The sequence below is a fragment of the Novosphingobium sp. AAP83 genome, assembly GCF_001295795.1.
Lineage (GTDB): Bacteria > Pseudomonadota > Alphaproteobacteria > Sphingomonadales > Sphingomonadaceae > Novosphingobium.
Genome location: NZ_LJHY01000020.1, coordinates 57,672 through 113,282, shown reverse-complemented (window position 1 = coordinate 113,282; position 55,611 = coordinate 57,672). Strand labels below are relative to the sequence as shown.

Here is a 55,611-nt window from a genome sequence, read left to right as displayed (position 1 = left end):
TCCATTTCCGAAAGAACGTCAAAGGCGGGTCTGCAAAAGCGCCCGAATGTGCAGGAGCACACTTTGGCAGGATAGGCAGAGGCTGGTGCGGCTGTTAAACAGCTTTGCACCCCACGGTGTGCGCTGGTCCTTTTTGACAGCGTTGTTTTCCATTCTCCATTGCAATTTTCCTGACGCTGGGAGCAAATCCGGGCGCAGCCGGTTAAGGGTTGATGCTTGTGACACCCCAGGTTTTGAAGATCGTGGCCGCGCTGGACTATTCGCTGCCAGAGCCTGCGTCTGTACTGATGCAAGTGGCGGTGGCGCGTCTGGATGATCAGCGCGTGATGTCTGAGAGCTACGATCTGGGCGGCTTGCCCGGCGCTTTCCATGTGGCTGCGCACGGCAATCTTGGCGAGCGGTCATGGCTGACACCCAAGGACGCGCTGGTGGTGCGATATGAGGCGCAGGTTGAGATTACGCGCCGGACCGTTCCGCTGGTAAACCTGTTTGCCGATGCCCTGACGGTGCTGCCTGCCGATACCATCGAGTACTTGCTGCCTTCGCGGTACTGCCCGGTGGATACGCTGCACGCGGCATCGACCGAGATGTTTGGCAACCTTGCAGGTGGCGCAGCGGTGGAGGCCGCGTGCCGCTGGATGGGAAGCCATTTATCCTATGTGCCGGGCGCAAGCCACGGCGGGACAACCGCGATTGACACCTTCCACAGCCGCGAGGGCGTGTGCCGCGATTATGCGCATTTGCTGGTGACGCTGGTGCGCGGGATCGGCATTCCGGCGCGCGTCGTCAGCGCTTATGCACCGGGCGTAACTCCGCCGGATTTCCATGCGGTGGTGCAAGTGTGGCTGCAAGGCGGCTGGCATCTGGTTGACCCGACCGGCATGGCCGATCCGGCGCAAATCGCGATAATCGGCGTGGGCCGCGATGCTGCCGACATATCGTTCCTGACGATCTTTGGCAGCGCGCTGCTGAATTCCCAGTCTGTGAGCGTCGAGCTCGTCTAAATCCGCTCAGCCTGTGCGACAGCGTCGCTGGCGCGCAGCGCGCTGACGATGCGGGTGAGGTGTGCAAGATCGCGCACTTCGAGATCGACTTCATAGGTGTGGAACGGTTTTTCGCGCTGGGTCATCTCAAGATTAACGACGTTGGCGTGATTTTGCGCAAAAATCCCGGCCATTTCGGCAAGCGTGCCCGGGCGGTTGTAGAGTTCTGCCCGCAAGCGGCCAATCGCGCCATCGGTTCGCGAGTCCCATGACAGATCGATCCAATCGGCATCAATCCCGTCGGCCAGTTTCAAGCAATCAATCGCGTGGACTTCAACACCTTTTTCCGGGCGGCGCAGGCCGACGATGCGGTCTCCGGGAACCGGGTGGCAGCAATCGGCGAGTTTGAACGCCATGCCCGGCGTCAACCCGCGCACGGCGATAGCCCGCTGCTGGCTGGGCCAGTTTTCTTGCGGCAAGTTGGCTGCACTGCCGGGGACGAGCGCCTCCATTACTTGCCGGTCATCAATCTTGGCGGAGCCGATGGCAAACATGAAGTCCTCTTCAGTGGCCATTTTCAGACGCTTGACCGCATCGGCCAGTGCCTTCTTGCCGATTTTGCTGGGCAGTCGTTCGGCGATTTCATCATAAAGCTTGCGACCAATCGCTGCGACATCGCCGCGCTCCTTCTGGCGGACGAAGCGGCGGATGGCGGCGCGCGCCTTGCCGGTGACGACAAAGCCGAGCCAAGAAAGCTGCGGTTCGGAATTGCGGCTTTTGATGATTTCCACCACATCGCCATTGCCGAGCGTGGTGCGCAAAGGGACGTGACGGCCATTGATTTTCGCCCCGACAGCAGCAGCCCCAAGATTGGTGTGGACAGCAAAAGCAAAGTCAATCGGCGTTGAACCTTTGGGCAACTGGAACAGCGCGCCCTTGGGGGTGAAGGCAAATATGCGATCCTGATAAATCGCCATCTTGGTGTTTTCGAGCAGTTCTTCGGCGTCGTGGCTGGCTTCGAGAATTTCAACCAGATCACGCACCCAGCCGATCTGGGCATCGGGTTGCGTGCCGCCCTGCTTATAGGACCAATGCGCGGCGAGACCATATTCGTTCAGCCGGTGCATTTCGTGCGTTTTGATCTGAACTTCGACGCGCATCGCATTGGAATAGATCAAAGAAGTGTGCAGCGAACGATAGCCGTTCATCTTTGGCGTAGAGATATAATCCTTGAAGCGTCCGGGGATCATTTGCCAGGCGCGGTGCAGCAGCCCCTGCGCGCGATAGCAATCATCCTCGTTCTCGGTAATCACGCGGAAGGCCATGATATCGCTGATCTGTTCGAACGAGACGTGGCGTTCGGCCATTTTGCGCCAGATCGAATAGGGATGCTTTTCGCGACCCGAAATCTCGACCCGCATACCGGCGCCTGCCAGTACTTTCTTGATTTCAAGCGCAATGGCATCAACTTGCGCGCCCTCTTCGCTACGGATCGCGGCCAGACGCCCGGTGATCGTGGAATAAGCTTCGGGTTCGATCTGTTCGAACGCAAGCAACTGCATCTCGCGCATATATTCGTACATGCCCACACGCTCTGCCAGCGGAGCGTAAATCTCCATGGTTTCGCGCGAGATGCGGCGGCGCTTTTCTTCGCTGCGGATGTAGTGCAACGTGCGCATGTTGTGCAGACGATCGGCCAATTTGACGAGCAGAACGCGCAAATCCTCGCTCATCGCCAGCAGGAATTTGCGCAGGTTTTCCGCCGCGCGCTCGTTCTCGCTCATCGTTTCGATTTTCGAGAGCTTGGTCACGCCATCGACCAGCCGCGCCACATCGGGGCCGAACAGGCGTTCGATGTCGGCGACGGTGGTCAACGTATCTTCGACAGTGTCGTGGAGCAGCGCGGTGATGATCGTGTCCTGATCGAGCTTGAGCTCGGTCATCAGGCCCGCCACTTCTACAGGGTGCGAGAAATAGGGATCGCCGCTGGCGCGTTTTTGGGCGCCGTGTTTCTGGACGGTAAACACATAGGCGCGGTTCAGCATCGCCTCATCCGCATCGGGATCATAAGCGAGTACGCGTTCGACAAGTTCGTATTGGCGGAGCATCTCGCTCGCAAGATGGGCGAAACTGCCCGCAGTCCGCAAGGGTAAACACGCCGATTGTGCCAATCTTGACGTTTTACCCCCATCTTCACGCTTTGTTTGCCATGTTCTGCGCATTGTAGCGCACGAGCCGCACGACAGACGACGAAAGTTGCCCCGCCCATGACCCCCGATCAAGCGTTAGGACAAAGCGCAGCGCCGGTCTTTCGTTTGCATGATCTGGTTGCCGCCTTGCGCAGTTTGACAGTTCTGGACCGGCAGCGGGTAGCCGCTTATGCGCTTATCGTTCTGGTGGCCTATGTGCCGATGCTGGCCAAAGTCTATCTGGAAGCCACCGGCAATGTCGGCAGCGATTTTCTGGCGTTCTGGGGCGCGGGCAAGATTTTGGCGGCAGGCACGCCTGCGCTGGTCTATGACCTGCCGACCGAACATGCCGCGCAAATGGCGAGCGGCACCGGACAATTCGCGGTGTTCGTCAATCCGCCGCCCTATCTGTTTCTAGCCGCGCCACTGGGTTTGCTGCCCTATGCCTGGGCGCTGGTGGCATGGGCGGTGATCGGCTGGGCGGTGTGGTTTGCCGTGGCGCGCAAGATCCTGCCCGATGCGTCGCTTGCGATACTGGCATTTCCCGCCGCCTATCTTGCCGGAAGCCATGCGCAGAATGGCTTTGTGACCAGCGCCCTGATGATCGGCGCGGTGCTGGCCATGCGGCGTTCGCAAGCGCTGTCGGGCGTCTTGTTCGGAGCATTGATCATCAAACCGCATTTGGCGCTGCTGGTGCCGTTCTGGCTGGCGGCGGGGCGCAAATGGACGGCGTTTGTCTATGCCGGAGCCTCCGCGCTGGGCCTGTGCGTGCTATCATTGCTGGTGTTCGGGGCGGATACGTGGCGGGCCTATCCCGCAACCGTCCGCGTTTATGAAGTGCTGATAGCGCAAGAGCCGGGCGAGCTGTTCTTGCGCATGTGCACCCTGTTTGCGGCGCTCCGTTATCACTTTGATCCAGCTACCGCACTGGTTGGCCAAAGCATGCTCGCCATGGCCACGCTGTTTGTGGTTTGCCGGTTCTGGAAACGGACGCAGGACGAAATGGCCGCAGGGGCCATGCTGCTGGCCGGGACGGCGCTGGCATCGCCCTACCTGTTTGCCTACGACTTGCCGTTTCTGGCACTGCCGGTGTTCTGGCTGGTCCGAGATGCGCGGGCCACCGGCTGGCGGCCTTGGGAAAAGCTGATGGTGGTGGGGTTGTGGCTGGCCCCCCTCGCCACGCGCGCAGCGGCCCTGCCCCTTGATATCAACCTGATGCCGATTGCCTCCGTCATACTGATGTGGGCGATCTGGCGCAGGGGTGAAGCTGAACCGGTCAGCCGGTAATCAGCGCAATTTTGGGCGCGGCATCTTCGGAATAGAGGCCGCACAGGCGCGGATCGCGATAGACTTCGACAAAGCGGGCGAAGGGCTTGAACCCGCGCGCCATATAGAACGGCACCGCGCGCGGATCATCGGTGGTGCACGAATGCAGCCAGACGCGCTTGACACCTTTGGCCCCGTTCATTTTGCCCCACGCCATCTGCAAGGCTTTGCGCATCAACCACTTGCCAAGGCCTTTGCCGGTGGCACCGGGGATAAGGCCGAAGAACACGATCTCGCATTCGCCTTCGACCCGGAAATCAAGCTCGACAATGCCGACTTCGACGCGGGCGCGATCCACCACGGCAAAAAGATGAACGCGCGAATCCGAAAGAATTTCAGCAAGTTCTGCGTCATTCTTGACAAGCCGTGCCCACCACAACCACGGCCCGCCCACGCGCTTGTAAAGCAGGCGGTACTTTTCGGGTGTGCAGTCTTTCCAGCGGACAAGCTGGATCGGCACGTCATCCTCGGGCGTTAACCGGCGCAAATCAGCAGGCGGTTCCAGCATTTCAAGCGCGGTGACGATGCAGGCAAGATCACCTGCGCGGACATTGAAAAAGCCCTCGCCCAGCGGCTCGCCTGCAACTTTCATCGCATCAGGTCCAGACGGCTTCTGGCGGCAGGCTCATCAGGATGGCATCGATATTGCCGCCGGTTTTCAGGCCGAACAGCGTGCCGCGATCCCATACCAAGTTAAATTCGGCATAGCGCCCGCGATATTCGAGTTGCTGGAGCTTTTCAGCCGCGTTGAATTCCATGCCCATGCGGCGGCGGACCAGCGCGGGGAAGATGTTGAGGAAAGCATCGCCGACATCGCGGGTGAACGCGAAGTTCGCCTCGAACGCAGCCTGATCGGCGCATTCAAGGTGATCGTAGAAAATGCCGCCAACACCGCGATGGACCTTGCGGTGGGGGATGTAGAAATAATCGTCGGCCCACTTTTTGAAGCGCGGATAGTATTCGGGATCATGCGCGTCACACGCCGCCTTGTAGCTGGCGTGGAAATCTGCCGTATCTTCTTCATAGGGGATCGGCGGGTTGAGATCGCCGCCACCGCCGAACCATGCCTTGCTGGTGGTGAGGAAGCGCGTGTTCATGTGGACGGCGGGCACATGCGGGTTCGCCATGTGCGCGACAAGGCTGATGCCGGTGGCGGTAAAGCCCGGCGTTTCAGCGCTGGCACCGTTGATCGTGCCGGCAAATTCCTGCGAAAATTCGCCTTGAACGGTCGAGACGTTGACGCCGACCTTTTCGAAGATCTTGCCCTTCATAAGGCCCTGCACACCGCCGCCGCCATTGGCGACAGCTTCGCCATCGGCTTCACGGTTCCACGGCGTATAGGCAAAGCTGGCGTCAGACCCTGCCTCCCGCTCAATCGTTTCGAATTCGGCACAGATGCGGTCCCGCAGCGATTCAAACCATGTGCGGGCTTGGGCGGTGTTATTGGTCCAGTCGTTCATGGATACGGTACTTGCCAAGGGAAACGCCATCCGGCAAGGGGGCGTAATGGTTCCCTTTTCGTTCGCACAACAGGAATTCCGGCTAGGCGCGTCCAGAGCGTTGTTCTGGGTGGAAGAAAACGCGCTGCTGGTGGCCGATTTGCATTTGGAGAAGGCCAGCTTCTTTGCCCGCCATGGCCAGATGCTGCCTCCTTATGACAGCCGGGCAACTTTGGAACGGCTGGCCGGGGCGGTAAAAGAAACCGGCGCGCGCCGTGTCTTTTGTCTGGGCGATTCGTTTCACGACTCGGCGGGGGTTGAGCGGCTGGAACCCCATGCCGCGGGCATGCTGGATGCCCTCACCCGCGCCACAGACTGGGTCTGGATCACCGGAAATCACGATGAAGACGCCCGCGCGCCCGGCGGAACCGTGGTGGATGAACTTTCTTCGCGCGGCCTTGCCATGCGCCATATCGCCCGTACGGGCACGCAAGGGTGTGAGGTTTCGGGCCACTTTCATCCCAAACTCCGGGTGAAAGTGCGGGGCCGCTCGATTGCCCGCCCCTGCGGCGTGGTAAGCGAAAACCGCCTGATTCTGCCCGCTTTTGGCGCTTTGACCGGCGGAATGGATGCGGGCGACCCGGCCATTCTGGCGGCCTTGCAACCTGCCCGCACGATTGATGCCATCGTTCCGGCGGGCGACCGTCTGGCACGGTTTGCGCTATGGCGGGGCGCGGCATGACGCAATTTGCGTGAACAACGGATGCAATGCGCCCTTTATCTAAGCGTGCTTTGTGATATGAGCGCGCCAACCGACTTTTTGTTTCCACTACAGGAGAAAGCACAATAGCTCCCCCACCCCGGCGCAGTATGGCGCCCCCCGTCAAGAGCGGGCCTCGCTTTAACCAGATGATCAACGTGCCCAAAGTGCGCGTGATTGACGAAAACGGCGAGAACCTGGGTGTCATGTACACCCGCGAAGCAATCGATCAGGCTGCCTCTGTCGGCCTCGACCTTGTCGAAGTATCGCCTACGGCTGATCCGCCGGTCTGTAAGTTCCTTGATGTCGGCAAGTTCCGATATGAGGCGCAGAAAAAGGCGAATCTTGCACGCAAGAGCCAGAAGACGCAGGAGATCAAAGAGATCAAGATGCGTCCGGCAATCGACGACCATGACTACGACACGAAAATGCGTAACGTGGTGCGGTTCATCGAGGATGGCGACAAGGTCAAGATCACGCTGCGGTTCCGTGGGCGTGAGCTTTCGCACCAGCAAATCGGCATGAATCTTCTCCGCAAGGTGCAGGATGATGTCGCTGAAATCGCGAAGATCGAAGCCTTTCCGCGTATGGAAGGCCGCCAGATGCTGATGGTGCTTGCGCCAAAGTAAGCACGCGAGCCTAATCGCTGAAGGATATGGGGCGTACCGCAAGGTGCGCCCTTTTCCTTTGGGCGCAGGCTCTGCTAGGCCATGTTTAGGGACATAAGGGGGAGCCTGATCTTCGTGATCGACGCGCGCATAATCGGATTGATTGCCGGCCCCTTGGGCATGGCGGTGACGCTGTTGATCGCACCGCCTGCGAGCATGCCTGATACGGCGTGGAGCGCGGCCGGGCTGGTGTGGTGGATGGCGGCGTGGTGGATGACCGAGGCGCTGCCGCTATCGGCCACGGCATTTCTGCCCTTCCTCGTCTTGCCGCTGACGGGTGTGGCCGATGCCAACAAGACCGCGTCGGCCTATTATTCACCGATCATGTTCCTGTTTGTCGGCGGTGCGTTTCTGGCGCTGGCGATTGAACGCACGGGGCTGCACAGGCGCCTGGCACTGTTCATCATGGGATTTGCAGGGGCCAAGCCGGGGCAATTGCTGCTGGGCGTGATGGCGGCAACGGCGGTGCTATCAAGCTTCATCTCCAACACATCGACCACGCTGATCATGATGCCGATGGCGCTGGCGATGCTGGGCGCAGGCGGCGTGCGCAAAGGCGAAACCGCAGGCATGGCGGGCGCATTGCCGATGGGCATCGCCTTTTCCGCATCGCTTGGCGGGCTTGCCACGATGATCGGCACGCCCACCAATGCTATTGCCGCAGGGCTGATCGAAAAGACGCTTGGCACGCAGATCACCTTCCTTGGCTGGGCGATGTATGGCGTGCCGATAGCGCTGCTGGCGGTGCCGCTGGCGGCGTGGATCATCGCGCGGGTGCAAGGTCTGGACAAGGACAGCTTCGATCCGGTGGCCGCGCGCGAAGCTATCGAACATTCGGTGCGCTGGACCCTGCCCGAACGGCGATTGCTGCCGGTCGTGGTCTTTGCGTTTATCGCGTGGGTCTTGCAGCCGTGGCTTGAAGGGTTTTTCCCAAAAAACGGGCTGACCGATGGTTCGATTGCCGCGATTGCCGGCCTTGTCCTGTTTATCCTCCCCGATGGCACGGGCCGCGCGATGCTGACATGGCCCGAGGCGAACCGCGCGCCGTGGGACGTTGTGCTGATGTTCGGCGGCGGGCTTGCCATGGCGATGGGCATGACCGAATCCGGGCTGACGCTGTGGATGGGCAAGATGCTGCTGCCGTTGCAACACGTACCGCTGCCTGTGGTGGCGCTGGTGCTGGTGGCCTTCGTTATTCTCGTTACTGAATTTGCCAGCAATATCGCTGCGGCCAGCGGGATCATGCCCGTGGTCGCAGCGTTGGTGGCAGCATTGGGTGCTGACCCGATCCTGCTTGCCCTGCCCGCCGCCTTTGCCGCGACGTGGGGCTTCATGCTGCCCGCCGGAACCGGGCCGAACGCACTAGCGTGGGCGACCGGGCATTGCACGATGCGGTCAATGATCAAGGCCGGACTGGCGCTCGATATCGCGGGCGTATTCCTGTTGACCGGGGTAGTTTGGGCCATCGCTGCAATAACTTAATGTATCTAACACACTTACCCCGGCCCCACCCGTAAACGGGAAGGAGGAATATCCCTACCCGTGCGCGCCGAAGTAGTTCGCAATTGCCACGGCAATGCGGATGTTCAGCGTTTGCGCGCGTTCGATGGGGTCAATGAAGCGGGCGCGGATGGCACCGTAGTCTTCGCCGCGATGGTCAGGGTAATCGGTGGCTTCGTCCACCGCGAAATCGGTGATTTCGGGTTCGATCACCGGATAGGCGCGGCGCAATTGCGCCAGCGCGTCGTCAACGCGGAGCGACAGCACCATTTCGAGCACGTCGTCACGGCTGACATCGTTCGAGCGCGCAAAAGGCGGGACCTGGACGGCGCGGATGAACATGTGCATCAGCAGCGCTAGGCGCACCGATTGCAGCAGGCCGATGCTGCGGCGATCTGCATCCTGCACCGGATCGCGGCCCTGCCGGTGGCCCGGCACCAGCGAGAGCAAGCGGTGCAACTTCATCCAATCGACGCGCAACCGCGAAGTCAGGCGGCGGAACACGCCAGCGCGGTCATCCTTGGTCAGATATTCTGCCAGCGCAAGACAGGCCGTTTCCAACGCGGTTTCGGTGCCACGATAGGGGCGGCTGGCCCAATAGGCCGAATTGAACAGTTCGCCATGCGCCGCCACCGTTTTGATCGAGGCAAGGCCATTGGCCGCGCGCAACAGGCGCACCAACTGGTTGCCACGGTCAGACCGGCCGAGCAGTTCGGCGATGGATTCCATCTCTTCGCCCGCAGCCGTGCCCGCGCCTGCGATGACGTTTACCGGATAGCCGATTTGCTGAAGGATGGCGTTGTGCGGGATGGCGCGGATCTGGCGCAAGCTCATTGTGCGATCAGCCCCCACATCGGACTGGCGGCGCGAAACGCGGCTTCCGGTGGACTTTAACAGCCCCAAGCCGAACGCCGTCAAAGCGCGGGAATAGGTCGCGCTTTCAAGGTGTTCGCGCTGCACCCGGCGGATCGAACGGTAAAAATCAAGGCTGAGGTCGGTGCGGTCATAGAACGGGTCTTTGGCCGTCAGATCGAGGTCTTTGCCCTCTGCTTCGGCGATGCGGGTGAGCGTTGCCAGCGCCAGTTCATCGTTGCGGAAAAACAGGTAACCGTCGCCACCCTGGAAGCTGGCTTCGGGTTCGAGCGTGATGCCGGCACGCGCAAAGCGGCGACGCGCCCAATTCGACAGCGGCCATGTGAGCCGGTCCGCAAAGCCCGAAGGATGCGCACCGCGTCCCATAGATTCACCGTGCGTATCGAAAATCAGCGCGGAAACATCGGTGAGACCGTTGTTTTTCATCGCCTCGGCCAAGCGGCCTTGCAGGCGTTCGATGGCCAGCGCTGCGGGAAGCTGGCCCATGAAGCGTCCGGCATCGGAAAAGCCGGTCTGGATCGATACGCGACCGCGCGCGCGGGCATAGTCGCGATAGGAATCTTCGGCCAGCAAGGCTTCGAGGAAGCGACCACCGTGTTCGAGCGCGGTTTCGGTTTCAAACAGCGGCGAGACGTCAACTTTGCCATCGATGCCGAACAACTTGGCGAAATAAAGTGCGGCCAGAACGGTTTGCGGCTGTTCGCATTCGGCAATCAGCATGCGGATCGGCGCATCGGCATCGATGTGCTGGAGCATCTTGGCCATGACGAGGAACTGGCGCATCGCCGTGCTCGTCTCAATCGCCAGCGCCGCGAAGTTTACGCGCAGCGGCTGCACTTCGGCCAGCAGTTCGCGCAAGCGTGACAGCGCGCTCTTGCTACCGAGATCAAGCGTGCCTTCGGGATCGATCCTGCGGCGCAGCGCGTTGTGAAGCTGCGAGGCGTTGACGCGGAAATGGATCCAGCCAATGCCAAGCCCATCGGCGCGCATCGCAGCGGCGAGCGTGGCCAGCGGGATCGCCTTATCTTCTGCCGCCGTTTTGGCTTCTGCTTCAAGCGCTTCGATCAACGGCGTAAGGCTGAGCAATTTGGCCGGATCATCGGCGCTCAGGCGATTGGCAGCGGCGGCCAGATCTTCTGGCGCTTCCAGATTGGACGAGAACAGGTCGGCCATTTCCGCCGAATAGGCTTGCGCTGTATCGAGCGTGGCAAGCAAACCGTGAGCATCATCTATTGCGCGCAGGGCTGTGGCGTAACTGGCGAGACGCTGCGCCTTTTCGCGCAAGCGGAACGCAATGGAGGTGGTCCAGCCGATATCGGTACGGCCATCCATGTCATAACCGACCCAAGTGGCAAATCGGAACGGCAACGGGCGGAAATCGAGCCACCGGCCCGGCCAGCGCTGGCGCGCGTGGGCCAACAGCGAGGCGTTGATCTTGTCGCGCGCCGCAGCGGCACGTCCAATCGCGGCGCAAACCTCGACGTGTTCAAATTCCAGCGAGATCTTGAGGCCTGCCGAGGGCACGGCGCATACAGTCGAGGCTTGCGGATCGTCATGCAGTGCAGCGGTGGCAACCGCATCGGCTTGCGCAGGGTTCAGCAGAAATGTGGGATGCGCAGTAAACACCGCGTGGAGCAGCGGCTTTTCCCAACGTGTTCGAAATTCTAAAAAGCCAGCCTCTTCGGGGTTTATAGCAGCGATGCGCATCAAGTTCTCGTCCACCGCCGTCGGCGCGATCAACCGGCGCAGGCGCACGGCGCGGCTTTGCAGCGCCTCGCACTCCATTTCGGCCACAAGCGTGTCGAGATCATCAAGGTTCAGCCCGCCGTCTTCGAGCAGCCGCGACAACTCATGGCTCAACTGGAAGACGGGATTGAACAGCGGCGTTTCGGCCGTCCGCTCATGGAGTTTTTGCAACCGTGCCCTGAGCTTTGCGACCGTTTTCATATCCGCTGGATTCCCTGAAATTTGTTATCGTCCCAACGCGAAAGCTTCGCGCGCGGCAGCTTCAATCGCGACCTCATCGGGTGTTCCCTTACCAACCACCCAACTGCCACCAACGCACAAGACCGGATCGAAGCCCAGCCATTCCGGCGCGGTGGCGGCGCTAATGCCGCCGGTGGGGCAGAAGCGGCATTGGTGGAAAGGACCAGCCAAGGCTTTCAACGCGGGAAGCCCGCCTGATGTTGCGGCCGGGAAGAATTTGAAGTGCGTGAGACCCAAGTCCAGCCCGCGCATGATATCTGCGGCAGATGCGGTACCCGGCAGGAACGGGATGCCCGATGCCACGGCGGCCTTGCCGAGATTGTCAGTCAGCCCCGGCGAGACGATGAATTCCGCCCCTGCATCAATCGCGGCCTTGAGCTCGTCGGGATTGGTCACGGTGCCAGCGCCAACAATGGCGCCTTCGACAGCCTTCATCGCGTGGATCACATCAAGCGCAGCGGCGGTGCGCAAGGTGACTTCGAGGACGCGCAAACCGCCCTTCACCAAAGCGCGCGCGATGGGGAGCGCGTGAGCCACATCCTCGACCACCAGAACCGGAATGACCGGCGCTGTGCGCATGATGGTTTCAATCGGCTTCATGGCGTCTCCCTCGCGCTGCTGTTCTGCGCACATTCCTATTGGAATGTCGGCTTAACGCGAGTGGGACCGATTGTGCACCTGCTTAAGGCTAAGTGCATAGCTATTCTTGCGTCAAATAGCAGAGCTGAACTGCTTTTCCCCGCCGCGATAGGCATCAAACACTGCTGCAACCGAACGGGCATAAGGCGCACTGCCCGCCAGCAGTTCAAGGTTATTGCCATCAAGCCGGGCAAGGCCGCGCTTGATGAAGGGCTCCAGCCGGTCACGGTTGATGGCCAGCAGATCGCCATCGATGGTGGCTTTGCCACGGCACAGCAGATCGGTGATTATCGCTCCGCGCCGCCGGTCATCGGCATTGCGCATCACGCCCTTGCGACCGGTCAACTGGTCTGCCCCCACCAGCATGCGATAACGCCCGGCGTTCTTTTCGTTCTGCACGAAGACTTCGGGAAATTCGCTGATCGATGATGCGCCAAGCCCGATCAGGACGGGAGACTGGTCTTCGGTGAAGCCCTGGAAATTGCGGCGCAATGTGCCGGTTCTGGCCGCGATGGCCAGATCATCACCCGGCAGCGCGAAGTGATCAAAGCCGACCGCATCATAGCCTGCAGCGGTCAACCGCGCGTGGCCTTGCGCCGCCATGCGGAAGCGCGCGCGCTGATCGGGCAATTCGCTGGCATCAATGCGCTGCTGGCGCGGGATCATGTGCGGCACGTGGGCATAGCCGAACAGGGCGATGCGGTCTGCGCCCATCGCGATGGACTGGTCCAGCGTTTCAGCCAGCACGGCATCGTTCTGGAACGGCAGGCCATACATCAGATCGAAGTTAATCGAATCCACGCCCGCCTTGCGCAAGCCTTCGGTCGCGCGTTCGATATGTTCGCGCGGTTGCACGCGCCCGATGGCGGCCTGTATCGTGGGGTCGAGCGTTTGGACGCCGAGGCTTGCCTTGATCACGCCGATCCCGCGGATGGCCATGAACCAGTCAGCCGCAAGGCTGCGCGGATCGAGTTCGATAGAGATGACAGGGCTTGAAAGGCGGAAGTTCAGGGTGAGTTTGTCAACCAGCCGCACAAAGTCGGTCGGCTTGATCGCATTGGGACTGCCACCGCCAAAGGCGATGCGCGCGATGCGGACCGATGGAGGCAAATTGCGCGCAACCAGTTCGATTTCGTGGTGCAGCGCTTCAAGATAGGCGGCGAGGCGCTGGGTCTTGTTGGCGGCCCCTGTATTGCACCCGCAGTACCAGCAGATTTCCTGACAATACGGGATGTGCAGATAGAGCGAGACGGTTCCGCTTAACCCCTGCAATGCGGCGCGCTGGCGCTCTTCAAAGCTTGCGTCAACGAACTCTGCGGCGGTGGGATAGCTGGTGTAGCGTGGCACCGGAGTTTCGAGCAGTTCGGGGTAATACGTCCAGTCCGCAAAGGTTTCGGTCTGATCCTTACTATCAGGCGACATCGTTATCGCCCCGTTCCCCGCTGTTCTCATCTTCGTCTTCCCTCTCGCTATCATCGCAACAGCTATCGGCGGCAAAACGCTTGCGCATTGAGATATGACAAATTTTGCAGCAGGGCTGATTATTGTTCCCGTCGTTCTTTCCAGGGATGCGGATCGGCACCATGCCGCCAGTTCCGCCGCATGATGGCACCATTACAAACGAGACTTGCGCGGGCGCGGGACTGGCTATCTGGATCACTGCCAGCGGGGCGAGGAGTTTGAGCAGGCGGCTCATGGCTCGTCATCCTCTTCAATCAGGATCCGTGCCGCTGCCCCGTCCAGATCGCCGAATTGTCCGCGCTTCAATGCCCAGAAGAACGCGGCAAGGCCAAACAGGCCCATGCCCAAGGCGATGGGCAGCATGATCGCAATGCCGTTCATCGGGCTTCTCCTGTCAGCCGCAGCGAATTGGCGACGACGATCAGCGAACTGGTCGACATGGCAATGGCAGCCACCAGCGGCGTGACGTAACCGGCGATGGCCAGCGGCACCGCCAGGGCATTATAACCGATGGCGAGCACGAAGTTCTGCCGCACCACGCGCATCGTGGCGCGCGATACGCGGATGGCGCGCGGGATCGCCAGCAGCGATTCTGAGGTGAACACCATGTCTGCCGCCTGACGTCCAACATCGCTGGCCGTGCCCGGTGCGATGGAGGCGTGTGCTGCGGCGAGCGCGGGGCCATCGTTGAGGCCATCGCCTGCCATCATCACCTTGCGCCCGGCGTTCTGCAGGCGCTCTATCGCCTCCTGTTTTTCGGCAGGAGAAGCGGCGGCTTGCGCCGTCAGGCCAGTGATGCGCGCAATTGTGCCCACGGCAGAGACGGAATCGCCTGACAGGATCGAGGTTTCCACATCCATGGCGGCCAATTGTGCCAGAGCGGCTTGCGCATCGGGGCGCAAGCGATCCGCAAAAGCGATGACGCGAACCGGCCCGCCTTCAATGCGCAGCGCGGTGGCCATGCCTTGCGCGGAAGCGGGGCGGCCAAGCGCAACGGCAATGCCGTTCCAGCGCGCGCTGACGCCCTGCCCTGCTTCTTCGCGCACATCTTCAAGATCAGCCGCGCGCACGCCCATCGCGCCAAGTGCCTGCGCCAGCCCTTGCGACAGGGGATGGCGACTGTGGCTGGCCAGCGCGAGCGCGACCGAGGCTTCGGCACAGGACAATGCGCCCAGCGTGACTTCATCGGGAACGGGACGGCCTATGGTCAGCGTGCCGGTCTTGTCGAGCAGCAAGCGGTCTATTTCGGCCATGCGTTCCAGCGCGGAACCGTCTTTGACCAATATGCCGCGCTTCATCAGCGCACTGGCAGCCACGACTTGCGCCACCGGCACGGCAAGGCCGAGCGCGCAAGGGCAGGTGATGATCAGCACGGCGATGGCGATGACGAGCGCGTGGTAGACCCCTGCCCCGGCCAGCATCCATCCGGCAAAAGTCACCGCTGCCAGAGTATGCACCGCAGGCGCATAGAGCCTTGAAGCGCGATCCGCGATCCGCACATATTTCGAGCGCGATTGCCCGGCCACTTCCATCAGGCGGGCGATTTCCGACAGCGCGGTGTCCTGGCCCGTGGCGGTGACGCGCACATCGACCGGCACATCGGCGTTGAGCGTGCCGGCATGGACCAGCGTTCCGGGGCCTGCCTGCACTGGCTCGCTCTCGCCCGTCAGCAGCGATTGATCGAAGCGGGTGGTGCCGCGCAGAACTTCGCCGTCTGCCGCCAGCCGTTCGCCTGCAGCTACGCGCATCAGCATGCCGGGGCGAAGCGATTTGGCATCGAGCCAGCGTGTTGCCCCATCGGCCTCGATCACCATCGCGCCAGTTGCTGCCTGCCGCAACAGCGCATCGACGCCTGAACGCGCGCGATCACGCATCATCGCATCCAGCACGCGGCCAGCCAGCAGGAACAGCAGCAGCATCAGCACGCCATCGAACCATGCCTCGGCCCCGCCCGTCAGCGTTTCATAGAATGACAGGCCGGTGGCGATGGTGACGCCGATAGAGATCGGCACGTCCATGTTGGTCTTGCCATGGCGCAGCACTTTCAGCGCCGAGGTGAAGAACGGGCGTCCGGCATAGACAATGGCGGGAACGCCGATCAGCGCCGAAACCCAGTGGAACAGCGACCGCATCGTGCCATCCGCGCCCGACCAGACGCTGACTGACATCAGCATCACGTTCATGCAGGCAAAAGCCGCCACGCCCAGCGGGGCAAGCAGGGGCTTTACCGCCGAAACACTCTCAGCCTCGGGCTCGCGCACTTGCGCTTCAAAGCCGGTGGCGGCGAGCGCGGCGACGAGAGCGGGCATTTCCACTTGGGCGTCGTGAATCACCTCAACGCTGCGCGCGGTCAGGTTGGTGCGGGCGGAATGAACGCCCTCGACTTTGCCGAACGCGCGCTCGACTTTGCCCATGCATCCGGCGCAGTGCATGGCTGGAACCGCCAGTATCGTGTGGATCGGCGCTGCCGTTTCGGGCTGTTTGAAGGCGACGACGCTCATTGCACATCCCCCATCATGCGCCATGCCTTGGCCTGCGCTTCAACCGTGATGCGCAAACGCCAACGGCCTGCTTCCAAAGGTGCGGCATATGTGCCGGGCACGGTTTCATGCAGCACCAATGCCTTGGCCGGACGCTGGCCCAGCGGGTGTTCAGCCACGGCAGTGACGTTTGCGCCGGTGATTGTTTGCCCGGTGTTGTCGACCAGGCGGAGAGACGCACGACCATCGCCATCGCGCGTGACAACGCCCTTCCAGCCAAGCGCCTGTTCGGCACTAGCCTCTTTCAACCAGCCGTTGAATTGCTGGCTGGCGACATAGGAGTTCTCGACCACCACACCACCGAAAGTGGACGTCGCAAAGCGCGCCATGAGCACGTTAACGCCGACGACGACAGCAAAGAAGCTGACGAGAATGACTGCCATGTGCCAGCCGGTGAAGGCTTTAACTGTCGCGGTGGAGATGCGGCGTTGCGGGATCATTGGCCGTTTCCTTGTGCAGTGGTGAAGGTGGTTTCGCTGGTGTCATGGCCGCCTTCCTTGTCGGTGGCGGCAAGGAGGAATGCGAATTCGGTGGGCGCGCTGCCACGAGGGTTGAGGGCATAAACACGCACCGGCTTGGTAGTGTCCGAAGGCACTTCAACGGTCAGTTCTCGGCGTGCAGCAGCGACATCCATCTCGTCGGTATAAATCGCCCCGTTGTGCAGTCCGCGAAGGACAATGCGATAGGTGCGCGGGCGCGATTCCATGTTACGCAGCTTCAGCGTGTAGGCATTGCGGACCGAGCCATCGGACAGCGTAACGTATTCCGGGTTGCGATCCTTGGCGACCGAGATGCCCATGCGTTCGCGTTGCCCCAGGGCGAACAAGAGCGCGAGGCCGATGGCGGACCACACGCCGAGATAAACCAAAGTGCGCGGGCGGAAGATTGTCTTGAGAATGGGTACGGATTCTTCACCGCGCTGCTCGCGTGTCGCATCATCCAGCGTGCAGTAATCGATCAGCCCGCGCGGACGGCCAACATCGGCCATCGCTTTATCGCAAGCGTCAATGCACAACGCGCAAGTGATGCAGCCAATCTGCGGGCCTTCGCGAATGTCGATGCCGGTGGGGCACACCGCCACGCATTGCAGGCAATCGATGCAATCGCCCAAGGGTGTCGCTGCCTTCAAGGCCGTTTTGACCGAACCGCGCGGCTCTCCGCGCCAATACTTGTAGGTGACGAGCAGCGACTTTTCATCGAGCATCGCGGTCTGGATGCGCGGCCATGGGCACATGTAGATGCACACTTGTTCGCGCAGGAAACCGCCCAGCACGAACGTGGTCATGGTCAGCACAAAGGTGGTGGCATAGGCGACGGGAGCGGCAGTGCCGGTCCAGAATTCATATTGCAGTGTGGGCGCATCGGCGAAGTAGAAAATCCACGCGCCGCCCGTGGCAAAGCTGATGCCGAGGTAAATGCCCCACTTGAGCGAGCGCCGCGCAATCTTTGCCGGTCCCCAAGGGGCCTTTTGCAAACGCAATTGGGCGTTGCGATCCCCATCTATCAGGCGGTCAACGTGCTGGAACAGATCGGTCCAGACCGTTTGCGGGCAGGCATAGCCGCACCATGCGCGCCCGACCACGCTGGTGACGAGGAACAGGCCGATCCCCGCCATGATCAGCAGGCCTGCTATAAAGTAGAACTCGTGCGGCCAGATTTCGATGTTGAACATGAAGAACCGGCGGTGCGCCAGATCAATCAGCACCGCTTGATCGGGGGCATAAGGCCCGCGATCCCAGCGGATCCAGGGAGTGCCCCAGTAGATTGTCAGGCACACGGCCATGACCAGCCACTTGAAGCGCCGAAAAGCCCCGTCGATGGCCTTGGGGAAAACGGCTTTACGCTTTTCGTACATGCTGGTTTCGTGGCCGATTTCGTTTGCGTGGTCCGCGCTGAGTTTGGGATCGTGCGCGTTCATGGCTATATGTCCTGTCTTGGGCTTATTGCGCCGCTGCGACTGGTGGTGCGGCTGGGTCAGGAGCGGGCGCTGCTTCACCGCCGCCGAGCGAATGGACGTAAGTGGCAAGCATCTTGACGGTCACCGGATCAAGCCGGTTGCCCCATGATGGCATCACGCCATAGCGCGCATTGGTCAGCGTCTGCGTCAGCGCTTTGCGATCGCCGCCATAGAGCCAGATCGCGTCGCTAAGCTTCGGTGCGCCAACTGCGCGGCTGCCTTCTCCATTCGCGCCGTGGCATACTGCGCAATTGGCGGTGAAGATTGCCGCGCCGCGCTGTGCCGAAGCGCTTGGCTTTTCGTTGCCGGAGATCACGCGGACAAAGCTGACGGCATCTTGCACTTGTGGGGCGGTGAGGATGCCGTCGCGACCGAAGGCCGGCATCATGCTCATCCGCGTTGCGTCATCACCGGGCTGGCGAATGCCGTTGACCAGCGTCTGGTGGATCGCCGCTGCATCGCCGCCCCACAGCCAGTCATCGTCATTCAGATTGGGATAGCCGACGCTGCCCGCAGCGCCATTGCCGTGGCATTGCACACAATTGACCTTGAACGCTGCGCGTCCACCATCAATCGCAGCGCGACGCAGGCGGGGATCGGTGGCGATCTGTTCAATCGAGGCTTTGCTCAATTCCGACATCATCCCTGCGGTGCGCACGGATTCTGCTTTCATTTCCTTTTGCAAATCGCCCCGGCTGGACCAGCCGAACGTGCCTGCGGTTGCTGTGTCGAGCAGCGGAATGGCCGGATAGGCAATGACATAGCCAATCGCGAACGCGATACAGGCATAGAACGACCACAACCACCAGCGCGGCAGCGGGTTGTTCAGTTCTTCAATGCCATCCCATTCGTGGCCAACGGTTTCGACGCCGGTTGCGTCATCCAAGCGTGGTTTAGACATCGCTCTCATCCTTAAAGATCGAATGGGCGGCATCGCGGTTCATGGGCCGTGCGCCGGGCCGGAAAGGCCATGCGCACAGGCCAAGGAAGATTGCCGTCATCAGCAGCAGACCCCAGCTATCGGCCAGATGCCGCAGCAGGTCGTATGTGGAGTGCGCGCTCATCGGCCCTTCTCCTTGGCGAGCGTTTCTTGCGCGGCAGGCGCATTCACATCGACCAGCGTGCCCAGCATCTGGAGATAGGCGACAAGTGCATCCATCTCGGTCAGGCGCTTTGGATCGCCATCGAAATCGCGGGCCTGCGCTTTGGGGTAGCGCTTCTTGAGGTCGCTGGCGTCGCCATCGGCTTCGGCCTGAACTTTCAGATCGTCGTTGGCCTTGGCGATGTCGTCTGGCGAATAGGGCACGCCCACTTGATAAAGCGTGCGCAATTCCGCCGTCATGTCGCCCGCGTTCAGCTCGTGCTTTGCCAGATGCGCATATGTCGGCATGATCGATTCCGGCACCAGCGTGCGCGGGTCTTTCAGATGCTGGACATGCCATTCATCCGAATAACGGTTGCCGACACGCGCCAGATCAGGCCCGGTGCGCTTTGATCCCCACTGGAACGGATGGTCGTACATTGATTCCGCCGCGAGGCTGTAGTGGCCGTAGCGTTCGACCTCGTCACGGAACGGACGGATCATCTGGCTGTGGCAATTGTAGCAGCCTTCGCGGATATAAATGTCGCGTCCGGCTTGTTCGAGCGGGGTGTAGGGACGCATGCCGTCGACCTTCTCGATCGTGTTATCGATCCAGAACAGCGGCGCGATCTCGACGATGCCGCCCACCGTCACCGCTGCAAAGGCGGCGAGGCCCAGCAGGGTGACATTGCGTTCCAGTTTCTTGTGGCGTTCCACGATTGTGGTCATGGGATTTTCTCCGGAAGCTTTGGCTCAGGCGGCGACAGGCGCAGCGATGATCGGACGATCCTTTGCGGGATCGAAGGCGGCATCGCGCATCGGCGCTTCACCGCGCTGGTGGCCCAGAATGGTGCGCCAGACGTTGACCGTCATCACGACAGCACCAGCAAGGTAAAGCAAACCACCAAAGGCGCGCAGGAAGTACATGGGCTTCAAGGCGAGGACGGTTTCGGCAAAGCTGTTCACCAGATATCCGTCAGCGCCATATTCGCGCCACATCAGGCCTTGCGTGATGCCCGCCACCCACATCGAGGAGGCGTAGAAAACGATGCCCACGGTCGCCAACCAGAAGTGCCAGTTGACCATGCGCAGGCTGTAAAGGCGCGGTTTACCCCACAGGCGCGGCACCATGTAATAGAGGCACGCAAAGGTGATCATGCCGTTCCAGCCCAGAGCGCCTGAATGCACATGGCCGATGGTCCAATCGGTATAGTGCGAGAGGCTGTTGACCGACTTGATCGACATCATCGGCCCTTCGAACGTGCTCATGCCGTAGAACGCCAGCGCCATCACCATCATGCGGATGATCGGATCGGTGCGGACTTTGTCCCATGCGCCGTTCAGCGTCATCAGACCGTTGATCATACCGCCCCAGCTTGGCATCCACAGCATGACCGAGAAGACCATGCCCAGCGTTTGCGCCCAATCGGGCAAGGCGGTGTAGTGAAGGTGATGAGGGCCCGCCCAGATATAGAGGAAGATCAGTGCCCAGAAGTGGATGATCGACAGGCGATAGGAGAAGATCGGACGTTCGGCCTGTTTGGGCACGAAATAGTACATCATCGCCAAGAAACCTGCGGTGAGGAAAAATCCGACCGCGTTATGGCCATACCACCACTGCACCAGCGCGCCTTGCACGCCTGCGAAAACCGGAAAGCTGCGGCTGCCAACGAAGCTGACAGGCCAGTTGAGGTTGTTGACGATGTGCAGCATCGCAACGGTGATGATGAAAGCGAGGTAGAACCAGTTCGCCACATAGATGTGCGGCTCGGTGCGCTTGACGATCGTGCCGACGAAGACCGCAAGATAAGCGACCCACACGATGGTCAGCCAGATATCGACGTACCATTCGGGCTCGGCATATTCCTTGCCCTGTGTGATCCCGAGCAAATAGCCCGTGGCGGCCAGCACGATGAACAGCTGGTAACCCCAGAACACGAAACGGGCGAGGCCGGGGAAGGCCAGCCTCGCCCGGCAAGTGCGCTGCACCACGTAAAACGACGTGGCGATCAGCGCGTTGCCTCCAAATGCAAAGATGACAGCGGATGTGTGCAAAGGGCGCAACCGGCCAAACGCGGTCCATTCAAGACCGAGGTTCAGCACCGGCAAAGCGAGCTGCGATGCTATAATCAGGCCCGCCAGGAACCCGGCCATGCCCCAGAATACCGTGGCGATAACGCCCCAACGGATAACGTCATCATCATAGCGCCCCTGATCGGGTGCGAGGATGGCGCGGTTTATGTCCACCCCGCGCAATGTGACGATGAGGCCGATGATACAGGCAAAGCCCACGATGCCCATATGGATAGCGAAGCCTGTGTCGACTGCAGCAGCGCAGGCGAGGACGGCCATGAGAAGCCCAATGAGCCATAAGCCCGAGCGAGAGAGTGCTGTTTCCATGGAGCCTTCCTTCCATGAGTGATGTTGAGGGCGCGCTACACCCGTCGGAGCGAAGGATTATTGATCGACATCAATTCAAACGAAATCAGTCTCATACCTTGGCCCAAGGCTGAAAATTGACACTTTTGCGTTTCGTCAATGTCGGACGGTTAGCAACGGTCCATCAGCAAGAACGATCCCCGGACAAAGCAACGGTCTACGCGGGGTAGACCAGCCGGGGCACAGGATAAGACCAATGAAAAAGCTGATGACTGCCGCCCTGCCCGCCTTGATTGCTGCTGCCGCTTTGGCTCCGGCTCCGGCTCTCGCTGGTTCGGCAGACGGCAAACTGCAAGTGAAAGTGCTGGGCACCGGCGTACTGCCTGATGGCAAGATTGTTGCGGTGAAAACCGACGTTCTCGGCCTTACGGTCGGCGCGAATACAAAGGCCAACGACAACTATGTGCCGACGGTCGCGGTCGAGTACTTTGTGACGCCGAACATTTCGGCTGAAACGATCTGCTGCTTTACCCAGCACCATATCAGCGGCACCGGCACGCTGGCTGCGGCGACGGAAATCGTCGATCACGTGCTGGTCCTGCCCGCTACGCTAACGCTCAAGTATCACCTGCCGATGGGTGGTGGCCTAAAGCCCTATGTCGGTGCTGGCCCTGCGATGTTCCTCTATTTCGGTGAAAAGCCCGGCTCCAGCATCGTGCCTTTGGGCGTTACCAAAGTGCGCTTTTCCAACGATCTGGGCTTTGCCCTGCAAGCAGGCGTAGATGTTCCGTTGAATGACAAGGGCTTGGGGCTCAGCCTTGATGCCAAAAAGTACTTCATGGATACGACCGCGCATTTCTTTGCGGGCAATGCAGAAGTGCTCACCACAAAGCATTCGCTTGATCCATGGGTCATCAGCGCCGGTTTGGCTTACCGCTTCTGATGTTGTGAATTTCTCCGGGTCCTGCTCTCCCCCACGCCAGCAGGACCCGGGGATAGCGGGCAGGATCGTACCGGGGTTCTGGGATCACCCCTTCACCGCCCTGCCCGCACCTGCTTTGTTATAGCGCGTGCGCCAAAGCCTGACTCAACCCGCCAGAGCGAGCAGCGCGCCGCGATTGACGATTTCGACCTCGCGCCGTGATGGCAGTTCAACCACGCCATCGTTTTTCAGTTTGGTGAACTGGCGGCTGACCGTTTCAATCGTCAACCCCAGCAGATCAGCCACTTGCTGGCGCGAGAAGGGCAGCGAGAAGCGTTTGGCTGGCCCTGTTGCCGCCGTGCACGTGCTGTCAGCCAGCCGTTCCGACATTTCGAGCAGGAACGTGGCGATCTTTTCAGACGCATTCTTGCGGCCCAGCAGCATCATCCACGAACGGGTGCGGTCCAGTTCGGCCAGCGTGCGTTCGAGAAGTTTGTGTTCGAGTTCAGGGTGTTCGCGCGCGAAGCGATCAAAATCATTGCGCGAGAACACGCAAACCCGCGCATCGGTTAAAGCTACAACACTGGCGCTGCTGGTCTGTCCGAAGGGGCGTCCGATGAAATCCGATGGGTAAGCCACGCCAACGATCTGTTCGCGGCCATCTTCTGTGCTGGTGGTCAGCTTCAGGACGCCTTCGATAACATTGGCGACGAGCAGAGAATCATCATCTTCCCATATCAGCGGTTCGCCAGCGGTGACATTGCGGCGACGGCCCATATTGTTAAGCGAAACCAGCTCAGCATCATCAAGGCCGGAGCAGATCGCACGGTTGCGGACAACGCAGGTATCGCATGAACTCATGGCTTTACGGTACCACCGGCTGCCCTGCCCCGCAATTGGCGAAACCGCCAAAACAAGCGCCAATCACCACAAACGGGCCATCGCTTGCCGGTTAAGACAAAAAAATGGGGCGGCCTTTTCGCAAGACCGCCCGAGTCGGGGAGAAATCGGCGCAGCGAAGCGGGGGGTACCAATGAGCAAAAGCTCCACGCTGCGTCGAAGTCCTGTCTATGGCGATTGCGCTACCCCGACGTTGACCGATGTCAAAAATGCAAACAATTTTTAGCGTTGATGCCCCATCAAACGCCTGGGAGATCAGCCACGTCATGGTACTTGCCACGGAAGAACAGCAGCGGCGAGCCATCCTCGCGCCGATCCAGCGCTTCCACCGCGCCGACAACGAGCAAGTGATCGCCGATATCTTCAACCCGCTCAACCGTGCAGTCCATCCACGCGATCGCATTGTCTAACAACGGTTGGCCCGACGGGCTTACCCCATGCGCCAGATCGGCAAACTTATCGTCCGAACGGGCAGCAAAGCGATTGCACAAATTCAATTGATCCGCACCCAGCACGTTTACGCAGAACCGGCCCGCTTCGGCAATCTTTGGCCAAGTGCTCGAACGCTTGTCGGGGAAAAAGCCTACAAGCGGGGGATCGAGCGAGATCGAGGTGAACGATCCTACCACCAAGCCATGCCGCTGCCCGTCGGCATCAATGGCGGTGATAACACAGACGCCGGTTGGCCAGGTGCCAAGGACGTTACGGAAGTGGCGGGGATCGATCATTTTCGCCCCTTGTCTGCAAACCGTGGGAACGTCAACCGTTTGCCCCTTTGGGCTATTCAAAGAAGGCGATGCAACGCACCTCGATGCTCATCCGGGTTTGCGCATAGGGCAAACTCGTATCGTGAAAAGCCGTGTGCGGACAACGCCATGTGACCGAATGATCGCTATCCTGAAACTTGAATAGCAAGACATCATCAGCCGCCATGTTCGAGAAGTACCACCACCGGTGGCGGTCACGATGGCGGAAGATGGTGGCGGCGATCATCTGGTCCTCGCCTTCGACCGGCGCGGTCAGCGCGTCACCTGTCGGAAATTCATCGACAACAAACAGGGTGTTTGACGCTGTTTCCTCGTCCGTCACCGTGCGCCCGTCACACACCGCCAAAGGCCAGTCCTGCGGCCCTTGGGAAAACGTGCGCCACAGCGAAAAGCAGATATAGCGCTTGTACCCCGGCCCATCGGGAAAACGATCCGCATAGACCCGGGCGGCTGAACGACGACCGGTCAATTCATTGTAATCGACATGCGCTTCGCCCGCTGGTGGCTGGATGCCGCCGCTATGGGAATAGCCTTCGACTTTCTCTTTGGCCCGTGCCGAAAGATCGGCAGAAGTGCGGATCATCCAGCCTTGGGCGGCGGCGCGCGTCGCTCCGCAAAGCCTCGCCACCAGTTCCTCCACTTCGCGCATATACAACGCATCAACGGCAGGCTTATCAAGAAAGTCCTGAATCGCCGTGGTGTGTTTGCCCAGCATGAAGCCGTGCGTATCAAGCGCAAAGTGATCGCGGATCGGCATGCCATCGCGCACGACGCAATCATGATCGACGTATTCGCCGGTATTCATCTCGGCACCCTGGCTGACATAGCGGCGCGTTACATAGTCCCCCTCGGCCAGATAGCGGATGCGCGCTGGTGCCTTGCGGGCAGTCTCTTCAATGTCGGGAACACCTGCCTGTTCAGCCACTATAACCTCTCCCGCCTACTTTTGTTTGCTCACCTAACAAATTAGCCATAGCGGCGATGCTCAGCAAGCCGGTCCATCAAAAGAACCCACACCGGACGCCGCATTTTGAAAAAAAGACAAGCCAAAACCGAAATCACACTGTAAGGGCCGCGCCAACTGCATCGCCAGAGTCTTGTGGGATAAATCGAGGCCAGAGCGATGCGCGCAATGAATCCGCGCGCAAACAGCCGGCAGACTGACCCAACCAGAACGTGCCGCTCAAGCGGCCAGACAAGCGATGACCTATGATATTTGAAAATTTGCCCGCCCCTCTCGCCAAGGCCCTAGAGGACCACGGCTATACCGCGCTTACCCCGGTCCAGGCCTCGGTAAGCCAGCCCGAAGCCATTGGCCGTGACATGATCGTTTCGGCCCAGACCGGTTCGGGCAAGACAGTAGCGTTCGGCCTAGCCATGGCCAACGAACTGCTCGGCGACGAGGAGAAGATGGCCTATACCACTTCGCCACTGGCGCTGGTGATTGCGCCTACCCGCGAATTGGCGTTGCAAGTAAGCCGCGAATTGACGTGGCTTTATGCCCCCACCCAAGCGCGCATTGCCACGTGCGTTGGCGGCATGGATGCATCGCGCGAACGCCGCGCGCTTAGCCACGGCGCGCATATCGTAGTCGGCACACCGGGCCGCTTACGCGATCACCTTGAACGTGGCGCACTCGACCTTTCGGCCTTGCGTTCGGTCGTGCTCGATGAAGCCGACGAGATGCTCGACATGGGCTTCCGCGAAGATCTGGAAGAACTGCTCGACGCAACGCCCGAGGGCCGCCGTACGCTGCTGTTCTCGGCAACAATGCCTAAGCCGATTGAGGCGCTGGCCAAGCGTTATCAGCGCAATTCGCTGCGTATTTCGACGGTTGGCGAAGATCGCGGGCATGGCGATATCGCCTATCGTGCCGTAGCGGTGGCTCCGGCTGAAATCGAAGCCGCTGTCGTCAACCTGCTGCGCTTCCACGAAGCCGAAACCGCGATGCTGTTTTGTGCCACGCGCGATAACGTGCGCCGCCTGCACGCCACGCTGGTCGAGCGTGGCTTTACCGCCGTTGCGCTTTCAGGTGAGCACAGCCAATCGGAACGCAACAACGCGCTGCAAGCCCTGCGCGACCGTCGCGCCCGCGTTTGTGTGGCAACCGACGTTGCTGCGCGCGGCATCGATCTGCCCTCGCTCAGCCTTGTGGTTCACGTGGAAATTCCGCGCGATGCCGAAACTTTGCAGCACCGTTCGGGACGCACGGGCCGTGCGGGCAAGAAGGGCACTGCCGTGCTCATCGTGCCATTCCCGCGCCGTCGCCGCGTGGAAATGATGCTGCGCGGCGCGCGCATCAATGCCGAGTGGGCCGAAGTACCATCGCTGGAAATGATCCGCGCGCAAGATCGCGTGCGCTTGATGGAAACGATTCTGGCGCCGGTCGAAGTGGAAGAGGACGATCTGGAAATCGGCCGCGTGCTGCTTGAACAGCGCTCGCCCGAAGAACTGGCTGCCGCTCTTGTCCGCGCGCACCGCGCCGCGATGCCGCAAGCTGAAGAAATGCTGTCATCAGGCGGCAGTGATGATGGCCGCCGCGCACCGCCTACGCACCGCGAAGGTTTTGAAGACACCGTTTGGTTCCGCATGGATGTGGGCCGCCGCCAGAACGCCGATCCACGCTGGATCCTGCCAACGCTTTGCCGCCGTGGCCACGTTTCACGTCAGGAAATCGGCGCGATCCGCATCACACCCAACGAAACGTGGTTTCAGGTGCCGCGCGCGATTGCCGACAAGTTCGCTGACGCGGTGCGCCGCACCGCCGATCCCAAGGGTGAGGACGAAAACGGCATTCACATCGAACCATCACCCGATGGTCCGCGTGAAGAGGCGCGTGAAAACCGTCGCGGGGATTCAAACGATGGCCCACGCGGTCCGCGCAGCCATCCCGGTGGTCCCCGTGCTCACCCCGGCGGTCCGCGCCAGTTTCCGCGTGGCCCCCGCCCGGAAGGTGGCAAGCGCCCCGAAGGAAAGCCGCACCGCAAGGGCCCACCGCCCAAGCGTTCTTGAATAAAGCGAAGGTAGTAAGCCCACCCCCAGCCCCTCCCGCAAGCGGGAGGGGAGCGAGACTTATTGAGCCATAGGCGAAATTGGTCGCAGCGGGGTGGGTACTCTGCGGTCTGTCTATGCAAACGACATAGCCGCCTCTTTATAACGCCAACGCACGATGGCCCGGATCACCCAACCACCGCGTTTGCAGGCCCCAAACGTCGGCAATTACGTGCTCTGACAGCGCTTTTTCAGGCGCGCCCGTGGCTGCAACACGACCCTTGTCCAAAACGATAACATGGTCTGCGTGGTTCATCGCCAGCGCCAGGTCATGGACTACCACAACCACGCCCCTCCCCTGCGCGGCCAAAGTCTGCAATCTTGCCGCAAGCGCCTGCTGATGCGCCAAATCAAGCGCCGCCAGCGGCTCATCCGCCAAAATCCAGTGCGGCTGCGTGGCGAGAACGCGGGCAATCAAAGCGCGTGCGCGTTCTCCGCCTGACAATTCGGACAAGGCCCGATCCGCAAGGTCTTCAAGCTGCATCAGGCCGAGCGCTTCATCGACCGCGCGGGCGTTTTCGGCAGCACTGGTGCGATGGGGCATGCGCCCTAAGCCGGCCAACGTGCGAACAGAGATGTTCCACGCCACTTGCGCCGATTGCGGCAGATACCCGATCCGGCAGGCGCGTTCCTGCGGGGCAATCTGGTCAAGCGGTTTGCTCAACAGCGTGACAATGCCGCTATCGGGAGCGAGTAGACCGGCCAGCGCGCTGAGCAAGGTTGATTTTCCCGCACCGTTGGGGCCACAGATCGCGGTGACGCGGCCGGGGTGAAGTTGCGCGGTGACGCCGTTCAAACGGCCCGCAATAATGAGGCCAAGCGCTTCGAGCATCAGGCCAGTTCCCGCCGCAGCTTGAGCAAAAGCCGCAGGAAAAACGGCGCTCCGGCAAGGCTTAGCGCAATGCCAAGGCGCAATTCTCCACCCGCCAGCGGCAGGATGCGGCACAGGCAATCGGCGATCAGCAACAGCAATGCTCCACCCAGCGCGGAGGGGACGAGCGTGGCTGAAGGGCGCTGATCGGTGAAAGGGCGCACGAAATGCGGCACCATCAATCCGACAAAGCCGATCATGCCCGCCACCGCCACACCACTGCCCACAATCAGGCCGACGCCAATGATCATCAGCCAGAGGAGATAGGTCGGCTCAACCCCCAATGAGCGAGCGGCGTCTTCACCCAGAGTCAACGCATCTAGGCTGGGGGCAGCGCGCCACAGGGCGACGAGGCCCAGCGCGGTGAGCGGCAAGGCCAGCCGCACTTCATGCCAGCCGCGATCTGCCAGCGCGCCCATCAGCCATGTCACGATTTCAGACAAGGCAAAGGGATTGGGCGAGAGGCTGATGGCAAGGCTCGTCAGCGCGCCCGCAAGGCTGGCGATCATCATGCCCGCCAGCGTGAACAGCGCAATTCCGCCGCTGCGTCCGGCAATCAGCGCAAGCAAGCCCATCGCGCCGCCTGCGCCGATCAGCGCGAGAAGCGGGAGGAGAAGCGGCTGCGCGCCAAACCCGGCATAGAACGAGAGTACCGCGCCAAGGGCTGCGGCGGGCGCGATGCCGAACAGGCCTGGGTCTGCCAGCGGGTTGCGCAAATAGCCTTGCATGGCAGCGCCCGCAGCGCCGAGGCCTGCGCCAAGCACCAGCGCGAGCACGGCGCGCGGCAGGCGCAATTCCATCAGGATGGCAGTGGCGTTGGGCACGGGCGGGCCGAACGGGTCAATCCATACTTGGCCCGCGAGCAGAGAGAGCGGAATGACGGCGATAAGGGCTAGGATGAGGGCTCTGGTGAGGTTGGTCATCACCGTGAATGCCCCTCCACCATCCTGCGGATGGTCCCCCTCCCCGGTTCGGGGTGGATTGTTTGGCGGACTTTTGCCAATTGCCGGGCCGCAGTGATGATCGTGGGGCCGCCGCAATAGAGCAGTTTGGGGTTCAGGCTGGCGCGATGCGTGGTGGTCAGCGCTTTGAGCGCGGGATGGGAAAGGACTCGGTCATCGCCGCCATTTTGGCCAGTTTCCGCGCTCTGCCCCGCCACGAGGATCAGGCCGGGCGGATCGGCGAGCATCTTTTCGAGCGGCAGGAAGTCCGCCTGCCCGAACCCGCGCGCGGCGGCGAAGTTGGTGAAGCCGGTATGGCGCAGGACGTCGGCGATCAATGTACCATCGCCGGGAACCATACCGCCCGATTGCCAAACGACCGTGGGGATCGGCTGCACGTTGGCGGGCGGTGCTGCTGCGGCAAGCGCTGCGTCTATCCGCGCGACAAGGGCTTCGCCGCGATCGGCATGGCCGGTCAGCGCTGCAATCTGGCGGATCTGCGCGCGGCTATCGGCGATGGTGGCCGCCATGCCGAGCGGCTCGAAATGCAGGCCCAAGCGGTGATAGGCAATGACGGTGGCAGGATCGGTGAAGGTGCTGCCAAGCACCAGATCGGGACGCAAGGACAGCACTTCTTCGACCGTGCCGCGTGTGGACGGCAGGTGGTTTGCGGCCTTTACGTCCATCGAGGAGGAGCGCGGGTCCTTGCTATAGTGCGATATGGCAAGGATTTGCGCAGGATCGGCCACTTCGGCAAGAATTGCGTCAGTGCACGGGTTCAGGCTGACGATGGTGGGGCGCACTTGCGGCGGCTGATCGGGGGTGGCGCGGGATTGGGGGATACAGCTGGTGAGGAGGGTTGCTGCGGCCAGCACCACCCCCAATCCCCCCCCTCTGACGAGGAGGGGGAAAAGAGGGCGTTTCGCCGTAAAGGCTGAACGCTGGCTCAATAGCGTGCCCGGATGCCGATAAAGGCCGAGCGGCCCCAGGTGCCGTAATCGGCGACGGTCTGGTAGCCTTCGTCAAACAGGTTTTCGACGCGGGCGTAGAGTTCGACGGCTTCGGTCACAGGCAGGCTCGCACGCAAGGTGGTGAGCGCATAGCCATCGAGACGGCGGGTGTTTGCCGCATTTTCAAAGCTATCCCCGACCATGCGCAAGTCGGCCCCTAAAATGAGGCCTGCCAAAGGCGTTGTCCAGTCGCCCGAAACAGTGAGCGCGTGGGCAGGACGGCGGGCGAGGTCCTTGCGGAAGTTGGCATTGCCCGGCGTGCGGTTTTCGGTTTCAAGATAGGTGTAGACCGCCTGCAATTGCAGAGTGTCAGACGGGCGGGCACCCAGTTCGAATTCGGCACCCTGCGCACGTGCAAAGCCGATGTTGTCATAAGTACCGTTGCGGCGGTTGACACAGATCGCCGAGGTAACCCCGCGACAGGAAATGAACGCGATCAGGTTACGGCTATCGCGGCGAAACACCGTGGCCGAGGCATGAAGCGCGCCGCTGCGGCTGCCCCATTCAAGGCCAGCGTCATAGCTCTTGGAGCGTTCGGGCACGAGCGTCTTGTTGCCGAAGTCTGATAGCAACTGGTACAGCGTCGGCGCTTTGAAGCCTTCGCCATAGGAGGCGCGCAGGCGCACATCCTGCGTCAATTCGAACGAGCCGTTGGCCCCGAACGTCCATGCTGTGCCGAACCGGCTGTGATCGTCAACGCGAACACCTGCGGCAAGGCTGGCGCGATCCGATGTCCAGCCGAGCATCGCGTGGCCGCTGGTGAGGTTGGCCTTGGCCTCGGCATCAAACGTGCTGGAAAACCGCGTCCATTCGCTGTCCGCGCCGAAATCGAGCGTGAAGCTGGCGGGCAGGTTGAGGCGACCGGTAAGGTCGGCGCGTTCCGAGCGGGCGACATAGCCGAACGAAGGGTCGGTGCCGAAGGTCGGATCGAAGTAATCGCGCTTGGTATCGGACAGGGCAAAGCCGGTATTGATGGTGAGCACGTCCGATGTGTAGCGCAAACCAACGCGGCCCGAGGCTTGGCGGGTGTCCTGAAATTCGGGCGTATCGCCGAATGTGAAGGCTGGCGCGGCAAAACCGTCAATGTCCGTGCGGGAATCGGCATAGCGCGCGGTGGCGACAATCGCGAGGTCTTGCGTGACATTCAACCGCCCGCGCCCGCCGATGCGCCATTGGCGGAAGCCATCGGGTTCGGTGCCGGTGGCGGCGGCGGAAATGCCGTCGTTGCGGGTATAGCCGCCGTTCAGCGTCAGCGCGCCGAGGTCTGACGAGAGGCCCGCTGCGGCATCGGCGGTGTAGCTTTCGTTCGCGCCATATTCGGCACTGGCTTCAACGCCGTTCAGATCGCGCGATTGCACCGCGATCACGCCGCCGATGGCCGCGCTGCCCCAGACGACCGAGTTCGAGCCGCGCAGCACATCGATGCGCTCCAATCCGCCGGAAGTCAGCGTGCCGAAATCGAAGCCGCCCGACGGGGCCGAGACGTCTTCCACGCGCACGCCATCGACGAGGACGAGGACTTGTTCGGCATCCGATCCGCGCAAACGCACGCCGGTGAAGCTGCCAGGGCCGCCGTTGCGGGTGATGGTCAGGCCGGGAACGCGTTCGAGCACGCGGGTGATGTCAGGGCCTTGGATCGACTGGATTTCGTCGGCGGTGATGACGGTGATCGGCTGACCGAGTTGATCGACACGCGCCTCGCTGCCAGTGGCGATAACGGTAATGGCATCGGCGCGGATGCTATCGGCGATAACGACTTCATCGGCAGCCTGCGCAAACGCGGGACTGGCGAACACTAAAGCAGAAACAGAAAGCAGGTATTTCTTCACAAGACGGACTCCCGGCCACGAACGGAACTGCCGTTCGTGGCGAGAGGAGCGCTGGGCCAAATTGGCGCGCCTCGTCGCATGCGCCCGATACACCCCGCCCGGCCGCGGAACGACTACCATCGGCAGGTTTCCTGGCTCCCGGGTCATCGCATGTTGCCCGCCTTCCCAGCGCCGGGATCGAATCCGGCACCAGTGGCATAACTGGGCAACACGCTATCCGGTTACAGTTGCGGGGGCAGCGCCGGATTTGCACCGGTTTCCCTCTTAGCCCGTTTGACCGGGCACCGTTGGCGTCAAGCGCGTGACTAACCGCAACTATTGTGCGGTGCAAGACCCAACCTTCACCTTTGGGCAGGTTAACCGGATGGAAGGGGGGCGTGCCGTATCGGGACAGGCGGAAAAGTGCAGGTGCAGTTGCCCACGCAAGAGGTTAGCGGACAGCGAGGAACATCAGGATTCGCGCCACAATCATGCCCTTGGAAGTAGCCTACCGGCCAATCGAACTGCCTTGCGCGCCAGCGCGGGTTGATCGGATGCGTCCGGTTGAAGGACGTCCTCTAGAAGTTCGTCCGGTACAGGCTCATCCGTTACAGGCGCAGCCAGGAGAAGCGCGGCCGCGTGATTTTGCGGCACGGATTAAACGCCGCGATATGCGCTCGATCCGGCGGGCGTTGCGCGCGCCTTCCTTGCTTTGGCAGCGCGCAACCGGCATCGCGATGTTCGGACTTATGGCGATCTTGCTCGGGTCTGTGGGCTGGGGCGAACCCGGCGGGGTGGCCGCCGCATCTGCACGCGAACGCATGGCAGGCCTGCAACCGTTCGAGAAATCTGGCGAGAGTTTTCCCGGATCTGCGTTCTATTGGCTGGCCGCCGAAGAGACCGGACTGGTCGCCCCCACCGAAGCGCAATCGGCGTGGGATGCGCGCCGCGATGATGAAGACGTGCCCGTCGGTGCGATGGCGCGGCCCATTGTGGCAACCGGCACGGGCGAAGACCGCTGGCGCGCGCTGCAATGCCTGACCGCCGCGATTTACTATGAAGCCGCTAGCGAACCTGACGCGGGCCAACGCGCAGTCGCGCAAGTGGTGCTCAACCGCGTGGCGCATCCCGCATGGCCCAACACCGTTTGCGGCGTGGTCTATCAAGGATCGGAGCGGCCTTCGTGCCAGTTCAGCTTTGCCTGTGACGGATCGATGGCGCGCAAACCGATGGCGGCGTTCTGGGAACGCGCAAGGCGCGTGGCATCCGATGCGCTGTCGGGCTATGTCTATGCGCCAGCAGGCCTTGCCACGCATTACCACACCACAGCCGTGCATCCCTATTGGGCACCCAGCCTGACTTTCCTTGGCACGATTGGCGCGCACCGGTTCTACCGCTGGGCAGGCAATGCCGGAAAGCCCGCCGCATTTACCGCGCGCTATACAGGTGGTGAACCGGTGGCTGCCCCGCATCCGCGCACATGGACGCCCCTGCCCGCCGATGTGGCCGATCCGCTATCGCTGGAACGCGCGTTTGAACAGGGCAAGGTGGCCGCTGCTGGCGCATTGCCTGCCAGCGCGTCTCTGCCTGCACCCGTCTATAGCACCACCATCCAGCAGCGTGGCGGCGAGGCACTGTTTAAAGCTGGTTCGGCCAACAGCCCGATCAGCGGGAGTGGCGCAGTACTGCCCGAATTCGAGAACGCAGGCAGCTGGATCGCCCAGCCCGGCGGGTAAACACGCGAAGCTCGGGAGTTTATCAATTCACCGCAAAGTTGCTTCGTACCAAGTGGTTATCGCTTCCTTTACCCTGTCATCCAACGAAACCTTAGCTTGCTCTGGCTTAAAGGCTTTGGCGAGCAAGGCGGCCCAAATGTATTCCGGGTGCCGTCAAGGAGACACGACAACTTATGGTGCGATTTGCCCCCCGTTACGGCATTGTTTCCCCCTGCCTGTCGCGCACGATCCGTGGCCGTCATGTCCGTGCGGTAAATGACAATTGCGAAGATTGGTGCGGAATCTGGGCGGAAGAAAGCGAGACACTCGATACCGCTTTGCGCATGTTTGCCGCCCATGGATTTTCAGCCGCATCACGCGCCTGTGACGCTGCCGTGATCGCTGACAAGGGTGGCGATGATGAACGCTCGCTGTTCTGGCTTGAAGTATGCCGCACGCTGGATCGTCGGCTGGCAAATGATTTCGCCCGCCGTATGAGCAGCTAAGCCGTAAGGTAAGGCTTACTTGAACAAGGCCTCGGCATCACCGCCGAGGCCTTTTTGCTATGCGATAGAACACCTGTATCGCTATTGCGAAGAGTTATCACAAAAAGGCGGAAACTAGCTGTTTTTCGCGGTTGCAATCATCTGCACGCACGCTTAGTGCGACATTCATACGTCAGCACTCCCCTGTCTCGCGGGGCATGGGGGAGGACTGGGACGGTTTGACCGTGGCGTGTCATTCGTGGCGACCTCGGGCAAATCCGGATGTCTTGTATGCTTGTCCCCGTGAACGGGAAAGGACCGTAAAGCATGGCACGCAAGAAGATTGCGCTTATCGGCGCAGGCAATATCGGTGGAACGCTTGCCCACCTCGCCGCCCAAAAGGAACTGGGCGATATCGTCTTGTTCGACGTTGCTGAAGGCATTCCGCAGGGCAAGGCGCTTGACCTGTCGCAGTGCGGTCCGGTCGAAGGTTTCGACGCCAAGATCACCGGTTCCAACGATTATGCCGATATCGCAGGCGCAGACGTTATCATCGTCACCGCCGGTGTTGCCCGCAAGCCCGGCATGAGCCGCGATGACCTGCTCGGCATCAACCTCAAGGTCATGAAGGCCGTCGGCGAAGGCATTGCGGCCAACGCACCTGACGCTTTCGTCATCTGCATCACCAACCCGCTTGATGCGATGGTCTGGGCGCTGCGCGAATTTTCCGGCCTTCCGCACAACAAGGTTGTCGGCATGGCAGGCGTGCTCGATTCGGCACGCTTCTCCACTTTCCTTGCTTGGGAATTCGGCGTTTCGATCCGCGACGTGAACACGTTCGTGCTCGGCGGCCACGGCGATACGATGGTGCCGGTCACCCAGTATTCCACCGTCAACGGCATCCCTGTGCCCGACCTCGTCAAGATGGGCCTGTCCACACAGGAAAACATCGACGCAATCGTGCAGCGCACCCGTTCGGGCGGCGGCGAAATCGTCGGCCTGCTCAAGACCGGTTCGGCGTTCTACGCTCCTGCCGCATCAGGAATCGCGATGGCCGAAGCCTATCTGTTTGACCAGAAGCGCATCCTGCCTTGCGCCGCCTACGTCGAAGGCCAGTACGGCGTTGACGGCCTTTACGTGGGCGTGCCCGTGCTGATCGGCGCGAACGGCGTGGAGAAGGTTATCGAGATCGAACTCGACGATGCTTCGAAGGCTGGCCTTCAGGTTTCGGTGGATGCGGTCAAGGAACTGCTGGAAGCCTGCAAGGGCATCGATAGCAGCCTCGTGTGATTTGATAGCGCGCCCTGCCCCTTAGGGACGGGGCGCTTTAAGTTTCCGCGCTCCTTTGATCTAAAGAGCCTCCCCGGAAAGGAACTCTAATGTCCATTCTCATCGACAAGAATACCAAGGTCATCACGCAAGGGATGACTGGCGCAACCGGCACGTTCCACACCGAACAGGCGCTGGCCTATGGCACGCAAATGGTTGGCGGCGTTACCCCCGGTAAGGGCGGCACGACGCATATCGGCCTGCCCAACTTCAACACCGTGCACGAAGCCAAGCACGCCACCGGCGCCACCGCATCGTGCATCTACGTGCCGCCTCCGTTCGCAGCCGATTCGATCCTTGAGGCGATTGACGCCGAAATGGAACTGATCGTTTGCATCACCGAAGGCATCCCCGTGCTCGACATGGTCAAGGTCAAGCGCGCGCTGGCAGGCTCCAAGAGCCGCCTGATCGGTCCGAACTGCCCCGGCGTGTTGACGCCGAACCAGTGCAAGATCGGCATTATGCCGGGTTCGATCTTCAAGGAAGGCACCGTGGGCGTCGTCTCTCGCTCGGGCACGCTGACGTATGAAGCTGTGTTCCAGACCACCGCAATCGGCCTTGGCCAGACCACGGCTGTCGGCATCGGTGGCGATCCGGTCAACGGCACCAACTTCATCGACGTGCTCGAACTGTTCCTTGCTGACGAAGCCACCAAGTCGATCATCATGATCGGTGAAATCGGCGGCGATGCAGAAGAAATGGCAGCCCAGTTCCTGATCGACGAAGCAAAGCGTGGCCGCAAGAAGCCTATGGCTGGCTTCATCGCTGGCCGTACGGCGCCTCCGGGCCGCCGCATGGGCCATGCCGGCGCGATCGTTTCGGGCGGCAAGGGCGATGCAGAAAGCAAGATCGCAGCCATGGAAGCCGCAGGGATCAAGGTTTCGGCCTCGCCTTCACTGCTCGGCGAAACGCTGGCTGAAGTGCTCAAAGAGCTCGCCTGATTGCACGTAAAAGCTACCGCCCGGATAGGCCACCATACGTAGGTGACCGCCGGGCGGATGCTTAAAACTCGGCTGTTATGGTTAATCCTCATGGATGTTACTGACAGCCACCGGATTTTAACGGGATCGAATTACGGTCTCGTGGGTAAGGTTTCTTTCGCCGGTCGGTGAAAGCGCGATTGTCCGAAGCCCCCAACCTCCCCGGGGGATCAGGAGTTGACAATGGGTTCTGAATTGCACGAATTCGACGTGGATCCCTCGCAGGAAGGTCCGCAACCCGGTCCTTCGTGGGCCAGCAAACGCTGGCCGATAAACGATGCCTTTGCAGGCGACGATCTGACCCAGGCTATGGACCCGATGGCGATGAAAGCCGCCATCGAAAAGGCCGCCAAGAAGGCTGGAACACCGCTGGACGAAGCCGCCTTGCAACAGGCGGCGCTCGATTCGATCCGCGCGATGACCCTGATCCGCACTTATCGCGTGCGCGGGCATCTGGCCGCCGATCTCGATCCGCTGGGCCTTGCCCGGCAAAAGCTGCCCGCCGATATCTCGCCCGAATACCATGGCTTCACCACAGCCGACATGAACCGCAAGGTCTATATCGGCGGCGTACTCGGCCTTGAATGGGCGACACTGACCGAACTGGTCGTGATTCTGCGCGCAAATTACTGCGGCCACGTCGGCTTTGAATATATGCACATCGCCGATGTGGAAGAGCGCCGCTTCATTCAGGACCGCATCGAAGGTGGCGACAAGACCATCGACTTCACCCCCAACGGCAAGAAGGCGATCCTTGCTGCCGTTGTGCGCGGCGAACAGTACGAAAAGTTCCTCGGCAAAAAGTACGTCGGCACCAAGCGCTTCGGCCTTGATGGCGGGGAATCGATGATCCCGGCATTGGAAGCGCTGATCAAGTACGGCGGCCAGCTCGGCGTGCGCGAAATCGTCTATGGCATGGCCCACCGTGGCCGCCTGAACGTGCTCGCCAATGTGATGGCCAAGCCTTACCGCGTGATCTTCCACGAATTCTCGGGCGGCACGGCCAACCCGCAGGACGTGGGCGGATCGGGCGATGTGAAGTATCACCTCGGCACCAGCACCGACCGCGAATTTGATGGCATCAAGGTGCATATGAGCCTCGTGCCCAACCCGTCGCACCTTGAAACGGTGGACCCTATCGTGCTCGGCAAAGTCCGCGCGCAGCAGGTGTTCCGAGACGATATCGGCGATGATGTCGGCCCCGATGCCCGCCACAAGCAGGTCCTGCCTATCCTGATCCACGGCGATGCGGCCTTTGCCGGGCAAGGCATCGTATGGGAGTGCTTCGGCCTTTCGGGCGTTAAGGGTTACAACACCGGCGGTTGCATCCACTTCATCATCAATAACCAGATCGGCTTCACCACCAGCCCGCAATTCTCGCGCGGATCGCCCTATCCCTCTGATGTGGCCAAGGGCGTTCAGGCGCCGATCCTGCACGTCAACGGCGATGATCCCGAAGCCGTGACTTTCGCCTGCAAACTGGCGATCGATTATCGCCAGAAGTTCGGCCGCGATATCGTGATCGACATGTGGTGCTATCGCCGCTTTGGCCACAACGAGGGCGACGAGCCTTCGTTCACGCAGCCGCTGATGTATGCCAAGATCCGCCAGCACCCGCCGGTGAGCGACGTCTATGCCAAGCGTCTGGTGTGGCAGGGCGTGATCGATGCCAACTACAAGGGCGAGATCGAGAACCACTTCACCGCCACGCTGGAAACCGAATTCGAAGCATCGAAGGGCTACAAGGCCAACGAGGCTGACTGGTTTGGCGGGCGCTGGTCCGGGCTGAACAAGCCTGCCGATCCGGTAACCGCGCGCCGCAACGTGCCCACCGGCATCGATCAGAAGATGTTCGATAGCCTTGGCCGTACGCTGACGGCGGTGCCCGATGATCTGACGGTGCACAAAACGCTGGGCCGCGTGATCGATGCCAAGCGTGAGATGTTCACCACCGGACAGGGCTTTGACTGGGCAACCGGTGAAGCATTGGCCTTCGGCAGCCTCGTCATGGAAGGCTATGGCGTTCGCTTGTCGGGTCAGGACTGCGGTCGCGGCACGTTCAGCCAGCGCCATGCCGTCTGGGTCGATCAAACCGACGAGCGCAAGTACGTTCCGCTGACCACCCTGCCCCACGGCAGCTTCGAAGTGCTCGACAGCACGCTTTCGGAATATGGCGTGCTCGGCTTCGAATATGGCTATGCCAGCGCCGACCCCAAAAGCCTTGTCCTATGGGAAGCGCAGTTCGGCGATTTCGCCAACGGTGCACAGATCGTGATCGATCAGTACATCGCCGCATCCGAAGCCAAGTGGCTGCGCGCCAACGGCCTCGTCATGCTGCTGCCGCACGGGTACGAAGGCCAGGGGCCAGAGCATTCCTCGGCCCGGATGGAGCGTTATCTCCAGCTTTGCGCCGAAGATAACATCCAAGTGTGCAACATCAGCACACCGGCCAACTACTTCCACGTGCTGCGCCGGCAGATGCACCGTCCGTTCCGCAAGCCGCTGATCATCATGACGCCCAAGAGCCTGCTGCGCCACCCGCTGGCAAAGTCGCTCGCGTCTGATTTTATCGGCGACGGGCACTTCATGCGCATCCTGTCGGACACCAACGGTGCGGCAGATACTGATACCAAGCGCGTCGTGCTGTGTTCGGGCAAAGTCTCTTACGACCTTATGGAAGCGCGCAATTCAGCCGGGATTACTGATACGCAAGTGATCCGTCTGGAACAGCTTTATCCCTTCCCGGGTGATCCGCTGGCGATCCGTCTGGCGCGCATGCCCAACCTTGAACACGTCGTGTGGTGTCAGGAAGAGCCCCGGAACAACGGTTCGTGGTTCTTTGTCGAACCGCTGATCGAGGAATCGCTGAAGGCAGCCAAATGCAAAGTCGCCCGCGCGCGTTATGCCGGACGCCAAGCCTCGGCATCGCCTGCAACGGGCCTCGCCAGCCGCCATGCCAGCGAACAAGGCGCACTGGTTGCCGATGCATTGGGCCTTTCGGTGCGCGGTGAAATCCGTCGCCAGAAGAAATCCTGATTTTCCTGATTTTCCTTCTCCCCAAGGAATTGCATTATGTCGATTGAAGTTAAGGTTCCAACGCTGGGTGAAAGCGTCAGCGAAGCAACCGTTGGCCAGTGGCTTAAGAAGCCGGGTGAAGCGGTCGCTCTGGATGAGCCGATTGTCAGCCTAGAGACTGACAAGGTTGCGGTTGAAGTGCCATCGCCATCCGCTGGTGTCATGGGCGCGCTCGTCGCCAACGAAGGCGATACTGTCTCTGTCGGCGCATTGCTGGCGCTGATTGAAGCAAGCGGCAGCGCCGTTGCTGCCGCACCGGCACCATCACCGGCACCATCACCGGCACCGGCCCCAGCAGCTCAGGCACCTGCCGCTGCGGCTCCGGCTTTGGCTGAAGCAGCAAGTGGCGATGCCGCTGTGCTCTCGCCCGCTGTGCGCCGCGCGGTGCTGGAATATGGCATTGATCCTTCAAGCGTCAAAGGCACCGGCAAAGACGGCCGCCTGACCAAGGAAGACGTCACAGCCGCAGCCCAGGCCAAACAGGCAGCACCAGCGCCTGTCGCATCGGCCCCTGTCGCCGCTTCGCCAGTTGCCACCGCTCCCGTGGCCGGCCGCAATGAAGAGCGCGTGAAGATGACGCGCATGCGCCAGACCATCGCCAAGCGCCTGAAAAGTGCGCAAGAAACCGCCGCCATGCTCACCACGTTCAACGACGTGGACATGGGCGCGGTGATGGAAGCGCGTGGCCGATACAAGGACGTGTTCGAAAAGAAGCACGGCGTGAAGCTTGGCCTGATGTCGTTCTTCGCCAAGGCTTCGGTGCTGGCGCTCAAGGACATCCCTGCCGTCAACGCGCAGATGCAGGGCGATGAGATCGTCTATTTCGATTACGTCGATATCTCGGTGGCAGTTTCAGCTCCGAACGGTCTGGTCGTGCCCGTGGTGCGCGATGTCGATAAGCTCAGCTTTGCCGCCATCGAAAAGTCGATTGCCGATTACGGCAAGAAGGCGCGCGATGGATCGTTGACGATGGAAGACATGAAGGGTGGCACCTTCACCATTTCCAACGGCGGCGTGTTCGGTGGCCTGATGTCCACCCCGATCATCAACCCGCCGCAGTCCGCCGTGCTGGGCCTGCATCGCATCGAAGACCGTCCGGTTGTCCGCAATGGTGAAATCGTGATCCGCCCGATGATGTACATCGCGCTGTCTTATGACCACCGCATCATTGACGGGCGCGAGGCTGTGACGGCGCTCAAGACGATCAAGGAAGCGATCGAGGATCCAACCCGGTTGCTGATCGATTTGTGATTTGATGCATCGCGGCACCCTTCGACAAGCTCAGGATGAGCGGGTGTCGTGTTTCTTGAATTGAGTCCAAGGCCGCTCATGCTGAGCTTATCGAAGCATCATCGCGCAACGGAGGCCGAACAATGGCTGAATACGACTACGACGTGCTTGTCATCGGTGCCGGTCCTGGCGGTTACGTTGCGGCCATCCGCGCGGCACAACTGGGCCTGAAAACAGCCTGCGCCGACGGACGCGAAACGCTGGGCGGAACCTGCCTCAACGTCGGTTGCATTCCGTCCAAGGCGCTGCTGCACGGATCGGAGAAGTTCGACGAGGCAGTGAACGGCACGTTCAACACTTACGGCATCAAGACCGGCCCGGTCACGCTCGACCTTACCGCGATGCAGGCGCAGAAACTGGATTCGGTCAAGCAATTGACCGGCGGCATCGAGTTTCTGTTCAAGAAGAACAAGGTCACCTGGCTCAAGGGCTATGCCGCATTTGATGATGCGCACACGGTCACCATCGCTGGCCAAAAGGTCACCGCCAAGAACATCGTGATCGCCACCGGTTCGAGCGTCACTCCCCTGCCCGGCGTAACCGTCGACAACGACGCAGGCGTGATCGTGGATAGCACCGGCGGATTGGCGCTGGATCGCGTGCCCGAACACATGGTTGTGATCGGCGGCGGCGTGATCGGGCTGGAGCTCGGCTCGGTATGGCGCCGTCTGGGCGCGAAAGTGACGGTCGTTGAATTCCTCGATCAATTGCTACCCGGCATGGATGGCGATGTGCGCAAGGAAGCCGCCAAAATCTTCAAGAAGCAAGGCATGGACCTGAAGCTTTCCACCAAGGTGACCGGCGTCTCCGTCAGCGGCAAAACCGCGACGCTGACGGTCGAGCCTTCAAAGGGTGGCGATGCCTCAACCATCGAGGCCGATTGCGTTCTGGTAGCGATTGGCCGCCGCCCCAATGTCGAAGGCCTCGGCCTCGACAAGATCGGCCTTGCCGTCAACGCGCGCGGCCAGATCGAAACCGATCATGATTTTGCCACAAAGGTCGATGGCGTCTGGGCGGTGGGCGATGTGATCCCCGGCCCGATGCTGGCGCACAAGGCCGAGGACGAAGGCATTGCCGTGGCTGAAAATATTGCTGGCCTGACCGGCATCGTGAACCACGATCTGATCCCCGGCGTGGTCTATACCTTCCCCGAATTCGCAGGCGTTGGCCTGACCGAGGAAGCAGCGCGCGAAAAAGGCGAAATCAAGGTCGGCAAGTTCCCGATGCTGGCCAACAGCCGCGCCAAGACCAACCACGAACCCGACGGCTTTGTAAAAGTCATCGCCGACGCCAAGACCGACCGCGTTCTGGGCGTCTGGTGCATCGCATCGGTGGCCGGCACGATGATCGCGCAAGCCACGCAAGCGATGGAATTCGGCGCAACATCAGAAGACATCGCCTATACCTGCCACGCCCACCCGACGCATGCAGAAGCGCTGAAAGAAGCGGCCATGGCAGTGACGGGCAAACCGATCCATATGTGATCCGCGCATCTATGCCAAACACAACCCAAGGGCTGTCTGCACAAAAGCGGGCGGCCCTTTCGGTTTTGGCACTGGTCTTGCCAGTCTTGGCAGGGCTGGCGTGGATGATCGTTGCAGACGCACCGCTGCGGCTGGTCGCCACCAATCTTGCCGCACTCACTATTGCGCTGGTTATCATAGCACTGCCGGGACGATTTCTGCACACGCCTGCAACCGCGCTGCTTTGCGCAAGTGTCATGGTGCTGACAGCCATCGCCGGGACCGAAGTGGACAACGTGCGGCGCTGGTTCGCGCTAGGGCCGCTTCATTTGCATAGCGGGATGATGTTCCTACCGCTGTTTATCGTAACCCTGCCGCTGTTGCCGGTCATCCTGCGATTGGCGGCATTGGCGCTGGCGTTGTTCGCCACACTTTTCCAGCCGGATCTCGCCATGACACTTTCCCTGCTGGGCGCAACCGTATTCGCACCAGCGAACAAAGCAAAGCGCTTTGCATTGGGGATAGCCATTGCAGCTTTACTGGCTGGTGTTATGTTTGACCGCCCGCAACCTGCACCCGTCGCGTTTGTCGAAAGGGTAATCGCGCAAGCATGGGGGGCGTCCACAGGCTGGTTTTTGGTATTGCTGGCAGGACAAATCGCCATGCTTGGCATAGCCTTAAGCGCGCAAACGCAAGGCCGGGCGCTTGCCGGATTTTGGGCCGGATGTACTATTGCATCCATGATCGCCCCCTATCCATCACCCCTGATCGGCGGCGGCGCTGCTCCGATCATCGGCTTTGGTCTGGCACTATGCGCAATGCGGGCTACACAACGAATTGCTGCGCAAGGGGTGGGCAAGCGCGCGGACTTGGCCTAATCGCAAAGCTTGTAGAAATGAAGGAACATCCCCGATGTCGATCAAGCTTACCCTGACCGAAGATGAAACCGAGATCCTGATCGACGCGCTGGAAGCCGATATGGAAGGCTATCTCGAAGCGGCCAAGGAAGCGCGCGGCAATACGCGCCGGGAAGAGATGAAGACCTTTACCGATGCCGCAGAGCGCATTGGTGCATTGAAGGCCCGGCTTGAGGCGCTGCTCGGCGAATAAGCCAGCCCTCGTGCGGATCACCCGCCGCCTTGTCGTTTCCGCGCTTGCCGCTTGCGGGCTCCTGCCCGCAAGTGTGGCCGCGCAAGGAACGACCGGCGGTTTGGGTAATCTGCTTTCGCGGCCCATGTCGCCTGCGTCACTGGCAGCCATCCGCCGCGCACTCGACACACCGGGAATGGCGGTGCTGTGGCAGGCGGGATATGCGCCACCCGTGGTGCTCGCTGATGGCTTTCGGGCGGCCGGACACCCCTCGCCCGTCACGCCGCAAGACAAGTGGCATCTGGGATCAATCACCAAATCACTCACCGCCACCCTGTTTGCCCGCATGGTCGAAGCAGGCGTGATCGGCTGGGATACGCCCATCAGCGATGTCCTGCCCGATGTGCCGCGCCGCCAACGCAGCCTGACCTCGATCGAATTGCTCAGCCACCACGCGGGCCTTGCCAAGGACATCCCCTTGCGCTCCTTGTTCGCCATGCCGATGATCGAGGCCGACGCTCGCGCCAACCGTCGCAGCTATGCGGAAATGGCGCTGGACATGCGCCCCATCGGCCCTGCCCGCAGCGGCTATGCCTATTCCAACGCCGGCTATGTGCTTGCCGCGCACATGCTGGAGGAAGCAACCGGCCTATCTTATGAAACGCTGATGCAACGCGAAGTGCTGGGACCACTGGGCCTGACCAGCGCGGGGTTCGGCCCGCCGGGATCACCTGACCTGATCGATCAGCCGCGCGGCCACGAAGACGGCGAACATGTTTGGGCCGACAATCCCGCCGTGATGGCTCCGGCAGGCGGGCTGCACATGGCGCCGGGCGATCTTGTCACCTATCTGCGCGCGCACCGTGACCGCGCGCCGCTGTTGCGCCCGGAAAGCTGGGCGCAACTGCACACCCCTCGCTTTGGCAGCACCTCGGCACTCGGCTGGATCGCAGGCTCCGATGGCAGTTTGTGGCACAACGGGTCGAACACGCGCTGGTACGCCGAAGTGCTGGTCGAGCCGCAGTCCGGCCTGATCACGGGCTATTGCGGCAATGACATGGCGCTGTTTTCGATGCAACGCGCGCTCTTGCCCGCATTGCGCCAAGCCGCCATGGGCCAGCGATGACGCCAGCTATTCCCCAACTGCTTGATCTTGCAGGCATCGCCGTCTTCGCGCTGAGCGGTTCGCTGCTCGCCGCCAAGCTGCGGCAGACATTCGTCACGATGGCGTTCTTTGCGCTGATCACGGGCGTTGGCGGTGGATCGGTGCGCGATCTGCTGATCGGTGCGCCGGTGTTCTGGGTGCGCGATCCATGGGTTGCGCCGGTATGCCTTAGCATTGCACTGTTGAGCTGGTTCACACCGCGCACATGGTGGGACAAACCGGTGCTTGAATGGGCCGATGCCGCAGGCCTTGGCGCTTATGCGGTGATCGGCACGGCCAAGGCGCTGGCGTTTGGCGTGCCCCCCGTTCCCGCCGTCCTGATGGGCGTGCTCACCGGCTGCGCTGGCGGGATTATCCGCGATGTGCTGGCCGGATGCCCTTCGATCCTGATGCGGCCGGAGCTTTACGTGACGGCAGCCGCACTTTCATCAGTGCTGTGCGCAGGCGGGATGGCGCTGGGACTATCGAGCGGGCTCGTCTGGCCCGTCGCCGCACTGGCAGGATTTGGACTGCGCGGCGCGGCGATCTGGTGGCGGTTGGGCTTGCCAGCCTATCGGGCGGATGCGGCGTAGACACGCCCCCCCGCCCGCACAAGCATCAACCGATCATTTCAACCACGACTTTGCCCATTGCCTTGCGGTCCTCCAGCATCGCAATCGCATCACTGCCCTGTTCCAGCGCAAAGCGCGATGATACGCGCGGGTTGATCTTCCCCGCCTTAAGCAGTTCAAACAATTCAGCCACTTGCGCCTTGAACCTAGCAGGTTCTCTGGCAATGAACGCGCCCCAGAACACGCCGCAAACGTCGCAGGCTTTCAGCAACGTAAGGTTCAACGGCAGCTTGGCAATGCCCGCCGGGAAACCCACCACCAGAAAGCGCCCTTCCCAAGCAATCGCACGCACTGCGGGTTCCGAGTAATCACCGCCCACGATATCATAGACAATATCCGCGCCCGTTGGCCCGCAGGCCTTTTTGAACGCTTCGGCAAGTTCCTTCGATTGCGCTTTGTCAAATGGCGCGCGGCCATAGACGACCACTTCATCGGCCCCTGCGGCGCGTGCCACAGCGGCCTTTTCCTCGCTCGAAACACCCGCGATCACGCGCGCGCCATAGGCTTTGGCAAGCTCGACCGCCGAAAGCCCCACGCCGCCCGCCGCGCCCAGCACCAGCACCACATCGCCCGCCGCGATATGACCGCGATCCTTCAACCCGTGGATGGTCGTGCCATAAGTCATCAGCAGCGATGCACCGGTGGCAAAGTCAACGTCATCGGGCAGTGCAAACAGGCTACTGGCAGGCGCGATGACTTTTTCCGCAAGGCCGCCGTGGCCGATCATCGCAATTACGCGATCCCCCACCGACCAGCCTGAAACGCCTTCACCCAATGCCTCGATCGTGCCTGCCAGTTCGCTGCCGGGGGCATAAGGGCGCTCCGGCTTGAACTGGTACAGATCGCGGATCATCAGCGTATCGGGAAAGTTGATCGAGCACGCGTGCACGCGCACCAGAACTTGGCCTACCCCTGCCACAGGATCGGGCAGATCATCCAGCACCAGTGTTTCCGGGCCGCCCGCAGCGTGAGTGCGCAGTGCCTTCATTGCATTGTCTCCCAAAGCCTTATGCGGAATCAATCCGCTTGATGCTTTAAGGAAGCAAGTTTTGCGCGGCTTGGAAAGTGTTTTAATTGAGCGCTTAAGCTGCCGCTACGGCATCGGTGCCGCGCGCAAGAAAGGGCAACTGGTCGCGCATTCTGGCCTCGTGCGTGGAAATCGCATCATTGCGCGCCATCGTCAGCCCCACTTCATCAAGGCCGCCCAGCAGGCAGTTCTTGCGAAACGCATCGATTTCGAACGAATAGCGGTCCTGAAACGGAGTGGACACGGTTTGCGTTTCCAGATCGATCATCACCGGATCGGTCTGCGCTACTTCCATCAAGCGGTCGATGGCTTCTTGCGGCAAAACCACGGTCAGGATGCCGTTCTTGAACGCATTGCCCGAGAAAATGTCGGAAAACGAAGGCGCGATCACCGCCTTGATCCCCAGATCCAGCAAGGCCCAAGCCGCATGTTCGCGGCTGGAACCGCAGCCGAAATTGTCGCCCGCAATCAGGATCGGCGAGCCGGAAAATTCGGCGCTGTCAAAGATATTGTCCGGGTCTTCGCGCAGTGCCTCAAACGCACCGCGCCCAAGGCCCTGACGCGTAATCGTCTTGAGCCACTTGGCAGGGATGATCACGTCTGTGTCGACGTTCTTGCGGCCGAACGGGATAGCCCGTCCATCAATCTGGTTCACCGGTTCCATGCCGCCGCTATAGCTTCAGCGATGATCGATGCAAGTCAATCAATCCGTCTCGGGCACGTCTACCGGCGGGGTTTTGGGCCCGGTGCTTTCGGCGCGCTCCTTGCGGCGCGAGGCATATAGCAAAGCTGCCGCAAGCGCTGCCGAGCCAATCGCCGCGCCCGCCATGGCAGCTTTGCCAGTCCAGTCGGTTTTCTTGCTCACAGCTTTTGCTCCTTGGTATGGCCGACTTTAAATTGGCCCAATGTCATCAAATTGCAAGGATCAGAGCAGGAATTTTCGCAGACTTAGCCATTGCGCCAGCTTTTCATTAAACGAAAGCGCCGCATGGGCAGGGCTGCTTGATGGCAACCGCACCAGTTCAACCGCCTCCATACCGGCCAATTGCGGTGCGCCAATCGCTGCCGCTTTGGCACCGTTGAAGGCCACCGCGCGCAATTGTGGAAGGGCCATTGCAAGGTCTGCAAGGGCATTGGCCTTCACATCGCGGATCGCCGTATCAAGGCTGCCCATACGTGTGGCCGAGCCAATCGCGTCCCACAATCCGATGCCGTGACCAAGCAGGGCTGAAAGGCGAGCATGATAATCCTGACTGGGCAGATCACCCGCGATCACCCCGCCGACCAGCCGCCAGAACTGGTTGCGCGGATTGGCGTAATAGCGCCCCACCGCCAGGCTTGCCTCGCCCGGCAAGCTTCCCAAGATCAGAACGCGGGTATTGCCATCAACAACCGGCGCGAAAGACGCCTTGCGCGCGTTCAGCGCTGCACCAGCGGGCTGATCGGATCGCGACCTGCTTCCCACTGGCTCCACTTGTCGCCCAGCGCGAGATGATCCACCGCGCCTTCGCGCATCGCAGCAGCGGCCTGCGCGGCGGGCAATGGCGGTAATGGGCCATTGTCGCCCATCATCAATTCATCGCCAAGTAAGCGGAAGTCTTTCGGGCCGGGGCGGAAGGCCTGCACCACCGTCATCACATTGCCGCCATACTGAACAACGTCGATTACCAAGGCATCCACCTCGCCCGTGGGCGTGTTCACGCGCACTTGCCTTGCAATCGCACAATCGGGCCATTGGCCTGCGCCGCCAGTGATAAACGCCTTGGCCTTGGCGTCCTGCTCCAGCGGCGTGGCACCCTCAAACGTGCTTAGCGCACGATTGCCATCGCTGCGCATGCACAGCGATTGCGGCTGGTACTGTCCTCCCGGCGGCAGGTCCGAAACGCTCCAGAATGCGTGGGCCATCAAGAACCCTGCAAGCTGGAGCGCCGCGATCGGAAGGCCTGCCATCGGCGCGTCAGGCCATCAGCTTGCGCACATCGGTCAACCGGCCCGTAACGGCTGCCGCTGCGGCCATCGCGGGGCTGACCAGATGCGTGCGCGCACCGGGGCCTTGGCGACCGACGAAGTTGCGGTTCGATGTTGAAGCGCAGCGTTCGCCTGCGGGCACTTTATCAGGGTTCATGCCAAGGCATGCCGAACAGCCGGGTTCACGCCATTCAAAGCCCGCGTCCACAAAGATACGGTCCAGCCCTTCGGCTTCGGCCTGCTTCTTTACAAGGCCTGATCCGGGAACAACAATCGCCCACTTCACATTATCGGCCTTTTGACGCCCCTTCAGGATCGCAGCAGCGGCGCGCATGTCTTCGATGCGGCTATTGGTGCACGAACCGATAAAGATGTTCTGCACTTCCACGTCTTCCAGCAGCTGTCCCGGTGTCAGCCCCATATAATCAAGGCTGGCGCGCGCCGCGGCTTGCTTGGAAGGATCGGCAAAGCTTTCAGGCGCAGGGATAATGCCGGTAATCGGCAAGACATCCTCGGGGCTGGTTCCCCAGGTGACCGACGGTGCGATATCGGCTGCATCAATCACCACGACCTTGTCGTATTTCGCGCCCGCATCGGTAGCAAGGCTGGTCCACCATGCCACGGCTTTGTCCCAATCGGCACCCTTGGGTGCATAAGGACGGCCTTCGAGGTAAGCGAAAGTCTTGCCATCGGGCGCGCACAGGCCCGCTCGCGCGCCGTGTTCAATCGCCATGTTCGAAATCGTCAGTCGGCCCTCGATCGAAAGATCGCGGATGACCGATCCGGTATACTCGATCACCGACCCGGTGCCGCCCGCTGCGCCGAGCACGCCGGTAATGTGCAGCACCACGTCTTTGGCCGTCACGCCCGGCAGCAATTGCCCTTCAACGCGCACTTCCATCGTTTTGGATTGCTTCAGCAGCAGCGTTTGCGTGGCCAGCACATGCTCGACCTCGCTGGTGCCAATGCCGAATGCCAACGCGCCCAGCCCACCGTGGCAGGCGGTGTGGCTATCGCCGCACACAATGGTTGCGCCCGGCAAGGAAAAGCCCTGCTCTGGCCCAACCACATGGACAATGCCCTGCTCGTCATCGGCATCACCGATATAGCGGATGCCGAATTCGGGCGCATTGCGTTCAAGCGCTTCCAATTGCAGTGCCGATTCAACATCGGCGATGGGCACACGCGCGCCATCGGCGGTGCGGCGTGCGGTCGTGGGCAGGTTGTGATCGGGCACTGCCAACGTCAGATCGGGGCGGCGCACCTTGCGGCCTGCCACACGCAGGGCTTCAAACGCCTGCGGGCTGGTCACTTCATGCACGAGGTGACGGTCAATATAGATCAGGGCAGTGCCATCATCGCGCTGTTCAACAACGTGGGCGTCCCAAATCTTCTGGTAGAGGGTGCGGGCTTTGTTTGACATGATGCCAGCGGTTAGGCCCGCCCTTCCCGCAATTCAAGCAGGAAAGGACGGGCTGACCACTGTTCGGGCGTAATTTTGTTACGCTTACGCCTTACTTTAGCCGCGCCATTAGCCTCTGCGGCCATCGCGGTCGCGCTTGTCGATCTGCAAGCGCGCGTTAACCACAGCGATGCGGCGCTCCAGCGTGCGGTATTCCGAAACGCTGAGGCCCCGATTGGCATAGCGGTTATAGGTCTGCTTGATGTCGCGTGCGTCGCGGCGCAGGCCTTGGGCTTCGCGCGGCGAAAGGCGGTGGTTGGCTTGCGCCCGCTGGATCCGGTTATCGAGCTGGTTGATGTCGCGCCGGATTTCGGCATTGCGTGCGGGCGTCAGGTACGATGCCTCGGCGCGATTATTGCCGGGATAGCGATCGTTGTCGCGTGCCATCGCCGGTGCGGCAACCCCGGCGATCATGGTTGAAAGGGCGAGTGCGATAATAGTCTTGCGCATGATGTCTGCTCCTTGTTTGCGTTGAAGACAAACTGCGCTCCCTTGCCTGAACGGCAGAAAAACAACACGTCGCGACTTTCGGGCAAAGTGTAAGAATATGTCGCGGGGCGCGTTTCGCCAGTGTATGGGGACCAGATGCAAATCCTCGCCGCCTTGCTCATCATTATCGCCACCGTGCTCGCCATGGAATTCGTTGCCTGGAGCAGTCACAAGTACATCATGCACGGCTTTGGCTGGGGCTGGCACCGCGATCACCACGAACCGCACGATAACTTTCTTGAAAAGAACGATCTTTACGCCGTGTTTGGCGCGGCCATTTCGATCTCCGCGTTCATGTGGGGCAGCCCGGTCATCGCTGGCGCATTGGCATGGTGGCCCGCCACGTTCATCGGCATCGGCGTGCTCATCTACGGCATAATCTACACCGCCATTCACGATGGCCTGATCCACCAGCGCTGGTTCCGCTATGTGCCCAAACGCGGCTATGCCAAGCGCCTGGTCCAGGCCCACAAGCTGCACCACGCTACCATCGGCAAAGAAGGCGGCGTCAGCTTCGGCTTCATCTTCGCGCGCGATCCTGCGGTGCTGAAAAAAGAACTGCGGGCACAGCGCGAACAAGGCATAGCGGTGCTGCGCGAGGCGGTTGAGGGGTGATGCCATGCCATTGCAAAGACCCACGTCAAAGCTAGTTCTGCTTGGCGTTATCATTCTGTCTTTGCTTGGCTTTGGATACTCTTTATTTGGAAATTTATATCGGAGATCGCCTGATCTTGTTTCTCCTCCTTGTTTGAAAAGCGCACCTGTTGCGTCATCCCGCACGTTTTACGTTGACCCCATTCGTGGAACCGATGCTGGCAATGGATCGGTTGAGCGTCCTTGGCGTAACCTGCAGCGCATTATCGATGCCAAGTTGGTTGGTTCGCAGTTTGCTGAAACCCCCATATATCAATATTGGATCGCGCGCATTCTGGGAACACAGCCCACTGCTCGTATATATGATAATCCCGATAGCATTGTTGGTGACGGCGACACCATTTTGTTGGCGACAGGGGACTACGGCCCTCTCAATCTTAGAGGCATTATAAACCGTGCTCCGATCACCATTTCTGGTGCGCCCGGGGCCAATGCGCGCTTTTCACAAATCCTGATGGAAGGCACTGCGCACTTTGCCTTCAAAGATTTCGAAGTAAGCTCGAAAGCTTGGGCCACCGGGACGAGACACCTTGTAAACATGCGCCCTGAACCAAGAGCGCGGCGATCAAACGGCATCTCGTTTTCTGGTTTGCGCGTGGGCGGACAAGACAGCATTGCAAATTTAACACCCGAACAATGGGCAAAGAATTCAAACAATGGATTCCTGATGTTCGGCGATTGTTTGAACATCGACAAGAGCAAAGTTCACGACGTCCATATTGGCGTCTCTTTGTATCATGTAACCAAAGCCCTCGTCAGCAATAATGAAATTCATGATTATTCCGTTGATGGCATTGATTTTTCAGGAAACGATATTGTCATTCGAAACAATGTGATACGTGATCATTGGCCGACAGGGGATGCATTGCACCCTGATTGCATGCAAGGACAATCAACGCCGCACAATCCCACTTTCGGACCGGTACTGATTGAACACAATGTTTGCCTATCCGATACGTCGGCACGCCATTCAAAGCGTTTGCAGGGTATAAACATCTTCGACGGCAAGTGGGTTGACGTTAAAGTGGAATGCAACTTCGTCAGACCTACCATCGCCCACGGAATCAGCATGTATGGCGTTAACTCCGCCACTATCGCCAATAACATCGTGATTGGCTGGCCAGATGCGCCCACTGCGCCGTGGATTTCGTCTATGCCTTCGAAGGAGGGACGATATCCCGTAGCCAATCTCATCACAAATAACCAATCGACGGCCTATCTCAATGCCGTTCACGGTGCCCCTTTCCCGCATGCCGAAATGATCAAAAATTTGCGCGTCAATATGAATGACCCGCAAATATTACAGATGCTTTCGGTTCCGATTAGCGGGGTTAGGCTCGTCAAAAATGAATGGCTGTCCCCGGCATGGGATTTGTCCGGGGATACGCGATTTAAGCCATTACAACGGCCGACATACAACGCGATAATCTCGGTCGAACAGGCCAAAGCCGATCTGGCTGCATTGCCGGGATGCGCTTCCTAACTTATTCCGCCCGCGTCCAGATCCACACCCCGACAGTTCCCATCGTCACTGCGGGTATCAGTACCCACGGCCAGCCAGCCGTCACTGCGGTCAGTACTACGCCAGCCGCCATCGCCAGCAATGCGCCCTGTTTGCCCTTGCGCGAAATCGCGCGGCGTGTGCGCCATTGGTGCAAAGGCGGGCCATAGCGCGGGTGATCGAGCAAGCGCTGTTCCCAGGCCGGATTAGACCGGGCAAAGCAGAATGTGGCAAACAACAGGAATGGCACGGTAGGCAAAACCGGCAGAAACGCGCCTATTGCCCCCAACGCGACCGAGATCACACCGCCCGCAAGATAGAGATGGCGGCGCAAGCGGCTCAGGCCGTTGCCGCCAGCCGCGCTGCATGTTCACGCACCAGCGCGATCATGTTGGGCACGCCCTGCGTCCGGTTTGAAGACAATTGCTTCTTGAGGTCGAATGGCCCCAGCGCTTCGGCAATATCGGTCGCGGCCACTTCAGCAGCGGGTTTAGCTTGCACGGCAGAAAGCACCAACGCCACGATCCCCTTGGTGATCGCCGCATTGCTGTCGGCGAGAAAATGCAAGGTGTCGCCCTTACCCGGCGTTGGATAAACCCACACGCTGGCCGAACAACCGCGCACCAGCGTCGCCTCGGTTTTCAGGGCGTCGGGCATGTCTTCCAGTTCCCGCCCCAGTTCGATCAGCAAGCGATACCGCTCGTCACCGTCAAGGAACTCATACTCTTCAAGGATATCATCAAGGCTGCGCATCATTCGCATTTAGCGATACGCCCGCCCTTCGTCCATCGCGGATAAGGGGCATCAGCCCGAAAGTCCGCCCGGCCGCATCAGCGCAAAGTACAGCACGTATAGCCACGACAAAATGCCGTGAATCGCAGCCCACACGATGGATTTGTGCAGGCTCCAAGAAATCGCCACCGCAATCGCGCTGCCAAGCCCGATCCCGGCTTTGGCGGCGCCATCTCTGTGCTTGCTCATAAATCCACTCCTGCGGCGATGGCTTCAAGTTTGCGCAAGCGTTCGCGCATATCGGCAAGGTCGATCAGGCTGGCGGCATCGCCGGTTTCATAGCGCTCGAGTTCAAGGCGTTTCAACGCCAGCCAGCCATCCCACCCGCGCAACGCCGCCATAGCGATCATGGCAAGGCCGGTGAGTGCGGATAAAGCCAAGACAATATCGGAAGTCATATCGGCAACTCCCTCAAGGGGTTGAGGATTATTTCTCGCGCAGCGATTCAATCTCGCGCGAGAGGCGGCGGGTTTCGCCATCCTCGGTGGCAATGCGCTCCAGCACTTCAAGCCGTTTGCGCATCTCGGCAACTTCGCGTTCAAGGCTGGCGGTATGGGCCGGGTCATGATCGACCACGTTTATGCCACTCCCGCGATGCTTGTCCTTGTTCATGCGGATGTTGGCCCAGGCAATGATGGCAACGATGGCAACCATGGCACTCCAGAATGACATTGCAGCGGTCCCTCAGTTGACCTTCATATCGCGCAGATTCTCGATCTGGAGCGCAAGGTCGGTGTTGTTTTCGGTGGCGATGCGTTCGAGCACGCGCACCCGTTGCTCAAGCCGTTCAGCCTGCGCGGCATATTGCGCGGCTTTCTCGGCGGTCTGTTTGGAAAACAGCTCAAGCTCGCGTTCGCGGAAAGCAAGGCGGCGCTTGTAGATGTCCGATCCAATGCCCAGCACGATGGGCAGCACGATCACCATAAACACCAGCGTTAGGACTATACTCTCGTTCATTGTGCCCTCCTGTCGCCCGCATCACGCAGCGCATCGATTTGCACTGCCAAATCAAATCCCCGGTCGGTAACGATAGCCTCAACATTGGCCAGCCGCTTGTGCGTCGCCTCAAGCTGCTGATGCAAACGCGCGTTTTCCTCGCGCAATTGGACCACTGCTTTATCGTCAGCGCGGTCAGTCTTGCCGCCCCATTCGTCTTCCAAAGCATAGCCATGGCGCGCGCGGATCCAGTTGTTGATCAGCCAGCCGACGGTAGAGATCGCGATGATCCCCAGAACAAAGTCCGGTCCGCCCCAGTTCATTGCGGCCTACCCTCACCCTGAAGGCGCAGCGCCTCGATCTGCTGGGTCAGGCCAAAGCCGCTATCGGTCACGATCCGCTCGACATTCGCCAGCCGGTCCTTGACCGAGCCGAGTTCAGCGCGAAGCTGCGCGTTTTCCTGGCTGAGCAGCTTGATCCGCTCCAGTTCCGCGCTCGACGTCTTGGGATAAACCGCCTGCCCCCAAGCCCCGTCCAGCGGATAGCCATGGCGCACCCGCATCCAGGTGGTAATCACCCAACCCGCCACCCCGGCCACGGTCACCGTCCCGATAAGCGGCGCAAGGTTCGTGATCTGTGCAAGGTTCTCGATTGCCATCACACCCTCCGGTCTTCAAGCGCGGCACTATCACGGCGCAGCGCTTCGATCTGGGCGGCGGTGTCGAAACCCTTGTCGGTCACGATCCGCTCAAGCACCCGCACACGCTCTTCAAGATCGCGGGTGTGCTGGGCATATTGCGCCGCTTTTTCAGCGCTCAATTCCGCCGTTGCATTGATCTGCATCTCGGCGATTTTTTGGCGGTGTTTGGTCCAGATGGCTACAATCGGAATGCACAAGGCAACGATCGGAATAAGCGTGCCCAGTTCTGCCGGTCCCATGATTTTAGTCCCCTAGTGAATTTATATCAGCGCAGCTTTTCGATCTCTGCCGAAAGGCGCGGGTTGCTGTTGACGTAATAGTTTTCAACTTCGGCCAGACGGCGGTCGATATCACGGAAGCTGGCGCGCACTTCGCGGGCGGTGCGGGCTGGCGATTGGCGCACGCCCTGCCAGAACTTTTGTTCTTGCCGGTCGCTGTAAAGATTGCCGGGTTTCTTGTCGGTCAGAAAGCCGAGCACGAAATAGGCGAAAAACGGCCACCCCATCGAAAAGGCCAGAACAAGAAAGCCAAGCCGTATCCACAGCGCGTCAACCCCGGTGTAGTCGGCAATTCCGGCGCAAACGCCCATCACCTTGCCGTTGACCTTGTCACGATAAAAACGGGTACGGGGGCTATTCACTTCGAAGTCCTTCCCTGTTCGGCGAACATGCGGTCCAGTTCGCGCAGCTTCTGGTTGTCGGTTTCGCGGTCATGCATGATGCGGGCCGGCTTAAACTCCGGGTTGTCCGCAGCGACCAGACGCTCGACCGTATCCATGCGATCATCAAGGCGGCGGGCGAGCTGGTACAGTTCCTCCAGCAAAGCTTCA

The 55,611-nt window shown here is 60.7% G+C and carries 60 protein-coding genes and 1 riboswitch (1 of these 61 cut by a window edge); of the genes, 20 read left to right on the top strand and 40 right to left on the bottom strand.

What is annotated here, in order from left to right; translation table 11 throughout:
- Positions 1–218 precede the first annotated feature (218 nt).
- A complete protein-coding gene (locus tag IP81_RS11080; RefSeq protein ID WP_231626459.1) occupies positions 219–1,004 on the top strand; it encodes a transglutaminase family protein in 786 nt (261 codons plus the stop codon).
- Here the strand turns inward: IP81_RS11080 and IP81_RS11075 are convergent.
- Positions 1,001–3,091, bottom strand: coding sequence for a bifunctional (p)ppGpp synthetase/guanosine-3',5'-bis(diphosphate) 3'-pyrophosphohydrolase (locus IP81_RS11075; RefSeq protein WP_054108057.1), 2,091 nt, complete (start codon positions 3,089–3,091; stop codon positions 1,001–1,003). The two genes, IP81_RS11080 and IP81_RS11075, sit on opposite strands and share 4 nt — an antisense overlap.
- Positions 3,092–3,250: 159 nt before the next feature.
- Here IP81_RS11075 and IP81_RS11070 point away from each other — a divergent pair, with 159 nt between their 5' ends.
- Complete coding sequence (locus IP81_RS11070; protein ID WP_054108056.1) at positions 3,251–4,459, top strand: glycosyltransferase family 87 protein; 1,209 nt, start codon at positions 3,251–3,253, stop codon at positions 4,457–4,459.
- Here IP81_RS11070 and IP81_RS11065 read toward each other — a convergent pair.
- Together IP81_RS11065 and hemF are read right to left on the bottom strand one after the other, a co-directional pair.
- A complete protein-coding gene (locus IP81_RS11065; protein ID WP_054108055.1) occupies positions 4,449–5,090 on the bottom strand; it encodes a GNAT family N-acetyltransferase in 642 nt (213 codons plus the stop codon). The genes IP81_RS11070 and IP81_RS11065 overlap by 11 nt on opposite strands.
- 4 nt (positions 5,091–5,094) lie before the next feature.
- Entirely contained in the window at positions 5,095–5,958 is an 864-nt protein-coding gene (hemF, locus tag IP81_RS11060; protein WP_054108054.1) for an oxygen-dependent coproporphyrinogen oxidase, read from the bottom strand.
- Positions 5,959–6,004: 46 nt separating this feature from the next.
- Between hemF and pdeM the strand changes: the two genes are divergently transcribed.
- The 3 genes from pdeM (at position 6,005) to IP81_RS11045 (ending at position 8,847) form a co-directional block, all read left to right on the top strand.
- A complete protein-coding gene (gene pdeM, locus IP81_RS11055) occupies positions 6,005–6,679 on the top strand; it encodes a ligase-associated DNA damage response endonuclease PdeM (RefSeq protein WP_054108126.1) in 675 nt (224 codons plus the stop codon).
- A 128-nt stretch (positions 6,680–6,807) separates the two neighbouring features.
- Positions 6,808–7,326 (top strand): translation initiation factor IF-3, encoded by a 519-nt coding sequence (gene infC, locus IP81_RS11050; protein WP_082356108.1) that lies wholly within the window; start codon positions 6,808–6,810, stop codon positions 7,324–7,326.
- Positions 7,327–7,443: 117 nt separating this feature from the next.
- Positions 7,444–8,847, top strand: a complete 1,404-nt coding sequence (locus IP81_RS11045) for a DASS family sodium-coupled anion symporter (RefSeq protein ID WP_231626487.1) — start codon at positions 7,444–7,446, stop codon at positions 8,845–8,847.
- A gap of 54 nt (positions 8,848–8,901) precedes the next feature.
- On the opposite strand, the gene IP81_RS11040 is transcribed toward IP81_RS11045, so the two are convergent.
- From IP81_RS11040 to ccoN, 12 genes are all read right to left on the bottom strand, one after another.
- Complete coding sequence (locus IP81_RS11040) at positions 8,902–11,685, bottom strand: phosphoenolpyruvate carboxylase (protein ID WP_197274599.1); 2,784 nt, start codon at positions 11,683–11,685, stop codon at positions 8,902–8,904.
- Between the two features lie 24 nt (positions 11,686–11,709).
- A complete protein-coding gene (gene eda, locus IP81_RS11035; RefSeq protein ID WP_054108125.1) occupies positions 11,710–12,324 on the bottom strand; it encodes a bifunctional 4-hydroxy-2-oxoglutarate aldolase/2-dehydro-3-deoxy-phosphogluconate aldolase in 615 nt (204 codons plus the stop codon).
- 111 nt (positions 12,325–12,435) lie between these two features.
- Positions 12,436–13,785 (bottom strand): oxygen-independent coproporphyrinogen III oxidase, encoded by a 1,350-nt coding sequence (gene hemN, locus IP81_RS11030; RefSeq protein ID WP_054108050.1) that lies wholly within the window; start codon positions 13,783–13,785, stop codon positions 12,436–12,438.
- A complete protein-coding gene (locus IP81_RS11025; protein ID WP_054108049.1) occupies positions 13,775–14,059 on the bottom strand; it encodes a hypothetical protein in 285 nt (94 codons plus the stop codon). Before IP81_RS11025 ends, hemN begins: the two co-directional genes overlap by 11 nt.
- Positions 14,056–14,205: a cbb3-type cytochrome oxidase assembly protein CcoS gene (gene ccoS, locus IP81_RS11020; RefSeq protein WP_054108048.1), complete on the bottom strand. Its 150-nt coding sequence runs from the start codon at positions 14,203–14,205 to the stop codon at positions 14,056–14,058. Before ccoS ends, IP81_RS11025 begins: the two co-directional genes overlap by 4 nt.
- Positions 14,202–16,325 carry a heavy metal translocating P-type ATPase gene (locus IP81_RS11015; protein ID WP_054108047.1) on the bottom strand — a complete coding sequence of 708 codons (2,124 nt, stop codon included), beginning with the start codon at positions 16,323–16,325 and terminating at the stop codon, positions 14,202–14,204. The genes ccoS and IP81_RS11015 overlap by 4 nt, the downstream gene beginning before the upstream one ends.
- Complete coding sequence (locus IP81_RS11010) at positions 16,322–16,804, bottom strand: FixH family protein (protein ID WP_054108046.1); 483 nt, start codon at positions 16,802–16,804, stop codon at positions 16,322–16,324. The genes IP81_RS11015 and IP81_RS11010 overlap by 4 nt, the downstream gene beginning before the upstream one ends.
- Positions 16,801–18,282, bottom strand: a complete 1,482-nt coding sequence (gene ccoG, locus IP81_RS11005; protein ID WP_054108124.1) for a cytochrome c oxidase accessory protein CcoG — start codon at positions 18,280–18,282, stop codon at positions 16,801–16,803. Before ccoG ends, IP81_RS11010 begins: the two co-directional genes overlap by 4 nt.
- Positions 18,283–18,304: 22 nt before the next feature.
- The gene (gene ccoP / locus IP81_RS11000; protein ID WP_082356107.1) at positions 18,305–19,222 is read right to left on the bottom strand and encodes a cytochrome-c oxidase, cbb3-type subunit III; all 918 of its coding nucleotides are present in this window, start codon (positions 19,220–19,222) and stop codon (positions 18,305–18,307) included.
- Positions 19,215–19,385: a cbb3-type cytochrome c oxidase subunit 3 gene (locus IP81_RS10995; RefSeq protein ID WP_054108044.1), complete on the bottom strand. Its 171-nt coding sequence runs from the start codon at positions 19,383–19,385 to the stop codon at positions 19,215–19,217. Before IP81_RS10995 ends, ccoP begins: the two co-directional genes overlap by 8 nt.
- Positions 19,382–20,131, bottom strand: coding sequence for a cytochrome-c oxidase, cbb3-type subunit II (gene ccoO, locus IP81_RS10990; RefSeq protein WP_054108043.1), 750 nt, complete (start codon positions 20,129–20,131; stop codon positions 19,382–19,384). Before ccoO ends, IP81_RS10995 begins: the two co-directional genes overlap by 4 nt.
- Positions 20,132–20,155: 24 nt before the next feature.
- A complete protein-coding gene (gene ccoN, locus IP81_RS10985) occupies positions 20,156–21,802 on the bottom strand; it encodes a cytochrome-c oxidase, cbb3-type subunit I (protein WP_054108042.1) in 1,647 nt (548 codons plus the stop codon).
- Between the two features lie 235 nt (positions 21,803–22,037).
- Here ccoN and IP81_RS10980 point away from each other — a divergent pair, with 235 nt between their 5' ends.
- Complete coding sequence (locus IP81_RS10980) at positions 22,038–22,724, top strand: OmpW family protein (RefSeq protein WP_054108041.1); 687 nt, start codon at positions 22,038–22,040, stop codon at positions 22,722–22,724.
- Positions 22,725–22,868: 144 nt separating this feature from the next.
- On the opposite strand, the gene IP81_RS10975 is transcribed toward IP81_RS10980, so the two are convergent.
- The 3 genes from IP81_RS10975 to IP81_RS10965 all read right to left on the bottom strand — a co-directional run bounded on the left by IP81_RS10975 (position 22,869) and on the right by IP81_RS10965 (position 25,295).
- Positions 22,869–23,564, bottom strand: coding sequence for a Crp/Fnr family transcriptional regulator (locus tag IP81_RS10975; RefSeq protein WP_054108040.1), 696 nt, complete (start codon positions 23,562–23,564; stop codon positions 22,869–22,871).
- Between the two features lie 278 nt (positions 23,565–23,842).
- Positions 23,843–24,331 (bottom strand): flavin reductase family protein, encoded by a 489-nt coding sequence (locus IP81_RS10970; protein WP_054108039.1) that lies wholly within the window; start codon positions 24,329–24,331, stop codon positions 23,843–23,845.
- 52 nt (positions 24,332–24,383) lie between these two features.
- Positions 24,384–25,295, bottom strand: coding sequence for a CmcJ/NvfI family oxidoreductase (locus tag IP81_RS10965; RefSeq protein ID WP_054108038.1), 912 nt, complete (start codon positions 25,293–25,295; stop codon positions 24,384–24,386).
- 284 nt (positions 25,296–25,579) lie between these two features.
- On the opposite strand from IP81_RS10965, the gene IP81_RS10960 reads away from it, so the two are divergent.
- A complete protein-coding gene (locus tag IP81_RS10960; protein ID WP_054108037.1) occupies positions 25,580–27,382 on the top strand; it encodes a DEAD/DEAH box helicase in 1,803 nt (600 codons plus the stop codon).
- 139 nt (positions 27,383–27,521) lie between these two features.
- Here the strand turns inward: IP81_RS10960 and IP81_RS10955 are convergent, their stop codons facing one another.
- The 4 genes from IP81_RS10955 to IP81_RS10940 form a co-directional block, all read right to left on the bottom strand.
- Positions 27,522–28,253: an ABC transporter ATP-binding protein gene (locus IP81_RS10955; RefSeq protein ID WP_054108036.1), complete on the bottom strand. Its 732-nt coding sequence runs from the start codon at positions 28,251–28,253 to the stop codon at positions 27,522–27,524.
- Positions 28,253–29,215 carry an iron ABC transporter permease gene (locus IP81_RS10950; protein ID WP_054108035.1) on the bottom strand — a complete coding sequence of 321 codons (963 nt, stop codon included), beginning with the start codon at positions 29,213–29,215 and terminating at the stop codon, positions 28,253–28,255. The genes IP81_RS10955 and IP81_RS10950 overlap by 1 nt, the downstream gene beginning before the upstream one ends.
- Entirely contained in the window at positions 29,215–30,108 is an 894-nt protein-coding gene (locus IP81_RS10945; protein ID WP_231626455.1) for an ABC transporter substrate-binding protein, read from the bottom strand. The genes IP81_RS10950 and IP81_RS10945 overlap by 1 nt, the downstream gene beginning before the upstream one ends.
- 71 nt (positions 30,109–30,179) lie before the next feature.
- Complete coding sequence (locus IP81_RS10940) at positions 30,180–32,072, bottom strand: TonB-dependent siderophore receptor (protein WP_054108033.1); 1,893 nt, start codon at positions 32,070–32,072, stop codon at positions 30,180–30,182.
- A 103-nt stretch (positions 32,073–32,175) separates the two neighbouring features.
- A riboswitch (cobalamin riboswitch) is annotated at positions 32,176–32,376 on the bottom strand.
- 166 nt (positions 32,377–32,542) lie between these two features.
- Between IP81_RS10940 and IP81_RS10935 the strand changes: the two genes are divergently transcribed.
- The 11 genes from IP81_RS10935 (at position 32,543) to IP81_RS10885 (ending at position 45,214) form a co-directional block, all read left to right on the top strand.
- Positions 32,543–33,787, top strand: a complete 1,245-nt coding sequence (locus IP81_RS10935; RefSeq protein WP_054108032.1) for a cell wall hydrolase — start codon at positions 32,543–32,545, stop codon at positions 33,785–33,787.
- Between the two features lie 173 nt (positions 33,788–33,960).
- The gene (locus tag IP81_RS10930; RefSeq protein WP_054108031.1) at positions 33,961–34,272 is read left to right on the top strand and encodes a hypothetical protein; all 312 of its coding nucleotides are present in this window, start codon (positions 33,961–33,963) and stop codon (positions 34,270–34,272) included.
- Between the two features lie 306 nt (positions 34,273–34,578).
- Positions 34,579–35,541 carry a malate dehydrogenase gene (mdh, locus tag IP81_RS10925; protein ID WP_054108030.1) on the top strand — a complete coding sequence of 321 codons (963 nt, stop codon included), beginning with the start codon at positions 34,579–34,581 and terminating at the stop codon, positions 35,539–35,541.
- A gap of 89 nt (positions 35,542–35,630) precedes the next feature.
- On the top strand, positions 35,631–36,521 hold the full coding sequence (sucD, locus tag IP81_RS10920) for a succinate--CoA ligase subunit alpha (RefSeq protein WP_054108029.1): 891 nt from the start codon (positions 35,631–35,633) through the stop codon (positions 36,519–36,521).
- A gap of 222 nt (positions 36,522–36,743) precedes the next feature.
- Positions 36,744–39,596 (top strand): 2-oxoglutarate dehydrogenase E1 component, encoded by a 2,853-nt coding sequence (locus tag IP81_RS10915; protein ID WP_054108028.1) that lies wholly within the window; start codon positions 36,744–36,746, stop codon positions 39,594–39,596.
- A gap of 36 nt (positions 39,597–39,632) precedes the next feature.
- The gene (odhB, locus tag IP81_RS10910) at positions 39,633–40,886 is read left to right on the top strand and encodes a 2-oxoglutarate dehydrogenase complex dihydrolipoyllysine-residue succinyltransferase (protein WP_054108027.1); all 1,254 of its coding nucleotides are present in this window, start codon (positions 39,633–39,635) and stop codon (positions 40,884–40,886) included.
- Positions 40,887–41,008: 122 nt separating this feature from the next.
- A complete protein-coding gene (gene lpdA, locus IP81_RS10905) occupies positions 41,009–42,409 on the top strand; it encodes a dihydrolipoyl dehydrogenase (RefSeq protein ID WP_054108026.1) in 1,401 nt (466 codons plus the stop codon).
- 11 nt (positions 42,410–42,420) lie between these two features.
- The gene (locus tag IP81_RS10900) at positions 42,421–43,266 is read left to right on the top strand and encodes a hypothetical protein (protein WP_157573173.1); all 846 of its coding nucleotides are present in this window, start codon (positions 42,421–42,423) and stop codon (positions 43,264–43,266) included.
- Positions 43,267–43,300: 34 nt separating this feature from the next.
- Positions 43,301–43,498: a hypothetical protein gene (locus tag IP81_RS10895; RefSeq protein ID WP_054108024.1), complete on the top strand. Its 198-nt coding sequence runs from the start codon at positions 43,301–43,303 to the stop codon at positions 43,496–43,498.
- 10 nt (positions 43,499–43,508) lie between these two features.
- Complete coding sequence (locus tag IP81_RS10890; protein ID WP_054108023.1) at positions 43,509–44,603, top strand: serine hydrolase; 1,095 nt, start codon at positions 43,509–43,511, stop codon at positions 44,601–44,603.
- A complete protein-coding gene (locus IP81_RS10885) occupies positions 44,600–45,214 on the top strand; it encodes a trimeric intracellular cation channel family protein (RefSeq protein WP_054108022.1) in 615 nt (204 codons plus the stop codon). The genes IP81_RS10890 and IP81_RS10885 overlap by 4 nt, the downstream gene beginning before the upstream one ends.
- Positions 45,215–45,239: 25 nt before the next feature.
- Here IP81_RS10885 and IP81_RS10880 read toward each other — a convergent pair whose 3' ends face one another.
- The 7 genes from IP81_RS10880 to IP81_RS10855 form a co-directional block, all read right to left on the bottom strand.
- Positions 45,240–46,241 carry an NADPH:quinone oxidoreductase family protein gene (locus IP81_RS10880; RefSeq protein WP_054108021.1) on the bottom strand — a complete coding sequence of 334 codons (1,002 nt, stop codon included), beginning with the start codon at positions 46,239–46,241 and terminating at the stop codon, positions 45,240–45,242.
- 94 nt (positions 46,242–46,335) lie between these two features.
- Positions 46,336–46,944, bottom strand: coding sequence for a 3-isopropylmalate dehydratase small subunit (gene leuD / locus IP81_RS10875; RefSeq protein WP_054108020.1), 609 nt, complete (start codon positions 46,942–46,944; stop codon positions 46,336–46,338).
- Positions 46,945–46,983: 39 nt separating this feature from the next.
- Entirely contained in the window at positions 46,984–47,145 is a 162-nt protein-coding gene (locus tag IP81_RS20200) for an LPXTG cell wall anchor domain-containing protein (RefSeq protein ID WP_157573172.1), read from the bottom strand.
- Positions 47,146–47,205: 60 nt separating this feature from the next.
- Positions 47,206–47,745: a DNA-deoxyinosine glycosylase gene (locus tag IP81_RS10870; protein WP_231626452.1), complete on the bottom strand. Its 540-nt coding sequence runs from the start codon at positions 47,743–47,745 to the stop codon at positions 47,206–47,208.
- Positions 47,700–48,230, bottom strand: a complete 531-nt coding sequence (locus tag IP81_RS10865) for a hypothetical protein (RefSeq protein WP_054108019.1) — start codon at positions 48,228–48,230, stop codon at positions 47,700–47,702. The genes IP81_RS10870 and IP81_RS10865 overlap by 46 nt, the downstream gene beginning before the upstream one ends.
- A 7-nt stretch (positions 48,231–48,237) precedes the next feature.
- A complete protein-coding gene (leuC, locus tag IP81_RS10860; protein ID WP_054108018.1) occupies positions 48,238–49,671 on the bottom strand; it encodes a 3-isopropylmalate dehydratase large subunit in 1,434 nt (477 codons plus the stop codon).
- Positions 49,672–49,779: 108 nt separating this feature from the next.
- A complete protein-coding gene (locus tag IP81_RS10855) occupies positions 49,780–50,160 on the bottom strand; it encodes a hypothetical protein (RefSeq protein ID WP_054108017.1) in 381 nt (126 codons plus the stop codon).
- 135 nt (positions 50,161–50,295) lie between these two features.
- On the opposite strand from IP81_RS10855, the gene IP81_RS10850 reads away from it, so the two are divergent.
- Complete coding sequence (locus IP81_RS10850) at positions 50,296–50,814, top strand: sterol desaturase family protein (protein ID WP_054108016.1); 519 nt, start codon at positions 50,296–50,298, stop codon at positions 50,812–50,814.
- A 4-nt stretch (positions 50,815–50,818) separates the two neighbouring features.
- Positions 50,819–52,336: a right-handed parallel beta-helix repeat-containing protein gene (locus IP81_RS10845; RefSeq protein ID WP_082356106.1), complete on the top strand. Its 1,518-nt coding sequence runs from the start codon at positions 50,819–50,821 to the stop codon at positions 52,334–52,336.
- 1 nt (position 52,337) lies between these two features.
- On the opposite strand, the gene IP81_RS10840 is transcribed toward IP81_RS10845, so the two are convergent.
- The 11 genes in view from IP81_RS10840 to pspB are tightly spaced (at most 51 nt apart) and all read right to left on the bottom strand, a layout consistent with a single transcriptional unit that may run on beyond the window.
- Positions 52,338–52,688 (bottom strand): YbaN family protein, encoded by a 351-nt coding sequence (locus IP81_RS10840; protein ID WP_054108014.1) that lies wholly within the window; start codon positions 52,686–52,688, stop codon positions 52,338–52,340.
- 5 nt (positions 52,689–52,693) lie between these two features.
- Entirely contained in the window at positions 52,694–53,107 is a 414-nt protein-coding gene (locus IP81_RS10835; RefSeq protein ID WP_054108122.1) for a SufE family protein, read from the bottom strand.
- Between the two features lie 51 nt (positions 53,108–53,158).
- The gene (locus IP81_RS20910) at positions 53,159–53,335 is read right to left on the bottom strand and encodes a hypothetical protein (RefSeq protein ID WP_197274598.1); all 177 of its coding nucleotides are present in this window, start codon (positions 53,333–53,335) and stop codon (positions 53,159–53,161) included.
- Entirely contained in the window at positions 53,332–53,544 is a 213-nt protein-coding gene (locus IP81_RS10830; protein WP_054108013.1) for a hypothetical protein, read from the bottom strand. Before IP81_RS10830 ends, IP81_RS20910 begins: the two co-directional genes overlap by 4 nt.
- 28 nt (positions 53,545–53,572) lie before the next feature.
- Positions 53,573–53,818: a hypothetical protein gene (locus IP81_RS10825; protein WP_082356105.1), complete on the bottom strand. Its 246-nt coding sequence runs from the start codon at positions 53,816–53,818 to the stop codon at positions 53,573–53,575.
- Positions 53,819–53,830: 12 nt separating this feature from the next.
- Complete coding sequence (locus IP81_RS10820; protein ID WP_054108011.1) at positions 53,831–54,103, bottom strand: hypothetical protein; 273 nt, start codon at positions 54,101–54,103, stop codon at positions 53,831–53,833.
- Positions 54,100–54,405, bottom strand: coding sequence for a hypothetical protein (locus IP81_RS10815; protein ID WP_054108010.1), 306 nt, complete (start codon positions 54,403–54,405; stop codon positions 54,100–54,102). Before IP81_RS10815 ends, IP81_RS10820 begins: the two co-directional genes overlap by 4 nt.
- A complete protein-coding gene (locus IP81_RS10810) occupies positions 54,402–54,740 on the bottom strand; it encodes a hypothetical protein (protein WP_054108009.1) in 339 nt (112 codons plus the stop codon). The genes IP81_RS10815 and IP81_RS10810 overlap by 4 nt, the downstream gene beginning before the upstream one ends.
- On the bottom strand, positions 54,740–55,021 hold the full coding sequence (locus IP81_RS10805) for a hypothetical protein (protein ID WP_054108008.1): 282 nt from the start codon (positions 55,019–55,021) through the stop codon (positions 54,740–54,742). Before IP81_RS10805 ends, IP81_RS10810 begins: the two co-directional genes overlap by 1 nt.
- A gap of 26 nt (positions 55,022–55,047) precedes the next feature.
- The gene (gene pspC / locus IP81_RS10800) at positions 55,048–55,422 is read right to left on the bottom strand and encodes an envelope stress response membrane protein PspC (RefSeq protein WP_054108007.1); all 375 of its coding nucleotides are present in this window, start codon (positions 55,420–55,422) and stop codon (positions 55,048–55,050) included.
- A protein-coding gene (gene pspB / locus IP81_RS10795) for an envelope stress response membrane protein PspB (protein ID WP_054108006.1) crosses the window boundary here: on the bottom strand, positions 55,419–55,611 show its 3' portion. The gene runs 113 nt beyond the window's last position; only the last 193 of its 306 coding nucleotides appear in the window; its start codon lies off the right edge, out of view; it ends in the stop codon at positions 55,419–55,421. Before pspB ends, pspC begins: the two co-directional genes overlap by 4 nt.

Coding starts and splice junctions, on each gene's coding strand:
- IP81_RS11075 (WP_054108057.1), bottom strand. CDS start 3,091: ATGCTCCGCCAATACGAACTTGTCGAACGCGTACTCGCTTATGATCCC.
- IP81_RS10850 (WP_054108016.1), top strand. CDS start 50,296: ATGCAAATCCTCGCCGCCTTGCTCATCATTATCGCCACCGTGCTCGCC.
- IP81_RS20910 (WP_197274598.1), bottom strand. CDS start 53,335: ATGAGCAAGCACAGAGATGGCGCCGCCAAAGCCGGGATCGGGCTTGGC.
- IP81_RS10835 (WP_054108122.1), bottom strand. CDS start 53,107: ATGCGCAGCCTTGATGATATCCTTGAAGAGTATGAGTTCCTTGACGGT.
- infC (WP_082356108.1), top strand. CDS start 6,808: ATGGCGCCCCCCGTCAAGAGCGGGCCTCGCTTTAACCAGATGATCAAC.
- leuC (WP_054108018.1), bottom strand. CDS start 49,671: ATGTCAAACAAAGCCCGCACCCTCTACCAGAAGATTTGGGACGCCCAC.
- ccoS (WP_054108048.1), bottom strand. CDS start 14,205: ATGAACGGCATTGCGATCATGCTGCCCATCGCCTTGGGCATGGGCCTG.
- IP81_RS11070 (WP_054108056.1), top strand. CDS start 3,251: ATGACCCCCGATCAAGCGTTAGGACAAAGCGCAGCGCCGGTCTTTCGT.
- IP81_RS10970 (WP_054108039.1), bottom strand. CDS start 24,331: ATGATCGATCCCCGCCACTTCCGTAACGTCCTTGGCACCTGGCCAACC.
- IP81_RS10865 (WP_054108019.1), bottom strand. CDS start 48,230: ATGGCAGGCCTTCCGATCGCGGCGCTCCAGCTTGCAGGGTTCTTGATG.
- IP81_RS10955 (WP_054108036.1), bottom strand. CDS start 28,253: ATGCTCGAAGCGCTTGGCCTCATTATTGCGGGCCGTTTGAACGGCGTC.
- odhB (WP_054108027.1), top strand. CDS start 39,633: ATGTCGATTGAAGTTAAGGTTCCAACGCTGGGTGAAAGCGTCAGCGAA.
- IP81_RS10950 (WP_054108035.1), bottom strand. CDS start 29,215: ATGACCAACCTCACCAGAGCCCTCATCCTAGCCCTTATCGCCGTCATT.
- IP81_RS11025 (WP_054108049.1), bottom strand. CDS start 14,059: ATGAGCCGCCTGCTCAAACTCCTCGCCCCGCTGGCAGTGATCCAGATA.
- ccoN (WP_054108042.1), bottom strand. CDS start 21,802: ATGGAAACAGCACTCTCTCGCTCGGGCTTATGGCTCATTGGGCTTCTC.
- IP81_RS10885 (WP_054108022.1), top strand. CDS start 44,600: ATGACGCCAGCTATTCCCCAACTGCTTGATCTTGCAGGCATCGCCGTC.
- IP81_RS10930 (WP_054108031.1), top strand. CDS start 33,961: ATGGTGCGATTTGCCCCCCGTTACGGCATTGTTTCCCCCTGCCTGTCG.
- sucD (WP_054108029.1), top strand. CDS start 35,631: ATGTCCATTCTCATCGACAAGAATACCAAGGTCATCACGCAAGGGATG.
- IP81_RS10815 (WP_054108010.1), bottom strand. CDS start 54,405: ATGAACTGGGGCGGACCGGACTTTGTTCTGGGGATCATCGCGATCTCT.
- IP81_RS11015 (WP_054108047.1), bottom strand. CDS start 16,325: ATGAGCGTCGTCGCCTTCAAACAGCCCGAAACGGCAGCGCCGATCCAC.
- IP81_RS10845 (WP_082356106.1), top strand. CDS start 50,819: ATGCCATTGCAAAGACCCACGTCAAAGCTAGTTCTGCTTGGCGTTATC.
- IP81_RS10825 (WP_082356105.1), bottom strand. CDS start 53,818: ATGTCATTCTGGAGTGCCATGGTTGCCATCGTTGCCATCATTGCCTGG.
- IP81_RS10880 (WP_054108021.1), bottom strand. CDS start 46,241: ATGAAGGCACTGCGCACTCACGCTGCGGGCGGCCCGGAAACACTGGTG.
- IP81_RS10960 (WP_054108037.1), top strand. CDS start 25,580: ATGATATTTGAAAATTTGCCCGCCCCTCTCGCCAAGGCCCTAGAGGAC.
- lpdA (WP_054108026.1), top strand. CDS start 41,009: ATGGCTGAATACGACTACGACGTGCTTGTCATCGGTGCCGGTCCTGGC.
- pdeM (WP_054108126.1), top strand. CDS start 6,005: ATGGTTCCCTTTTCGTTCGCACAACAGGAATTCCGGCTAGGCGCGTCC.
- leuD (WP_054108020.1), bottom strand. CDS start 46,944: ATGGAACCGGTGAACCAGATTGATGGACGGGCTATCCCGTTCGGCCGC.
- ccoP (WP_082356107.1), bottom strand. CDS start 19,222: ATGTCTAAACCACGCTTGGATGACGCAACCGGCGTCGAAACCGTTGGC.
- IP81_RS10805 (WP_054108008.1), bottom strand. CDS start 55,021: ATGGGACCGGCAGAACTGGGCACGCTTATTCCGATCGTTGCCTTGTGC.
- IP81_RS10810 (WP_054108009.1), bottom strand. CDS start 54,740: ATGGCAATCGAGAACCTTGCACAGATCACGAACCTTGCGCCGCTTATC.
- IP81_RS10830 (WP_054108013.1), bottom strand. CDS start 53,544: ATGACTTCCGATATTGTCTTGGCTTTATCCGCACTCACCGGCCTTGCC.
- mdh (WP_054108030.1), top strand. CDS start 34,579: ATGGCACGCAAGAAGATTGCGCTTATCGGCGCAGGCAATATCGGTGGA.
- IP81_RS10855 (WP_054108017.1), bottom strand. CDS start 50,160: ATGCGCAAGACTATTATCGCACTCGCCCTTTCAACCATGATCGCCGGG.
- IP81_RS11065 (WP_054108055.1), bottom strand. CDS start 5,090: ATGAAAGTTGCAGGCGAGCCGCTGGGCGAGGGCTTTTTCAATGTCCGC.
- IP81_RS10820 (WP_054108011.1), bottom strand. CDS start 54,103: ATGAACGAGAGTATAGTCCTAACGCTGGTGTTTATGGTGATCGTGCTG.
- ccoG (WP_054108124.1), bottom strand. CDS start 18,282: ATGAACGCGCACGATCCCAAACTCAGCGCGGACCACGCAAACGAAATC.
- IP81_RS10935 (WP_054108032.1), top strand. CDS start 32,543: ATGCCCTTGGAAGTAGCCTACCGGCCAATCGAACTGCCTTGCGCGCCA.
- IP81_RS10895 (WP_054108024.1), top strand. CDS start 43,301: ATGTCGATCAAGCTTACCCTGACCGAAGATGAAACCGAGATCCTGATC.
- IP81_RS11040 (WP_197274599.1), bottom strand. CDS start 11,685: ATGAAAACGGTCGCAAAGCTCAGGGCACGGTTGCAAAAACTCCATGAG.
- ccoO (WP_054108043.1), bottom strand. CDS start 20,131: ATGACCACAATCGTGGAACGCCACAAGAAACTGGAACGCAATGTCACC.
- IP81_RS10980 (WP_054108041.1), top strand. CDS start 22,038: ATGAAAAAGCTGATGACTGCCGCCCTGCCCGCCTTGATTGCTGCTGCC.
- eda (WP_054108125.1), bottom strand. CDS start 12,324: ATGAAGCCGATTGAAACCATCATGCGCACAGCGCCGGTCATTCCGGTT.
- IP81_RS11010 (WP_054108046.1), bottom strand. CDS start 16,804: ATGATCCCGCAACGCCGCATCTCCACCGCGACAGTTAAAGCCTTCACC.
- IP81_RS10915 (WP_054108028.1), top strand. CDS start 36,744: ATGGGTTCTGAATTGCACGAATTCGACGTGGATCCCTCGCAGGAAGGT.
- IP81_RS10995 (WP_054108044.1), bottom strand. CDS start 19,385: ATGAGCGCGCACTCCACATACGACCTGCTGCGGCATCTGGCCGATAGC.
- IP81_RS10975 (WP_054108040.1), bottom strand. CDS start 23,564: ATGAGTTCATGCGATACCTGCGTTGTCCGCAACCGTGCGATCTGCTCC.
- hemN (WP_054108050.1), bottom strand. CDS start 13,785: ATGTCGCCTGATAGTAAGGATCAGACCGAAACCTTTGCGGACTGGACG.
- hemF (WP_054108054.1), bottom strand. CDS start 5,958: ATGAACGACTGGACCAATAACACCGCCCAAGCCCGCACATGGTTTGAA.
- IP81_RS10900 (WP_157573173.1), top strand. CDS start 42,421: ATGCCAAACACAACCCAAGGGCTGTCTGCACAAAAGCGGGCGGCCCTT.